The 57,671-nt window shown below is 35.1% G+C and carries 55 protein-coding genes and 1 pseudogene (1 of these 56 running past the window's edge); 34 read left to right on the plus strand and 22 right to left on the minus strand.

What is annotated here, in order from left to right:
- Positions 1-100 precede the first annotated feature (100 nt).
- From tnpA to AC1DVP_RS17695, 4 genes are all read left to right on the plus strand, one after another.
- A complete protein-coding gene (gene tnpA / locus AC1DVP_RS17680; protein WP_477184803.1) occupies positions 101-538 on the plus strand; it encodes an IS200/IS605 family transposase in 438 nt (145 codons plus the stop codon).
- Between the two features lie 299 nt (positions 539-837).
- Positions 838-2,229, plus strand: coding sequence for a PSP1 domain-containing protein (locus AC1DVP_RS17685; RefSeq protein ID WP_477184804.1), 1,392 nt, complete (start codon positions 838-840; stop codon positions 2,227-2,229).
- Positions 2,213-2,692 (plus strand): gliding motility lipoprotein GldH, encoded by a 480-nt coding sequence (locus tag AC1DVP_RS17690; RefSeq protein ID WP_477184805.1) that lies wholly within the window; start codon positions 2,213-2,215, stop codon positions 2,690-2,692. Before AC1DVP_RS17685 ends, AC1DVP_RS17690 begins: the two co-directional genes overlap by 17 nt.
- Positions 2,693-2,701: 9 nt before the next feature.
- A complete protein-coding gene (locus tag AC1DVP_RS17695) occupies positions 2,702-5,020 on the plus strand; it encodes a penicillin-binding protein 1A (RefSeq protein WP_477184806.1) in 2,319 nt (772 codons plus the stop codon).
- A gap of 168 nt (positions 5,021-5,188) precedes the next feature.
- Here AC1DVP_RS17695 and AC1DVP_RS17700 read toward each other — a convergent pair whose 3' ends face one another.
- Positions 5,189-6,154: a transposase gene (locus AC1DVP_RS17700; RefSeq protein ID WP_477184807.1), complete on the minus strand. Its 966-nt coding sequence runs from the start codon at positions 6,152-6,154 to the stop codon at positions 5,189-5,191.
- Entirely contained in the window at positions 6,132-6,527 is a 396-nt protein-coding gene (locus AC1DVP_RS17705) for a hypothetical protein (protein WP_477184808.1), read from the minus strand. The genes AC1DVP_RS17700 and AC1DVP_RS17705 overlap by 23 nt, the downstream gene beginning before the upstream one ends.
- A 301-nt stretch (positions 6,528-6,828) precedes the next feature.
- On the opposite strand from AC1DVP_RS17705, the gene AC1DVP_RS17710 reads away from it, so the two are divergent.
- The 7 genes from AC1DVP_RS17710 to AC1DVP_RS17740 all read left to right on the plus strand — a co-directional run bounded on the left by AC1DVP_RS17710 (position 6,829) and on the right by AC1DVP_RS17740 (position 12,522).
- On the plus strand, positions 6,829-7,530 hold the full coding sequence (locus AC1DVP_RS17710; RefSeq protein ID WP_477184875.1) for a CoA transferase subunit A: 702 nt from the start codon (positions 6,829-6,831) through the stop codon (positions 7,528-7,530).
- A 50-nt stretch (positions 7,531-7,580) separates the two neighbouring features.
- Positions 7,581-8,240: a CoA transferase subunit B gene (locus AC1DVP_RS17715; protein WP_477184809.1), complete on the plus strand. Its 660-nt coding sequence runs from the start codon at positions 7,581-7,583 to the stop codon at positions 8,238-8,240.
- Between the two features lie 591 nt (positions 8,241-8,831).
- A complete protein-coding gene (locus AC1DVP_RS17720; RefSeq protein WP_477184810.1) occupies positions 8,832-9,617 on the plus strand; it encodes a sensor histidine kinase in 786 nt (261 codons plus the stop codon).
- Positions 9,614-10,303 (plus strand): LytR/AlgR family response regulator transcription factor, encoded by a 690-nt coding sequence (locus tag AC1DVP_RS17725; RefSeq protein WP_477184811.1) that lies wholly within the window; start codon positions 9,614-9,616, stop codon positions 10,301-10,303. The genes AC1DVP_RS17720 and AC1DVP_RS17725 overlap by 4 nt, the downstream gene beginning before the upstream one ends.
- Before the next feature lie 222 nt (positions 10,304-10,525).
- Entirely contained in the window at positions 10,526-11,281 is a 756-nt protein-coding gene (locus AC1DVP_RS17730; protein ID WP_477184812.1) for a dioxygenase family protein, read from the plus strand.
- Between the two features lie 29 nt (positions 11,282-11,310).
- A complete protein-coding gene (locus AC1DVP_RS17735; RefSeq protein ID WP_477184813.1) occupies positions 11,311-12,009 on the plus strand; it encodes a pirin family protein in 699 nt (232 codons plus the stop codon).
- A 6-nt stretch (positions 12,010-12,015) separates the two neighbouring features.
- The gene (locus AC1DVP_RS17740; RefSeq protein WP_477184814.1) at positions 12,016-12,522 is read left to right on the plus strand and encodes a hypothetical protein; all 507 of its coding nucleotides are present in this window, start codon (positions 12,016-12,018) and stop codon (positions 12,520-12,522) included.
- A 69-nt stretch (positions 12,523-12,591) separates the two neighbouring features.
- Here AC1DVP_RS17740 and AC1DVP_RS17745 read toward each other — a convergent pair whose 3' ends face one another.
- Positions 12,592-14,193: a fumarate hydratase gene (locus AC1DVP_RS17745; RefSeq protein WP_477184815.1), complete on the minus strand. Its 1,602-nt coding sequence runs from the start codon at positions 14,191-14,193 to the stop codon at positions 12,592-12,594.
- A gap of 395 nt (positions 14,194-14,588) precedes the next feature.
- Between AC1DVP_RS17745 and AC1DVP_RS17750 the strand changes: the two genes are divergently transcribed.
- Positions 14,589-15,152 carry a DUF4256 domain-containing protein gene (locus tag AC1DVP_RS17750; protein WP_477184816.1) on the plus strand — a complete coding sequence of 188 codons (564 nt, stop codon included), beginning with the start codon at positions 14,589-14,591 and terminating at the stop codon, positions 15,150-15,152.
- A gap of 155 nt (positions 15,153-15,307) precedes the next feature.
- Here AC1DVP_RS17750 and AC1DVP_RS17755 read toward each other — a convergent pair whose 3' ends face one another.
- The 3 genes from AC1DVP_RS17755 to rnpA form a co-directional block, all read right to left on the minus strand.
- Positions 15,308-16,945, minus strand: coding sequence for a S41 family peptidase (locus AC1DVP_RS17755; protein ID WP_477184817.1), 1,638 nt, complete (start codon positions 16,943-16,945; stop codon positions 15,308-15,310).
- A 2-nt stretch (positions 16,946-16,947) separates the two neighbouring features.
- Positions 16,948-17,775, minus strand: coding sequence for a DUF4349 domain-containing protein (locus tag AC1DVP_RS17760; protein ID WP_477184818.1), 828 nt, complete (start codon positions 17,773-17,775; stop codon positions 16,948-16,950).
- Positions 17,776-17,866: 91 nt separating this feature from the next.
- Entirely contained in the window at positions 17,867-18,247 is a 381-nt protein-coding gene (rnpA, locus tag AC1DVP_RS17765) for a ribonuclease P protein component (RefSeq protein WP_477184819.1), read from the minus strand.
- 243 nt (positions 18,248-18,490) lie between these two features.
- Between rnpA and AC1DVP_RS17770 the strand changes: the two genes are divergently transcribed.
- The 4 genes from AC1DVP_RS17770 to AC1DVP_RS17785 all read left to right on the plus strand — a co-directional run bounded on the left by AC1DVP_RS17770 (position 18,491) and on the right by AC1DVP_RS17785 (position 21,634).
- Entirely contained in the window at positions 18,491-19,225 is a 735-nt protein-coding gene (locus AC1DVP_RS17770; protein ID WP_477184820.1) for a lysophospholipid acyltransferase family protein, read from the plus strand.
- Positions 19,226-19,237: 12 nt separating this feature from the next.
- On the plus strand, positions 19,238-20,224 hold the full coding sequence (locus AC1DVP_RS17775; RefSeq protein ID WP_477184821.1) for an acyl-ACP desaturase: 987 nt from the start codon (positions 19,238-19,240) through the stop codon (positions 20,222-20,224).
- 167 nt (positions 20,225-20,391) lie between these two features.
- Complete coding sequence (locus AC1DVP_RS17780; protein ID WP_477184822.1) at positions 20,392-21,045, plus strand: HD domain-containing protein; 654 nt, start codon at positions 20,392-20,394, stop codon at positions 21,043-21,045.
- A gap of 106 nt (positions 21,046-21,151) precedes the next feature.
- On the plus strand, positions 21,152-21,634 hold the full coding sequence (locus AC1DVP_RS17785) for an SRPBCC family protein (RefSeq protein WP_477184823.1): 483 nt from the start codon (positions 21,152-21,154) through the stop codon (positions 21,632-21,634).
- A gap of 54 nt (positions 21,635-21,688) precedes the next feature.
- Here AC1DVP_RS17785 and AC1DVP_RS17790 read toward each other — a convergent pair whose 3' ends face one another.
- The 7 genes from AC1DVP_RS17790 to AC1DVP_RS17820 all read right to left on the minus strand — a co-directional run bounded on the left by AC1DVP_RS17790 (position 21,689) and on the right by AC1DVP_RS17820 (position 28,354).
- Positions 21,689-22,087 carry a hypothetical protein gene (locus tag AC1DVP_RS17790; RefSeq protein ID WP_477184824.1) on the minus strand — a complete coding sequence of 133 codons (399 nt, stop codon included), beginning with the start codon at positions 22,085-22,087 and terminating at the stop codon, positions 21,689-21,691.
- 65 nt (positions 22,088-22,152) lie between these two features.
- On the minus strand, positions 22,153-23,271 hold the full coding sequence (locus tag AC1DVP_RS17795) for an ATP-binding protein (protein ID WP_477184825.1): 1,119 nt from the start codon (positions 23,269-23,271) through the stop codon (positions 22,153-22,155).
- Positions 23,272-23,440: 169 nt separating this feature from the next.
- Positions 23,441-24,223: an enoyl-CoA hydratase/isomerase family protein gene (locus AC1DVP_RS17800; protein WP_477184826.1), complete on the minus strand. Its 783-nt coding sequence runs from the start codon at positions 24,221-24,223 to the stop codon at positions 23,441-23,443.
- A gap of 11 nt (positions 24,224-24,234) precedes the next feature.
- A complete protein-coding gene (locus AC1DVP_RS17805; RefSeq protein WP_477184827.1) occupies positions 24,235-25,650 on the minus strand; it encodes a sensor histidine kinase in 1,416 nt (471 codons plus the stop codon).
- A 59-nt stretch (positions 25,651-25,709) separates the two neighbouring features.
- Entirely contained in the window at positions 25,710-26,264 is a 555-nt protein-coding gene (locus AC1DVP_RS17810) for a CopD family protein (protein ID WP_477184828.1), read from the minus strand.
- Between the two features lie 96 nt (positions 26,265-26,360).
- Positions 26,361-27,380, minus strand: a complete 1,020-nt coding sequence (gene hemH, locus AC1DVP_RS17815) for a ferrochelatase (RefSeq protein ID WP_477184829.1) — start codon at positions 27,378-27,380, stop codon at positions 26,361-26,363.
- A 101-nt stretch (positions 27,381-27,481) separates the two neighbouring features.
- Positions 27,482-28,354, minus strand: coding sequence for a helix-turn-helix domain-containing protein (locus AC1DVP_RS17820; RefSeq protein ID WP_477184830.1), 873 nt, complete (start codon positions 28,352-28,354; stop codon positions 27,482-27,484).
- Between the two features lie 228 nt (positions 28,355-28,582).
- Here AC1DVP_RS17820 and hemA point away from each other — a divergent pair, with 228 nt between their 5' ends.
- From hemA to AC1DVP_RS17875, 11 genes and pseudogenes are all read left to right on the plus strand, one after another.
- Positions 28,583-29,839 (plus strand): glutamyl-tRNA reductase, encoded by a 1,257-nt coding sequence (gene hemA / locus AC1DVP_RS17825; RefSeq protein ID WP_477184831.1) that lies wholly within the window; start codon positions 28,583-28,585, stop codon positions 29,837-29,839.
- A gap of 156 nt (positions 29,840-29,995) precedes the next feature.
- A pseudogene (locus tag AC1DVP_RS17830) lies at positions 29,996-30,400 on the plus strand (GxxExxY protein).
- Positions 30,401-30,488: 88 nt separating this feature from the next.
- Positions 30,489-31,415: a hydroxymethylbilane synthase gene (gene hemC, locus AC1DVP_RS17835; protein WP_477184832.1), complete on the plus strand. Its 927-nt coding sequence runs from the start codon at positions 30,489-30,491 to the stop codon at positions 31,413-31,415.
- 51 nt (positions 31,416-31,466) lie between these two features.
- Positions 31,467-32,546, plus strand: coding sequence for a PDDEXK nuclease domain-containing protein (locus AC1DVP_RS17840; RefSeq protein WP_477184833.1), 1,080 nt, complete (start codon positions 31,467-31,469; stop codon positions 32,544-32,546).
- Positions 32,539-33,201 carry a uroporphyrinogen-III synthase gene (locus tag AC1DVP_RS17845; RefSeq protein WP_477184834.1) on the plus strand — a complete coding sequence of 221 codons (663 nt, stop codon included), beginning with the start codon at positions 32,539-32,541 and terminating at the stop codon, positions 33,199-33,201. Before AC1DVP_RS17840 ends, AC1DVP_RS17845 begins: the two co-directional genes overlap by 8 nt.
- 48 nt (positions 33,202-33,249) lie before the next feature.
- The gene (gene hemE / locus AC1DVP_RS17850; protein ID WP_477184835.1) at positions 33,250-34,278 is read left to right on the plus strand and encodes a uroporphyrinogen decarboxylase; all 1,029 of its coding nucleotides are present in this window, start codon (positions 33,250-33,252) and stop codon (positions 34,276-34,278) included.
- A gap of 80 nt (positions 34,279-34,358) precedes the next feature.
- Positions 34,359-34,736 (plus strand): hypothetical protein, encoded by a 378-nt coding sequence (locus AC1DVP_RS17855; protein WP_477184836.1) that lies wholly within the window; start codon positions 34,359-34,361, stop codon positions 34,734-34,736.
- 130 nt (positions 34,737-34,866) lie between these two features.
- The gene (locus AC1DVP_RS17860; RefSeq protein ID WP_477184837.1) at positions 34,867-36,528 is read left to right on the plus strand and encodes an RNA-binding domain-containing protein; all 1,662 of its coding nucleotides are present in this window, start codon (positions 34,867-34,869) and stop codon (positions 36,526-36,528) included.
- A gap of 98 nt (positions 36,529-36,626) precedes the next feature.
- A complete protein-coding gene (gene hemF, locus AC1DVP_RS17865) occupies positions 36,627-37,535 on the plus strand; it encodes an oxygen-dependent coproporphyrinogen oxidase (protein WP_477184838.1) in 909 nt (302 codons plus the stop codon).
- 119 nt (positions 37,536-37,654) lie between these two features.
- Positions 37,655-38,653 (plus strand): porphobilinogen synthase, encoded by a 999-nt coding sequence (hemB, locus tag AC1DVP_RS17870; RefSeq protein ID WP_477184839.1) that lies wholly within the window; start codon positions 37,655-37,657, stop codon positions 38,651-38,653.
- A gap of 7 nt (positions 38,654-38,660) precedes the next feature.
- On the plus strand, positions 38,661-39,044 hold the full coding sequence (locus AC1DVP_RS17875) for a c-type cytochrome (RefSeq protein WP_477184840.1): 384 nt from the start codon (positions 38,661-38,663) through the stop codon (positions 39,042-39,044).
- A gap of 186 nt (positions 39,045-39,230) precedes the next feature.
- Here the strand turns inward: AC1DVP_RS17875 and AC1DVP_RS17880 are convergent, their stop codons facing one another.
- Both AC1DVP_RS17880 and AC1DVP_RS17885 read right to left on the minus strand, forming a co-directional pair.
- A complete protein-coding gene (locus AC1DVP_RS17880) occupies positions 39,231-39,938 on the minus strand; it encodes a class I SAM-dependent methyltransferase (protein WP_477184841.1) in 708 nt (235 codons plus the stop codon).
- Between the two features lie 2 nt (positions 39,939-39,940).
- Positions 39,941-40,573: a class I SAM-dependent methyltransferase gene (locus AC1DVP_RS17885; protein ID WP_477184842.1), complete on the minus strand. Its 633-nt coding sequence runs from the start codon at positions 40,571-40,573 to the stop codon at positions 39,941-39,943.
- Positions 40,574-40,663: 90 nt separating this feature from the next.
- On the opposite strand from AC1DVP_RS17885, the gene AC1DVP_RS17890 reads away from it, so the two are divergent.
- From AC1DVP_RS17890 to AC1DVP_RS17910, 5 genes are all read left to right on the plus strand, one after another.
- Positions 40,664-41,539, plus strand: coding sequence for a LysR family transcriptional regulator (locus AC1DVP_RS17890; protein WP_477184843.1), 876 nt, complete (start codon positions 40,664-40,666; stop codon positions 41,537-41,539).
- 66 nt (positions 41,540-41,605) lie between these two features.
- The gene (locus AC1DVP_RS17895; RefSeq protein ID WP_477184844.1) at positions 41,606-42,076 is read left to right on the plus strand and encodes a methylated-DNA--[protein]-cysteine S-methyltransferase; all 471 of its coding nucleotides are present in this window, start codon (positions 41,606-41,608) and stop codon (positions 42,074-42,076) included.
- A gap of 50 nt (positions 42,077-42,126) precedes the next feature.
- Entirely contained in the window at positions 42,127-42,840 is a 714-nt protein-coding gene (locus AC1DVP_RS17900) for a 3'-5' exonuclease (RefSeq protein WP_477184845.1), read from the plus strand.
- A 12-nt stretch (positions 42,841-42,852) separates the two neighbouring features.
- A complete protein-coding gene (locus AC1DVP_RS17905; RefSeq protein WP_477184846.1) occupies positions 42,853-43,926 on the plus strand; it encodes a winged helix DNA-binding domain-containing protein in 1,074 nt (357 codons plus the stop codon).
- Positions 43,927-44,211: 285 nt separating this feature from the next.
- Positions 44,212-45,651, plus strand: coding sequence for a nucleoside recognition domain-containing protein (locus AC1DVP_RS17910; protein ID WP_477184847.1), 1,440 nt, complete (start codon positions 44,212-44,214; stop codon positions 45,649-45,651).
- A gap of 527 nt (positions 45,652-46,178) precedes the next feature.
- Here AC1DVP_RS17910 and AC1DVP_RS17915 read toward each other — a convergent pair.
- The 5 genes from AC1DVP_RS17915 to AC1DVP_RS17935 form a co-directional block, all read right to left on the minus strand.
- A complete protein-coding gene (locus AC1DVP_RS17915; protein WP_477184848.1) occupies positions 46,179-47,879 on the minus strand; it encodes a SulP family inorganic anion transporter in 1,701 nt (566 codons plus the stop codon).
- A 139-nt stretch (positions 47,880-48,018) separates the two neighbouring features.
- Positions 48,019-48,990 (minus strand): polyphosphate kinase 2 family protein, encoded by a 972-nt coding sequence (locus tag AC1DVP_RS17920; protein ID WP_477184849.1) that lies wholly within the window; start codon positions 48,988-48,990, stop codon positions 48,019-48,021.
- A gap of 262 nt (positions 48,991-49,252) precedes the next feature.
- Positions 49,253-49,663, minus strand: a complete 411-nt coding sequence (locus AC1DVP_RS17925) for a BrxA/BrxB family bacilliredoxin (protein ID WP_100432563.1) — start codon at positions 49,661-49,663, stop codon at positions 49,253-49,255.
- A gap of 139 nt (positions 49,664-49,802) precedes the next feature.
- On the minus strand, positions 49,803-50,267 hold the full coding sequence (locus tag AC1DVP_RS17930; RefSeq protein WP_477184850.1) for a thioredoxin family protein: 465 nt from the start codon (positions 50,265-50,267) through the stop codon (positions 49,803-49,805).
- Positions 50,268-52,544 carry a TonB-dependent receptor gene (locus AC1DVP_RS17935; RefSeq protein WP_477184851.1) on the minus strand — a complete coding sequence of 759 codons (2,277 nt, stop codon included), beginning with the start codon at positions 52,542-52,544 and terminating at the stop codon, positions 50,268-50,270.
- A gap of 89 nt (positions 52,545-52,633) precedes the next feature.
- Between AC1DVP_RS17935 and AC1DVP_RS17940 the strand changes: the two genes are divergently transcribed.
- Positions 52,634-54,505 carry an Nramp family divalent metal transporter gene (locus AC1DVP_RS17940; RefSeq protein WP_477184852.1) on the plus strand — a complete coding sequence of 624 codons (1,872 nt, stop codon included), beginning with the start codon at positions 52,634-52,636 and terminating at the stop codon, positions 54,503-54,505.
- 127 nt (positions 54,506-54,632) lie between these two features.
- Entirely contained in the window at positions 54,633-55,286 is a 654-nt protein-coding gene (locus AC1DVP_RS17945) for a metal-dependent transcriptional regulator (RefSeq protein WP_477184853.1), read from the plus strand.
- A 258-nt stretch (positions 55,287-55,544) separates the two neighbouring features.
- On the opposite strand, the gene AC1DVP_RS17950 is transcribed toward AC1DVP_RS17945, so the two are convergent.
- Together AC1DVP_RS17950 and feoB are read right to left on the minus strand one after the other, a co-directional pair.
- Positions 55,545-55,667 (minus strand): FeoB-associated Cys-rich membrane protein, encoded by a 123-nt coding sequence (locus AC1DVP_RS17950; RefSeq protein ID WP_477184854.1) that lies wholly within the window; start codon positions 55,665-55,667, stop codon positions 55,545-55,547.
- A gap of 7 nt (positions 55,668-55,674) precedes the next feature.
- Positions 55,675-57,671: the 3' portion of a ferrous iron transport protein B gene (feoB, locus tag AC1DVP_RS17955; RefSeq protein ID WP_477184855.1), read on the minus strand. The gene runs 103 nt beyond the window's last position; 1,997 of the gene's 2,100 nt are visible here — the last part of the coding sequence; its start codon lies beyond the right edge, outside the window; its stop codon occupies positions 55,675-55,677.

Genomic DNA, 57,671 nt, shown 5'->3' on the forward strand with positions numbered 1-57,671 from the left:
TTTTATTTATTGTTTTATTTATTGGTCTCAGATTAGGGTCTAAAACCCTGCAATTTATTGCAGTACTTTAGTAATGCGAAAAAATCTTTATCTTTAGATTATGAGTACAGATTTAAGAAAAGGTTCGCACACAGTTAGCAGATTAACATGTCATGTTGTTTGGGTTACTAAGTATAGGTTTAAAGTATTGAAAGGTGATGTTCAAAAGCGTTGCCGTGAGATTTTGATACAGATCTGTGAAGCTGAAGGAATTGAAATTTTAAAAGGAGTTGTTAGTTCAGACCATGTTCACATGCATATAGAATACGCTCCAAAGCATAACGTCAGCTCGATTTTAAAAAGTTTCAAAGGAAGAACTTCAAGAAAATTGCAGATGGAATTTCCTGAATTGAAGGAACGTTATTGGGGACAACATTTTTGGGCAAGTGGTTATGGTGTTTGGAGTACTGGAAATATAACCGATAAAATGGTAAATGAATATTTGGAACATCATAGAAGAAAAGAGAATGACGATAATTCAAATTTCATTCTCGAATGAAATAGATGAGGGACTTTCAGTCCCTCGTAAAACAAACCTCTGCACTTTCAGTGCAGAGTGGTTTAGTAAATCACAAACCTCTACTTTTCAAAAAAAATCAGCGAATCTGCGGTTATTTTTTAACACATTTGTTCACCCTGCCCATAATAATCAAAATCGTTATGGGTTTTTCTTTAATATAACTTTATGATTTTTTGGAGTTCTTTGTCCTTGTTGCATAAACTAAAAAAATACTATCTTTACCCATTAAATCTTTTAAGAACTTAAATTGCATTAATTGCAATACTACATATATCGTTATGGCATGTACAAGTTGTTCAACTTCTGATGGTGGTGCACCAAAGGGTTGTAAAAATAATGGGACTTGCGGCACCGACAGCTGCAACAAATTAACGGTTTTTGATTGGCTTTCGAACATGAGTTTACCCAATGGAGAAGCTCCTTTTGACTGTGTGGAAGTCCGTTTTAAAAACGGGAGAAAAGAGTTTTACCGTAATACAGAGAATTTAACATTAAGCATAGGAGACATTGTAGCTACTGTTGCTTCTCCTGGACATGATATAGGAATTGTAACGCTTACAGGAGAATTGGTAAAAATTCAAATGAAGAAAAAAGGGGTTAATCCCGCCAGTAATGAGGTTCCTAAAATTTACCGTAAAGCTTCTCAAAAAGACATAGATATTTGGACTGTAGCCCGAAACAAAGAGGAGCCTATGAAAGTACGTGCTCGTGAATTAGCGATAGCACAAAAATTGGAAATGAAAATTTCGGATATAGAATTTCAAGGAGACGGGTCAAAAGCTACGTTCTATTATACTGCCAATGACAGAGTCGATTTTAGGCTTTTAATCAAAGATTTTGCTAAAGAATTCAGTACCAGAGTTGAGATGAAACAAGTTGGTTTCCGTCAGGAAGCGGCTCGTTTGGGAGGTATTGGTTCTTGCGGAAGAGAATTATGCTGCTCAACATGGTTAACGGATTTTAGAAGCGTGAATACCTCGGCAGCGCGTTACCAGCAATTGTCTTTAAATCCGCAAAAATTGGCAGGTCAATGCGGTAAACTGAAATGCTGTCTAAATTACGAACTTGACACTTACATGGATGCCTTAAAGGATTTTCCTGAGTTTGAAACCAAATTGGTTACCGAAAAAGGAGATGCCATTTGTCAAAAACAGGATATTTTCAAAGGATTAATGTGGTTTGCTTACACTAATAATTTTGCTAACTGGCATGTTTTAAAAATTGATCAGGTCAAAGAAATTATTGCTGAGAACAAACTAAAAAACAAAGTTTCGTCGTTAGAAGATTATGCGATAGAAATTATTGCTGAGCCAGAACAAAATTTCAATAATGCAATGGGTCAGGAAAGCTTAACACGTTTTGATCAGCCAAAAAGGAAGAAAAAACCAAACAAAAAACCAAGGCTTGCCGGAGAAAAAGCAGTTGTTCCGAACAGCGGCAACAAGCAGCCTGCCATTCAGAAAAATACCGCTCCAAATACCCCAAATACAAATGCCACTAATAAAGGAATTCCTGTTAAAGAAAATCCGAACCCAAACAGTGGCAATAAAAACCGTAATAAAAACAGCAACCGAAAAAGAAACAATAACAATCGCCCTCCTTCTGCAGAGAACAAAACAGACGAACCTAGAAAACCAATAATTATTAAAAAAAATGAGAATAAAGAATAATCTTTTACTGTTTTTTGCAGCAGTACTCCTTTTTTCATGTGATAAAAAAAGAGTTTTTGACGAGTACAAATCTGTGGGAAGCGCTTGGAATAAAGACAGTATTGTTACTTTTGATCTGCCTGTTTTGGATTCAACAAAAAGATACGACTTGTTTGTAAATTTAAGAGATAATAACAATTACAAATACAGTAATCTGTTTCTGATTGTTTCTTTGGAAAGTCCAAATGGCTATACCAAAGTAGATACTTTAGAATATCAAATGGCTGAGCCTGACGGAACTTTGCTAGGCGACGGTTTTACGGATATAAAGGAAAGCAAACTTTATTACAAAGAGAATGTCCGTTTTAGAGGAAAATATAAAGTGCATATTAAACAAGCAGTAAGAGAAAACGGAAAAGTGCCCGGTGTAGCTTTTTTAGACGGAATTACCGAAGTAGGTTTTAGAATAGAAAATAAAGAATAGAACACGATTATGGCTATCAAAAAAAATAACCCTCAGACAAAGAATATCAACAAAGATGTGAAATATTATTCCAGAAAATTCTGGAAAATTTACTTCTCCGGACTGGGAATTATTGCTTTATTCTTCCTGTTTGCCTCCTGGGGTTTATTTGGATCCATGCCTTCATTTGAAGATTTAGAAAATCCGGACTCTAATTTAGCAACCGAAATTATCTCTTCTGACGGAGTTGTTTTAGGTAAATACTTCAAACAAAACCGTTCTCAATTAAAATATTCCGATTTGCCGAAAAATTTAGTTCAAGCTTTGGTAGCTACAGAAGATGCCCGTTTTTATGAGCATTCCGGTATCGACGGAAGAGGAACATTAAGAGCTATTGCCAGCTTAGGAACAAGTGGCGGAGCGAGTACTTTGACACAACAATTGGCTAAACAGTTATTTCACGGAGAAGGTTCAAAATTTTTACCTTTCCGTATTGTTCAAAAAATGAAAGAATGGATTATTGCTATTCGATTGGAAAGACAATATACCAAAAATGAAATCATTGCCATGTATTGCAATGTATATGATTTTGGTAATTATTCCGTTGGCGTTAGCTCGGCGGCACAAACTTATTTTTCAAAAGCGCCAAAGGATTTAACCATAGACGAATCGGCTGTTTTAGTGGGTATGTTCAACAATTCGTCAAAATTCAATCCTGTTAAACACCCAGTAGCAGCAAAAACGCGCAGAGACGTAGTGCTTTTTCAAATGGAAAAAGCAAACATCATTACCGAAGATCAAAAACACCAATTGCAAAGCTTGCCTATCACACTGCATTTTAAATTGGAAAGCCATAGAGAAGGTACAGCTACTTACTTTAGAGAATATCTTCGTGAATACATGAAAAAATGGGTAGAAGAGAACAAAAAACCAGATGGATCTGACTACGATATTTACAAAGATGGTCTGAAAATCTATACCACAATCGACTCAAGAATGCAGGCTTACGCCGAGGAAGCTGTTTCGACACATATGGCCAATATGCAGGAAGAGTTTTTTATACAATCCAAAGGCAATAAAAATGCTCCTTTTGTTAATATTTCTGAAGCTGAAACCGAACGCATCATAAACCAGGCTATGAAATCATCTCACAGATGGGCTGTTTTGAAAGAACAAGACAAAAGCGACGAAGAAATCATTAAAACCTTTGGCGAAAAAACCAAAATGACTGTTTTCACCTGGAAAGGAGAAAGAGATACTATCATGACACCGATGGACTCTATCCGCTACTACAAACACTTTTTACAAGCCGGAGTTATGTCGATGGAACCGCAAACGGGGAATATTAAAGTTTGGGTAGGAGGCATCAATTACAAATATTTCCAATACGATCACGTAGGGCAAGGAGCCAGACAAGTGGGTTCTACATTCAAGCCTTTTGTGTATGCAACAGCGATAGAACAATTAAACATGTCGCCATGCGATTCTATCCTTGATGGCCCATTTATGATCCGTAAAGGACGCCATCATGTAACCGAAGATTGGGAACCAAGAAACTCTGATAACAAATACCGGGGAATGGTTACGTTAAAGCAGGCATTGGCTAATTCTATCAATACAGTATCGGCAAAGCTAATCGATAAAGTAAGTCCTGAAGCCGTAATTGAGCTCACGCATAAATTAGGAGTAAAATCAGAGATTATTACGCAGCCTTCCATTGCCTTGGGAGCTGTAGAGATAACCGTTGAAGATATGGTGGCAGCATTCAGCACATTTGCCAACCAAGGGGTTTATACCAAACCGCAGTTCTTGACCAAAATTGAGAACAAAAGCGGGGAAGTTATCTATGAGCCAATACCTGAATCTCATGATGTTTTAAACAAAGACATAGCATTTGCAGTAATTAAATTGTTGGAAGGAGTAACCGAAACTGGTTCTGGAGCAAGATTGAGAACTCAAGGAGGCGGAAACGGAGACAATCGCTGGACTGGATATCCATATATGTTCAAAAATCCAATTGCAGGAAAAACAGGGACTTCACAAAATCAGTCCGATGGCTGGTTTATGGGAATGGTGCCTAATCTTGTAACTGGTGTTTGGGTTGGATGCGAGGATCGTTCGGCTCATTTCAAAAGTCTTACTTACGGACAGGGGGCAGCAATGGCTTTACCTATTTGGGGATATTTTATGAATAAATGTTATGAAGACAAAGGCTTAACAGTCTCTAAAGAATCTTTTGAAAGGCCCGCCAATCTTTCTATCAAAGTAGATTGCTACACGCCGCGTGCGGCCGTTGTTCAAGACACCACCGCAAGTCCGCAGCCCGATACCGAAGAATTTTCATTATAAACAACACGTTATATAGCAATTCGGGCTTTTTTAAAACCTGTAGGGCGTGCCACCATAAAACAAAGGGACCGAATCACTTCAAGGTGATTCGGTCCCTTTGTTTTATGGTGTCGGGCCATCCGGCTACTTCGGTAGCTTGCTTTTGTCCCAATGTCATTAAGTTAAGCTCTATATTGCTCTTTTGTAATTAGTTAATGTTTTGTATTTTCCTGATTGCCTTATTTTAGATTTTCTACGTTCATAATTCCTATTCAATCTAATAGGTTCAAGATGTCTCTCAAATAAATTTTGTAGTTCCAAAAGGACTATTTTAGGTTTTTCTGTCAGGAATAAAGCTGTGATTTTATTTTTCATACTTCCAATACTCAGCGTCCTGTTAATTTGATAATCATGCTTTCTAATTTTATTTTTAATCTTCAGATACGATTCGCATTGCTTTTCTATTATACTTTGTAAATTTGATACAAAGGTTGCGGCATAAAAATCCTGTTCTATACTCCAAAGAGTATGTCCGCTAAATTCTGCTAATTGTAATACATTTTTATCTTGACTGTAACTAGTCTCTATTTTCCATCTCATAAAATAAAGCGTTTTAAAAATTTCTTTTTTATATTTTTGGCAATCATACAGATTGGTCAATAAAACTTCTGTTTCCCCTGTTTCCAAGACTATCTTAATCATTCGTATAGGGATTGTTGTATGAAGAAAAACCCTAAATCCGTATTCTTTCATTTTATGGATAGCCCTATAATTCGGACCAAGATTTATAATTTTATCATCATCTGGACTTAGCATAAAATCACTCACTTCTTTGTTAAAACCTTGTTTACATCGCATTACAAAATGCTTTGTTTTTTCCTGATGAATCAATAAGTACATCAATGAAAAACTAGTAAACCCTCTATCATAAATAGACAGGCTGTTTTCTGGAATACTTTCAATATGCTGAGCAACTATAGTTTTTTCACCAATTTTTATTGGATGTATTTTCGAGAATACAGTAATTTTATTCAACACATCATAAAACTTCATTATTCCAGCCATTGGGACTTCTCCAAGATGATTTCCATGGGTGCCAAAATGATTTTTCACTTCCTCTTTATCTACCAGATTAATAATTAATAGAAGAGCCATCAACTGCTATGAGTAAAAAACCATTCCACTTTTTCACCTTATCTCCATAATATTTATAGAAGCAATCTACCAATAACCGATTCCAAACTTCAAAAAACAATGGTTTTAACTTTTTTCTCTGAATACTTAAAGCTGATTTTGTACAGCTCAAATTCTCCGAAATACAATTCTCAAAAAAGTTCTGAATTTCTAAGGACAAACTCTTTTTCAGCAGGTTAATAATCAAAAACACGGTTCTATTATAGGTTAATTTTCTATTCCGTGTAAAATCGGATGCTTTATTTGTGAAAAATTTTCTTAACTCAGAATCAGTATTAATAATGTTTAAAAATTCCTTTAACTCTTCTATTATTTTTATATTTGCTTCTACCATTGGGGTTTGTTTTTTGTCAATTACAAAGAACCTAATTTAGGTTCGTAACCCAATGGTTTTTATATATTTATGTCTTAACTTAATGACATTGGCTTTTGTCCCTCACGCAAATTCTGTAAACTGCCATATTTTATTTTGTTTAAAATAATTTCGAAATTTAAAAAACCTATAGAGACTGATTAATGTGATTATTTTACTAAATTTGACTTAAAAATTCGATATTATCAGTTGATATTGATTTTTTATGGTAAAAAATAGTAATAGTTCATATAACCAAAAAGAAACTTATATAGGAATTATCATGATTAACAAAAAAGTAAATACAGTTCAAGAAGCACTTGATGGAATTGAAAACGGAATGACCCTTATGCTTGGCGGTTTCGGATTGTGCGGCATACCTGAAAATTCCATTGCCGAATTGGTTCAGAAAGAAACCAAAAACCTAACCTGCATTTCTAATAATGCTGGAGTCGATGATTTTGGACTTGGTTTGCTTTTGCAAAAAAAACAAATCAAAAAAATGATCTCTTCCTATGTGGGCGAAAATGCCGAATTTGAACGCCAAATGCTTTCTGGAGAATTGGAAGTAGATCTTATCCCACAAGGAACTTTGGCCGAAAGATGCCGTGCGGCACAAGCGGGCATTCCTGCATTTTTTACTCCCGCAGGTTATGGAACCGAAATTGCTGAAGGTAAAGAAGTACGCGAATTTAATGGTAAAATGCACATTATGGAACACGCCTTCAAAGCCGATTTTGCGATTGTAAAAGCTTGGAAAGGCGACACTGCAGGAAACCTCATCTTCAAAGGAACAGCCAGAAACTTCAACCCAGCAATGGCTGGAGCTGCCAAAATCACCGTGGCTGAAGTAGAGGAATTGGTTGAAGCGGGGACATTAGATCCTAACCAAATTCATGTTTCAGGTATTCTAGTACAGCGCATTTTCCAAGGGGAAAAGTTTGAGAAAAGAATTGAGCAGAGAACTGTTAGAAAAAGAGAATAGATTTTAGAAAACTGGCAAACCTTAGACTTTTCATTTTAAACACAAAACACATGGCATTAGATAAAATAGGAATCGCAAAACGAATTGCACAAGAATTGAAAGACCGCTATTTCGTGAATTTGGGGATCGGAATACCGACTTTGGTGGCTAATTATATTCCGAAAGGGATTGCTGTCGAATTTCAAAGCGAAAATGGCGTTCTGGGCATGGGACCTTTCCCTTTTGAGGGTGAAGAAGATGCAGATATTATTAATGCAGGAAAACAAACGATTACCACTTTGCCGGGAGCTTCTTTTTTTGACTCTGCCACAAGTTTTGGCATGATTCGGGGACAGCATGTCGATTTAACCATTCTTGGTGCTATGGAAGTTTCTGAAAATGGAGATATTGCCAACTGGAAAATCCCCGGAAAAATGGTTAAAGGGATGGGAGGAGCCATGGACTTAGTGGCTTCGGCAGAAAATATCATTGTGGCGATGATGCATGTCAATAAAGCAGGTGAATCCAAAATATTAAAAAAATGCACCCTGCCATTAACAGGCGTTGGCTGTGTAAAAAAAGTAGTAACCGAATTGGCCGTTTTAGAAATAACGCCTCAAGGGTTTAAACTGCTGGAAAGAGCGCCAGGAGTCACGGTAGAACATATTATCTCCTCTACCGAAGCTAACTTGATTATAGAAGGGGATATTCCAGAAATGCTAATTGGATAGAAGTTTTAATTTTATCAGAATAAATTTGTAGAAATTATTTTTTGTTGAAACTAAAAAAAGGGAAAAAACATATTTTATAAAGGGCAACTCAATGGAGTTGCTCTTTTTGTTTCCAATAAGACCATTCATTTACCCAAATATATCGGACTAATTTATAAAACAAACAATAATTGATCCAATTAAACCTTGCAGTTTACAGTTAAACTGCCTCAACAATACTCAATTTTACCGCAATAATTTTATTAGAAGGCTTAATAATCATATTTTTGAGGAATTAATCAGATTATGAAAAAAAATATTTCCTTTTATATAATGCACTTTTGCCTGTGCTTTATATTTCTGTTTTTGCCATATGCCTTTACTGCCGCCGGAAGTATTTTTAGTTTACCTAAATTAGCAAGCAATCCACACGACAGGATTTACTTTTTTATTTATTTTTTGTTGCTGATATTCTTCTATTTCAATTATTACGTTCTGATTCCAAAGATTTATTTTAAAGAAAAACAAATTCGTTATATTGTGATTATAGTTTGTTTTTTATTGTTTTTCCTTTGGATATCCAAAATTTTTGACACTCCAGATTTAAATTTTTTGGATTTCAGAAATCATAGACAAGAGTCTTTAGCTGATATGCCTTCTCCAAAGCCTTCATTTCAGCCTAAAATACAACCATCAGGATTTAAAAATGGACCTCATTTTGGCGGACCTCCTACTCAATACGGCCATACTATTTTAGTTTATCTTATTGGGGTTATTTCGAGTTTGTTTATTGCTATAAAAATTCGGCTTCAAAAAGTTGAAGAAGATAGAATGAAATCAGAATTGTCTTTTTTGAAAGCGCAGATAAATCCTCATTTCTTATTCAATACGCTGAACAGCATCTATTCATTGGCCATAAAAAAAGATGACAAAACTGCTGATGCAGTGGTGCAGTTATCCGAATTAATGCGTTATATCATTACTAACGCTAATGACGATGTTATTGCCTTAGATAAAGAAATCAATTACATAAACAATTATATACAACTGCAAAAGACCCGATTAGGTAATACTGTAGTTGTTGATTATGCAATGGATGGAAATTCATTTGGTAAAGCTGTCACTCCGCTTATTTTAATCTCATTTATTGAAAACGCTTTTAAACACGGAGTAAATCCAAATGAGAATTCCGAAATTTGTATTCGGATTACTATTATTGGTGAGTATTTGACTTTATTTGTTTCTAACAATAAAGTGCAGTCCATACAAACTGATAGCGGAATCGGCCTGCAGAATACGATTGAAAGACTCTCTCTTTTGTATCCTAACAATCATGTCTTGGCAATTGATGATAATCCAAAAACATATCAGGTAACCTTAACTTTAAAAGTAGGATGATAAAAGCAATTGCCCTTGATGATGAACCGCCAGCGCTTGAAGTTTTACAAAGTTTTTGTGATAAAACTGACCTTATCAATTTACAAAAAACATTTACTAAATCGGAAGATGCATTCAAATATTTAAAAAAATATCCTGTCGATTTATTGTTTTTAGACATTAATATGCCAGCTATTTCGGGCATTGATTTCTACAAAAAATTACCTCACAAAACTATGGTAATATTCACAACGGCTTATTCTGAATATGCTGTAGAAGGGTTTACATTGAGTGCCACCGATTATTTATTGAAACCTATTTCGTTTGCACGGTTTGAACAAGCAGCAGAAAAAGCATATTCGCAATGGAAAGCACAAAATCAAAACCCAGAACAGCAGTATCTTTTTATCCGTGCCGATTATAGCCTGATAAAAATTCTGCTTTCCGATATCTTATTCATAGAAGGACTTGACGATTATTTGAAAATTCACATTCAGCATCAAAAAGCAATTGTGGCCAGAATGACTATGAAAGCCTTGTTGCAAAAACTTCCAGAGACTGAATTCATAAGAGTGCATCGCTCTTTTATTGTTTCTATTTCCAAAATAGAGAAAGTACGAAACAAAATAATCTATATCAGTCAAGAAGAAATTCCGGTAAGTGCGAGTTATGAGACCACCTTTTTTGCTTTGCTCAATAAAGAATGATATTTAATCCTATTGCTAATTGTTGGGCTAAAATAAAAGCGACTTTATTCATCGGATTAGACTTGACGGTTTTTAAAAATCTGTTGGGTCTGCATTATTAAAAACCAATAAAACACCTTTTTGTCTTATTCACCTCTTAAAATCATCGCATTACCTCATAAATTATAATCCATTTATGAGTTTAAATACTTTTACGGCTGTAACCTTAAAATTGTATTTAGTATGGAAAGAAAAGATTTTTTAAGAGGATTAGGTTTAGTAGGCTTGGGAGCATTGACTATTCCTGTAATTAAAGGCTGTAGTAATGATGACAGCAGTGCTCCTTCTTCGGCCGATACAACTCAAGCAACTGATACAGGAGGAACATCATCTTCTAGTGGCACTTGTTCTGTTACCGCATCGGAAACTGCAGGGCCATTTCCAACAAAAACGCCGGGATCATTGGTTACATCCAATATTGTCAGTGATAGAACGGGGGTTGGTTTTAGCATAAATATCAGCATAAAGAACACAAATGCCAATTGTGCTGCACTTGCAGGAGCCATAGTTGATATTTGGCATTGTGATAAGGACGGCTATTATTCGGAGTACGGCGGAACATCAATGCAAAGTGCAGATTTTACGTCAGTACACTTTTTAAGAGGAAGACAGACCACTGATGCTAGTGGATTGGTTCATTTTACATCTATTTTTCCAGGATGGTACAGCGGTAGGGCAACACACATACACGTTCACATATACAATGCTTCTGGAACATCATTGCTGGTAACACAGATCGCATTCCCTGAAGGCTCCGGCAGTGCAGTGGCTCTCGTAAACGCTTCAAGTGCCAATGGTTATACCAAAGGTCTTTCGGGATATACCTATAACGCTTCCGATAACGTGTTTTCAGATTCTACAGCGAATGAAATGTCAGCAGTTACAGGAAGTGTTGCAGCCGGTTTTGTTTTGACACACACCATAAACGTAGCAGGATAGAGAATCGTTCAATTCTTTAGTTTCTAAAAATGATTAAGCAAACACCTGCCCAAATTTATAAATCCGATTTAAGAGGAATTTTTAAATCGGATGCTTTTCAAAATTTAGCGACTTTCAATTTTGGAACCTACCAAGATTGGTCCAGAAAGCCGTTTGGCACTTTGAAAGTCTTAAATGAAGTGATATTAGAGCCTTCGAAAAAAACATTCACATTCATTGATACAGATACCGAAGTGATTCTTTTGCCTCTTTTTGGCGGAATTGCTTATGAAGACAATACAAGTAACGAGGATTTCATTAGAATTGAACAAATAAAACACATCTCAGCACAAAAAGGAATGTCTTTTGAGCTTTCTAACCCGTATGATTTAGAAAATGTGAGTTATTTAGAAATTTGGTTTTCGGCTAAAACGGCCAATTTTTATTCAAATAGCAATAGAATTGATTTTGATTTTTCTGAAAGGAATAAGATGAATTTGCTTTTTGAATTCTCAAATACAATGGGTTTTATTGGAATTTATGATGGACGAAAAGAAGGGTTTTATGCATTGAAAAATAATTTGAACGGCGCATTCGTTTTTGTAATCAGCGGCGCATTTGAAGTAGAAAACAGATTATTGCAGGAAAAAGACGGATTGAGCCTAAAAAAAATAGAAACTGTAGAATGGGAAGCACTTTCAGAAAATGCCATTTTGTTACTGTTTGAAGTTCCGATGGAAAATTTATAAAGCATTATGTACAAAACTAAAATACGATTAGCCTACCGAATTGTGATTGACAGCAGTTCAGCATTCCTATGGGACAAATATGTTTGGGAAGATACATTCAAAGAATATTTGATGCAAAATCAGCAGTTCAATTCGAAGGAAAACCCCAAAAAAACCTTTAGGGAATTATTGACCGAAAATGAAAAAGCAATTCAGCTGCATTACTTAGTAGGCATTGCTGCAAATGGTTATGTCGAGCAGTTAAAAGGGAATCTTCACCGAGTTACGGATGTGTTAGGGAATAATTATTTCCCTTTTGTGAATTATCAATTAGACATTATCAATACAGACATCACTGATATATCAAAGCACAAAATAGGCATAACTTTTTACTCGCCCTTATTACTATTGATAGACATTATAGAGGGAACTTATTTGGTGTCTAAGAGTAGTGAAACCTTGAACGGTTTGGAAACCCTGATGTTTCCTGTACAGCCTCAATTATCTATTTGTTATTATGAAAAAAACGTTTAATCTGATTATTTTAAAATAGAAAGACCGTCAAATACTGACGGTCTTTCTATATGAATATTTCAATATTATCTACAAATTAGAAAAGAAATCATTCCCTTTATCATCGGTGATAATAAAAGCAGGGAAATCTTTAATGGTGATTTTGCGAACGGCTTCCATGCCTAATTCTTCAAAATCAACTACCTCAACCGAAAGAATGTTCTCTTTGGCCAAGATTGCTGCAGGACCTCCAATAGAACCCAAATAGAATCCGCCGTAAGTTTTACAAGCATTCATCACATCTTTGGTTCTGTTTCCTTTAGCAAGCATTACCATGCTGCCGCCATTTTTTTGGAATTCTTCTACATAAACATCCATGCGTCCAGCAGTTGTTGGTCCAAAACTTCCCGAAGCCATTCCTTCCGGAGTTTTTGCAGGTCCTGCATAATAGATTGGGTGGTTTTTAAAATATTCCGGCATTGGTTTTCCGGCATCCAGTAATTCTTTAATTTTAGCATGGGCAATATCACGGGCTACAATCAAAGTTCCGTTTAATTTCAAACGTGTTTTGATAGGATATTGTGATAATTTTTTAAGAATATCGGGCATTGGCTGGTTCAAATCAATCTCTACAGCTTCTTCCAAATGTGGAGGAGTTTCTGGCAGCAAACGTTTTGGATTTACTTCCAATTGTTCTACAAAAATACCGTCTTTGGTAATCTTGCCTTTTATGTTTCTATCGGCAGAACAGGAAACTCCCAATCCAACCGGACAAGAAGCGGCGTGACGAGGCAAACGGATTACACGAACATCATGAGTGAAATATTTTCCGCCAAATTGAGCGCCAATTGCACTTTGCTGACAAATTAACTGCACTCTTTTTTCCCATTCTAAGTCACGAAAAGCCTGACCTGCCATGTTTCCAGTTGTTGGCAAATTATCAAAATAGCCTGCAGATGCTTTTTTTACCGTAGCTAAATTCGCTTCCGCTGAGGTTCCCCCAATCACTAAAGCCAAGTGATACGGCGGACAAGCCGAAGTTCCCAAATCCATTATTTTTGCTTTAATGAAAGCATCCAATGACTTTTCATTCAGTAATGATTTTGTTTGTTGGTATAAATACGTTTTGTTGGCAGAACCGCCCCCTTTTGCCAAAAACAAAAACTCGTAAGAAGCTCCTTTTTTGGCATAAATATCAATTTGCGCCGGAAGATTAGAACCTGAGTTTTTTTCCTCAAACATGCTAATCGGCACAATTTGCGAATAACGGAGATTGCGCTCCTGGTACGTATTAAAAATCCCTTTTGAAAGCCATTCTGCATCATCGGCTCCAGTATATACATTTTCGCCTTTTTTGGCCATTACAATCGCTGTTCCTGTGTCTTGGCAAGAAGGTAATTCCCCATCGATAGCAACAACTGCATTCTGCAATAAATTATATGCTACAAAACGGTCATTATCTGTCGCTTCCGGATCATCAAGGATTGCTCTCAGTTTTTCCAAATGTGAAGTACGCAGCATAAACGAAACATCTTTCAATGCTTCCTGAGCCAATAATTCCAATCCTTTTGGATCAACAGTAAGAATTTCCCGTTCTCCTAATTGTTCCGTTTTTACAAAATCAGAAGTGATTTTACGGTATTGCGTATCGTCTTTTAAAATAGGATAAGGATCCTGGTATATAAAGTCCATAATTTGATTTTTTTTAAAGAATGCCAAATATAAGAATTGTTCAAAGATTCATAACTGATTTATATCACGTTCGGTAAAGAAATTATTAAAAAATTTAAGTTTGATTATCTGTTTTTGAAAGCGGAAGTATCAGGCAATTTTGGTTATATGGTTTCTGCTCTACACTAAATCTTTGCTTTTTTAAAGGAAAAAAGCAAAGGATAACGTTTAGATCAGGGCTAAAAGGTTATTATAGTGCTATTTTGCAATCATTTAGAATTAAAATCGAATTTAGTTTAAAAAAAGAGTTTTTTGTAATTTTACAAAAGTGCTATTTTATTACAACCTGTAAACACTAACATGATTGTTAAATAGCGATAATAAAAAAAACAAATCAAAGTAAAAATATAATGATAATGGGAACTAAAAAAGAGCTGTTACAAGAAAAAAGCGAAGAATTGCTTCGGATATTAAAAACCCGTTTTGAAAAAAATACTGACAGGCATAAAAGTCTTGAATGGAAAAACATTCAGGCAAAATTAGAAGCCAATTCTGAAAAATTATGGACACTTAATGAAATGGAAGCAACTGGAGGAGAACCAGACGTTGTGGGATATGACAATAAAACAAACGAATATATTTTCTATGATTGCTCTGTCGAAAGCCCTGCTGGCCGAAGAAGTTACTGCTATGATCGTGAGGCTCTTGATAAAAGAAAAGAAAATAAACCTAAAGATAGCGTTTTAGACGCAGCATCAGCAATGGGTATTGAACTTCTGTCTGAAGAACAATATCGGGATTTACAAAAATTGGGTACGTTTGACACCAAAACTTCCAGCTGGATTGTAACGCCAGATTCTATTAGAAAACTTGGCGGTGCCATCTTTGCCGATTTTCGATACGGAACGGTGTTCGTATATCATAATGGCGCAGACTCCTACTATGCGGCACGAGGATTTAGAGGTTCGCTAAGAGTTTAGATTTTTGGTTCTTCAGGGTTGTTGTGAACATAATTTTTATTAAACTATTAGATAATTAAGAAATCTTTTAAATCTTAATTTCCTTTATGCCTTAATGGTTAAAAATTAAAACAATGCTAAATTGTTTTGCCTTTTTCACACAAATACCAGTAGAACTAAATTTTTAAAATCGAATTATACTCAGCTGCCGTGTTCAAAATACTAACAGCCTTTTTGATTTCAGGATTGTTTTTAATGTAATAATCATAAAGACCTTCCTGATATTGATAGCGCTTGATGATTTCATCCAGTAATAATCCTTTTATTTCCTTTTGGTTTTTATCCAGTAATGTATTCTCCGATTTTTGAAGAGCAACAAGAAGCTGTTGGTATTCAGGCGCAATGGCTTCATCCAGTTTTTCAGTTTTGGCTGTAGCCAAAGTGTTTTTCAATGCTATTTCAGTGTCTGTGTCAAAAGTCAGTTTTTGAGCTTTCAGGTATTGCTTGAAATCAGCATAATCAGCATCAGTGATTACAGGAATTTTAGTTCCTAAATTTGGGTTTTTATAATAATAGTTAGTCGCATAATTAAAAATACCGTCGTTTTTTAATAAGGCATTGGCAATAGGACTTGTTTTAGTTTCTTCCATTTCTATGTCTGGCAAAATGCCTCCACCATCATAAACAGTTCTGCCTTTTTTGGTTTTAAAAGCATTGTAGTTTTTGGCATCTGTTCGGGTTGCAACACCATTTTTGTCTTTATGGGCATAATCCAACGCTTGAATACATCTCCCCGAAGGCGTATAATAACGGGAAATAGTAACTTTAAGCTGTGTCCCATAAGTTAATTCAACTGGTCTTTGCACCAATCCTTTTCCAAAACTACGGCTTCCTAAAACTACAGCGCGGTCTAAATCCTGCAGTGCTCCCGAAACAATTTCGGAGGCAGATGCACTTCGCCCATTAACTAAAATCACCAAAGGAATGTTTGTGTCTACTGGTTCTTGGGAAGTTTTATAGGTGTTATTGTGTTTTTCAATTTTGGATTTGGTAGTCACTATGATTTCATTTCTAGGCACAAAAAGATTGCAGATGTTTACCGCTTCGTTCAATAATCCGCCTGGATTTCCTCTTAAATCTAAAACGATTCTTTCGGCACCCTGTCTTTTTAATTGTTCTAATGCTTCTCTAGTTTCATAAGAAGCTTTTTTGTTGAAGTGAGCCAAAACTATATAACCAGTCTTATCGTCAATTTTTGCAAAATAGGGAACCGATTTGATTTCGACTTCATCCAATACAATTACGGTCGAATAAGGCTTGCCTTGGCGAATGTATTTGATATCAATTTTTGTGTTTTTAGATCCTTTTAATAGTTGAGAAGCATCATCCTTGAAGTCTGACAAAGGGGTATCGCCAATTTGAATGATTTCGTCACCTGCTTTAAGTCCTGCTTTATCGGCCGGAAAGTTTTTATAAGGTTCTTTCAGAATTAATTTATCGTCTTTTCGGGTGATTAATGCCCCAATTCCGGTATATTCCCCAGTATTATTTATTTTAAACTTGAGGACTTCTTGTTCATTAAAATAAACGGTATAAGGGTCAAGAGAACTTAACATTCCTTTGACAGCGTTGTTCATCAGCTCGGCGGGAGTGGTCTCATCGACATAATTTTTGTTCAATTCTTTGAACAGAGTCGTAAAAATTTCCAATTGTTTGGCAATTTCAAAATAGTCGTCTTTGAAACTTACGCCGACAAACAAAAAGGCGGACGCAATAACTGGAATAATGAATTTTTTTTGGAAAAAGGTACGCATGATTATATGTTTTTTTTCTTGAATCGTTTTCTTATAAAATAAAATAGAGCAACTGCTATAATAATAAAAGGCCAAACCTCCAGTAATCCCAAAAAGAAGCTTGAAATAGTATAAAATCCAGATTTGAAAGAATTCCATACCTTGACGCCATAAGAAATGGTAACCCCTTTTTCTTCTGCAATTGTTTTATAGAACTCAACTGTAATTGTGCTCAATGAGATTTTATTTTGCATATATCTCAATTGCCCTTCTTTGGCTTCAATTTCTTCTCTAATAGCTGAAAGCTGCGCTTCAATAGCCAGCATTTCAGACATTTTAGTTGCTTTTGCCAAAAGTTCAAGATACCTGTTTTCAAGTTTTTTTTTGGCTTTCAATCGGGCGTCAATGTCGATATATTGTTCGGTGACATCTTCAGAGCTAATCTCTTTATTGTCAAAATAAGTAACTCCAGTCGAAATGTCTTTTATGAAAGAGTCAAAGTTTTGATTTGGAATACGAACCGTTATTCTTCTGTAAATAGTGCCATAGTCCTTTCCTTCACTATCATTCTGAATGAAAGCCTTTCCTTTTTTTACAGCAATTTTTATTTGATCATAAGTTGTCTCTAAGTTGTCTGTTTCAAATCTAAGATTGCCGTTTTTGATTATTTTTTGTTCAATGACTTTGTCTTCGATATTTGGGGATTCAGAAATGCTTTCGTTATTAGAAATCATTTTTTTTGCCGGCAATTTTACCATGGTAATAGCTGAATCTTGTGAAGCTTCTGCCTCGGCTTTTTTACAGCTTAATACTGCTAAAAATAAAAGGGCAATTATTAATTTTGATTTCATAGGGCCGTAATTTATTTTTAAAAATACAAAATTAATTTAGATTATAACTAAGCAGTAAAATTGCTGTACGAAATGAATATTTAGCAGAATGCTATTCTTCTTTTTTTATCTGCTGTACAAATTTCTCAAACAACTGCACGGTTTTAATATTGATTTCTTCATAAGACAATCGGTCTTTGGATTGGTAAAAAAGCATAAACGAATACGGCTGATCCAAATTATCTAAAAGTAAATGTTTATTGAGCCTATAAGTTTCACGCAATACTCTTTTGAAATAATTACGGTCTACGGCTTTCTTGAAATATTTTTTGGAAACCGAAACGCCTATTTTTATTTTTTCGCCTTCGCCAAAAGTTCCCTCATTATAAACCAGCCTCAAAGGATATTTTGCAACCGATTTGCCTTCGGTAAATAGCCGTTCAATTGTTATTTTGCTTTTGAGTTTTTCGTTTTTGGGATAAGTGAAGTTCATTTTATAAAATAAGCGGTGTTATAGTAAGGCAAAGGTACAATTAATGTGCAGTGGTACAATAGGCTGTTTTTGAATCTAATTAGATTTTCAATTCTTAAGAAAGTTTCTTTTTTATTGATGCAAATTATGTTTAAAATTTTGTAAATTTATGTTTTACAGTTAATTAGATGGGATTGTATTAATTGGCAGAGTTATAAATAGACCTAAAAATATATTTCTTACTTTTGTGGCAAATTTAAAAGTATGCAAAAGTTAATTTCGTATCCCTTATCTTTTATCGTTTTAGTATTAATATTATTGACTTTGGTAATATTTCACCCGATTCAATGGATTTGTTTAAACGTATTTGGTTACCAGGCGCATAAAAAAAGTGTTGATTATTTGAACTTTATACTGCTGAAAATCGTTATAATTTTAGGAACGACTTTTAGTTTTGAGAACAGGGAAAGCATCCCACAAGGGGCGCCTCTTGTTTTTGTAGCCAATCATCAGAGTTTGTATGATATTATTGCGATCATTTGGTTTTTGAGAAGATTTCATCCCAAATTTGTCAGTAAAAAAGAACTAGCAAAAGGAATTCCAAGTGTTTCTTATAATTTAAGACACGGAGGATCGGTAGTTATAGATAGAAAAGACCCAAAACAAGCCATACCAGCTATCAAAAAAATAGCTGATTATATAGAAAAATATAAGCGTTCAGCGGTAATTTTTCCTGAAGGAACGCGTAGCCGCAACGGAATACCAAAGGAATTTGCACAGACTGGGTTGAAAATTTTATGCAAGAATGCACCATCGGCACATATTGTTCCGATCAGTATTAATAATTCATGGAAATTATTAAAATATGGCTCTTTCCCTTACGGTTTAGGAAATCATATTACATTTGTAGCGCACGAATCATTTGCAGTAAAGGATTTTGAATTTAAAGATATCATGCAAAAAACCGAATCGGTTATTGTAAACGGAATAAAAATTTAATAATTAATTATAATGTCTATAAAAAACATTCGTCTGGAAGTAATGCAATTTCTAGAAAACAAGGTTGACAGTTTTGTTGATCAATACTTGATACCTGTAGAGAAAATTTGGCAGCCTTCTGACTTTTTACCCAATTCCGAAAGCGATAATTTCTTTGAAGAAGTAAAAGAGCTAAGAGAAATTTCCAAAGATTTACCTTATGATTTTTGGGTAGCTATGGTTGGGGATATGATTACCGAAGAAGCACTCCCAACCTATGAAAACTGGCTGATGGAAGTAGAAGGTGTCGATAACGAAGGAAGAAACGGCTGGTCAAAATGGGTTCGTCAATGGACAGGAGAAGAGAACCGTCACGGCGATTTATTGAATAAATACTTGTATTTGTCTGGGCGCGTGAATATGCGTGAAGTGGAAATGACTACACAGCATTTAATCAATGATGGTTTTGACATTGGAACAGGCAGAGATCCTTATAAAAACTTTGTATATACTAGTTTTCAGGAATTAGCCACCTATGTTTCTCACAATAGAGTGTCTCAATTGGCCAAAAGTTATGGTGATAAGAAATTATCCAAAATGTGTAAAATGATTGCTGGTGACGAAATGCGCCATCATCATGCCTACAGCGAATTTGTAACTCAAATTTTTAAAGTGGATCCAAGTGAAATGATGCTTGCTTTCCAATACATGATGAAACAAAAAATCGTGATGCCTGCTCATTTCTTAAGAGAATCGGGAAATAAAATCAGCTCGGCTTTCGAACATTTTTCTGATTCTGCACAGCGTATAGGTGTTTATACAGCAAACGATTATGTTGAAATTATGCAAAAATTAATTGACAAATGGGAAATTGATAAAATCAGCGGTTTGACAGATGAAGCCGAAAAAGCCCGTGATTACTTAATGAAATTACCAGCCAGAATGGCAAGAATCTCTGAAAGGCTTGTTATTCCTACTGAATCATTCCAATTTAAATGGATAGAACCAGCGAGATTGTAGATGTAAGAATGCAGATTTCGGATTTCATGGTGTAAAAGAAAAGATTTTAAATTAAATATTTTTTGAAATTACCATTGAAATTGATTTTTGCTATTGATATATAGCTGATTTTTGAGGTTTATACTTTAAAAATCAGCTTTTTTTATAAAATATAAACAGCAGGGCAAATGAGTAATCTGGATTTGATAAATAAAACAATTCTTTTCGTAAAAGAAAAATTAGCCAATGCTGAAGGAGGTCACGATTGGTTTCACATTCAGCGGGTGTATAAAAATGCATTATTAATTGCAAGTGGAGAGACCTGTGATGAAACCGTTGTTAAACTTGGTGCTTTGCTTCATGATATAGCCGACAGTAAATTTCATGGCGGAGATGAAACAGTTGGCCCAAAAATAGCTCGAGAGTTTTTGGAAAGCGAAGGCGTTTCAGAAGATATTATTATACATGTTATTCAAATCATAAATAACATCTCTTTTAAAGGAGGAAATAGCGAAAAGCATTTCTCGTCCATCGAATTGGATATCGTTCAGGATGCGGATCGTTTGGATGCTATAGGCGCCATTGGAATTGCGAGAGCTTTCAACTATGGAGGGTTCAAGAACAGAGCGATGCATGATCCTCAGATTGCTCCAAAATTGAATATGAGTAAAGAAGAGTACAAAAACAGTCAGGCACCAACAATCAATCATTTTTATGAAAAGTTATTATTGCTAAAAGATAAAATGAATACCCAGACAGCCAAAGAAATTGCCCAAAAAAGACATGATTACATGCAGGGTTTTTTGTCACAGTTTTATGCAGAATGGGATGGGGAACAGTAGATTTTAGAATTCAGATTGCAGATTTTCTAGAGTCGGTCAAATTTGGATGAAATGCACTGCAGCATCTCAGCTGTCGATTATCAATTAAATATCATAAATAAAGCTTATGTCAAGTAACAATCTAAAATGTTCAGAAGCTGATATGCTGATTAGAAAACCTGTTTCAGAAGTTTTTCAAGCATTTATTGATCCAGAAGTGACCAAACATTTTTGGTTTACAAAAGGAAGTGATAAACTGGAAGTAGGCAAAACAGTAATTTGGGAATGGGAAATGTATAATTTCTCAACCAAAGTAGTCGTCAAAGAGATTATTGTCAATCAAAAAATTGCTATTGACTGGTTTACTTCGGAAGTGCCTACTAATGTTGATTTTACTTTCAAAACATTAAGCGACGGATCAACTTTTGTAAGCATAAAGCATTATGGTTTCAATAAAACCGGAGACGAATTATTAGAAGTAATTAAAGATTCAATAGGCGGATTTACAATCGTTTTGGCGGGACTCAAATCATATTTGGAACACAACATTAACCTGAATCTTATTTTGGATAAATTCCCGAAAGAGATCATGCAGTATGGGAATAAGTAAAAAAAGAAGCAGATGACAGACATTTGCTGTTTTCTGAAAACTGCTTTCCGCAATCTAAATCCCCTTTTCTTTCATCTCCAAAATCACATCCGAAGCATTCTTGAAAGTAGGCGCTTGTTCAATAATAGTTCCAACGCGTTTTTTGTTGAGTTTAAAAGTGATGTCATTTTCTGTTGTGAATAATAATGCCGTCAAAAATGGATTATTCATATATGGAGCCAAAACAAAAAATGCTTCTTCCAGCGAATGAAAACTTTCTATTTCTTCGGTTTTGTATCGAGCAATAATCGAAAGGCTGAGCACGTCATTTTCCAATAAAACAGGACGTACATAAATGTTTTTCAATTCGGTGTCGCCAATGGTTTTGGCCAAGGTCAATTTGGCATAGGTTTTATTAGCAATGCTTTCTTTTACTTTTTCCCAAAATGCAGCAAATACGGGTTGGAAGGACATATAGATTAGTTTTTTTGTTTTATTATTCTAAAATTAAGAAGCAAAATTAAGTGTTGCTTTTTGGTTTACAGTAAATAATCCCAAAAATTTTCTTTATGAATGACTAGGGTTGTTTTCGGATGATACTTTTCTGTAAAAGATTTTGTAAACCGCACTTTTTGATTCGGATTATATTTTATTTCAAAAGCCTCAATTTCGGTGTTTTTTACTTCCAAATAATCGATTTCGGCTTGTTGGGTATTTCTCCAGAAATACGTGTCCTTGAATTGATTTTCATAAGCCAATTTTTTCTTGCGCTCGCTGATAACAAAGTTTTCCCATAACGCACCAGTGTCATCGCGAAGTTCTATTGGATTAAAATTTTTAATAATTCGATTACGCAAACCATTGTCCCAGAAATAAATTTTTTTTCCTTTTTTAAGTTCGTTATCTTGGTTTTTGCTAAAAGCATTCAGACTAAAAATAATGAAGTTTTTCTCCAGAATATCAATGTATTTTTCAACCGTCAACCGGTTTATTCCTAAGTCATTGGCAAGAGAATTATAACTAATTTCACTACCAATTCGATACGCCAGCATTTGCACTAATCGCTGTAAAGTCGCTGATTTTTTTACACCTTCCAAGTTCAAAATGTCTTTATAGAGAAAGCCTTCTACTAAATCATTGAGAATTTTTTCTTCTTTGCCAACACTGGTAACCACTTCTGGATAATATCCAAAAACCAAACGATGAGGTACTAAACGGGTTTCTTCAATAAAATTGGAGTGTTTGACCATTTCGCCATAGCTTAAAGGGAAAAGCTGTAATTCTTCTTTTCTCCCGACCATCGATTCCTTGGTTTTGTCTGCCAATTCAAAAGCACTGCTTCCAGAAGCAATGACTTGTATTTCGGGATAATTATCGACCATTCTTTTAATGAGTAGACCAATGTTATGAATCATTTGAGCTTCGTCAATGACTATGATTTTATTATCTCCGACTAAGGCTTTTAATCTGTCGGCAGTAATGTTTTCCAACAAAAGCTGGGTATCGGGTTCATCGCCATTGAACCACAAAAATGATAGCTTTTTAATCGTGTTTTTTATCAAGGAAGTTTTGCCTACTTGCCTTGCGCCAAATACCAATATCGCCTTCCCTTTGAAAAGAAAGCTGTCAATTTCTGTTTGCGGGCTTCGATTTATCATTTTGCATTCAATTACAATGCAAATATATAATAATTTGATATTATAACATCAAAAAAATATAATAATTTGATATTACAATATCAAAAAAATATAATAATTTGATGTTTTAAGAAGTGATTTTGATGAGTTCGGCAACTGAATACTAACTCCTGAGTACTGAATAATTCTTTTATTTCCCTTTAAAAACAGCTTTTCTTTTCTCCAAAAAAGCTTTAGTTCCTTCGTTGAAATCCTCAGTCCCAAAACAGCGCCCGAAGTTTTTTATCTCAGTTTCATAGCCGTTTTTGCCTTCAGCAAAATTAGCATTGATAGATTTTATCGCTCTGCCAATTGCAAAAGGAGAGTTTTTTATAATTTTTTGAGCAATAGAGTTAGCAAATTCGATTAGTTCGGCTTGGGGTACTGCGTGATTTACTAAGCCGTATTGTTTGGCTTCATCGGCGGTAATCATTCCGGCTGTCATTATCATTTCCATTGCACGGCCTTTCCCCACTAATTGCGGTAAGCGCTGTGTTCCTCCATATCCTGGAATTACGCCAAGAGAAACTTCTGGAAGTCCCATTTTGGCATTATCAGAAGCGATTCTGATATGGCAGGCCATGGCAAGTTCTAATCCGCCGCCCAAAGCAAATCCATTGATGGTTGCAATGACAGGTGTTTTTAGATTTTCTATATAGTTAAAAAGCAATTCTTGTCCTTGAAAAGCCAGCTGCGTTCCTTCTTCAATAGTGAAATGAGCAAATTCTGAAATATCGGCACCGGCTACAAACGCTTTATCCCCGCTTCCTGTGAGTATAATAACTTGAATTTCTTTGTTTTTGCCCAACACCTTAATGGCTTTATGCAAATCATTTATAGTTGCAATATTCAAGGCATTTAGCTTGGCTGGTCTATTGATTACAACAGTTGCAATGCTGTTTTCTATTGTAATTAAAAGATTGTCGTAGTTCATGGAGTTTGTTTTTAGGAGTTAATTATGGGGAGGGTAACCGTAAAAATAGTTCCTCTTCCAAATTTAGTTTCAAAGGTAATTGTTCCGTTGTAGTTTTCTATAATGTTTTTTATAATTCCAAGTCCTAAACCCATTCCGCTGTTTTTGGTAGTAAATTTGGGTTCAAAAATATTGTCAATATGTTCTGGATTTATTCCTGTTCCATTGTCTTTTATAATAATGATAACTTGATTTTTTTCTTTTTTTATAGTTACCAATATCATTTTAGTTTCCTGATCATCGGGAATTGCCTGCATTGCATTTTTAACCAAATTTGTGATAATCCGAATGAGCTGTGCCCGATCAATTTTGGAAATAATCTCTTTTTCAGAACATTCGAAAACGATGTAATCTTCATGAAAAATATCCAAAGTAAGTTCTATCACTTCTACAACATTCAGCAGTTCATTTTGCTGGGCTGGCATAGAGGCGAAATCTGAAAAGGCAGATGCTACGGTACTCATCGTGTCAATCTGCTGTATTAGCGATTCAGAAAAATCATTTAATTTTTGTTTGATATTTGGATCTTCAGGGCTGAATTTTCGCTGAAAACTTTGAATAGTAAGACGCATTGGCGTAAGCGGATTCTTGATTTCATGAGCGACTTGCTTAGCCATTTCTCTCCAAGCTAAATCCCGCTCGTTTTGAGCCAGTACAATAGCGTTTCTCTCGAGTTCTTCGGTCATTCTGTTGTAGGCAAGCAACAGCATGTTGATTTCTTTAATCTTTGCCGAAAACGGAATTTTTTCATTCTTTTGGTTCAAGCTCGTCTCTCTTAATTTTTCGGCAAAATCATAGATGGGTTTGGTAATAAAGGAAGACAGTATGTAAGCCAATCCAAATGCTATTGCTATCATTAGCGAATAGACTTGCACCAAACGGATTAAAAAACTGTTCAATTCTTTTTCGTAATAGCCATCATCAGGAATATTGGGTAATTTTAGAATGGCAATGGGCTTGAATTTTTTGTTTTTTATCAAACTATAAGAAGACCGATATTTTATTCCATTAACGGTTTTAACTTCAAGAAATCTTTTATCAATTGAGGAATTGACTAATCGAAGGATGAATTTTGAGACTGTTGGGGAATATTTTTCAACCGAAAATGATTCTTTTGATGATTTTATCAGTTTTCCATTTAAGGAGTAAATTTGTATTTCTGTATTTTGAATATCTGATATTTCGTGGATTTTATCTTTGAAAATTAACTTGATATTATCATCGGTTAATGGATAATCTGTTGTAGAAAGCATATAGTCAATATGCTTTTTTACATACATTTCCATGCCTTCTATTCGCCGTTGATTGTATTTCTTGGCGACATTTTTATACTGAATGATGGAAATGGTTATGAGTAAAAGAGAGGTGGCAATGATTAGTATAATCATTGAAATGAAGATTCTAAAACGTAATGAAATTAATGGAATCTTAAAACTTTTAGACATGATTATGAATTGTTTTTCTCCCTAATTTTTTTGTAAAATTTAAAACCGAGCATGATAGTAATCGAAAATATAAAAATCCCGATTACGCCGTAAATCCAATTTACTGMATTTTTTAAAATGACTAAAAAAACGACTGCAAATAATATGATAGTGGCTATTTCATTCCACAAACGCATAAAATTAGTAGTGTATTTGACCTCATCTCTCTGCAGTTGACTGAAAATCTGCTGGCATTTTAAATGATATAAATATAGCACAAAAACAAAGCCAAGTTTTACATGCATCCACGGCATTTGTAACCAAGCATTGCCCATTGGAGTAAAAAACAGCATCCAAAACGCAAAAATACTAGCCAAGACAGCGCTTGGCCAAGTGATAATGTACCACAAGCGGTAGGTCATTATTTTGTATTGCTTTTGCAGGATTTCTTTTTCCGGCGAAGGTTTGTCGGCAGCTTCTATTTGATACACAAACAAACGGACAATATAAAAAAGCCCGGCGAACCAAGTGATTACAAAGATAAGGTGCAGGGATTTTAGGTAGTTATAATATTCCATCAGATTTATGATTTTAGATTAACGAATTTTGACTTAAGATTTAGTTACATTCAATGATTTTAGATTTCAGATGACTATATCCTAGAAATGAAAAATCTACAATCTTTTTACCCAATCATTAATCCAATTGCCAACCGTTTCACACCATTCATCATCGTCATTCAAGCAAGGAATGGCCAAGAAATTTTCACCTCCTTTTGCTTGAAAATCTTCTTTGGCACGCATTGCAATTTCTTCAAGGGTTTCCAGGCAATCCGAAACAAAAGCCGGAGTTACAACAGCCAGATTTTTAATTCCTTTTTTGGGCATTTTATCAATTTCGATATCAGTATAAGGCTCCAGCCATTTATCTCCTGCTAATCTGGACTGAAAAGTTAGACTGTATTTGTCTTCTGGAAGATTTAACAGTTTAACCACTTGTCTGGTTGTTTCGTAGCATTGATGGCGGTAGCAAAAATCATGTGCTGGCGATGGCGTGTTGCAACAGGATCCATCAATTTTGCAGTGTGATTTGGTTATATCGGTTTTGCGGATATGACGCTCCGGAATTCCGTGATAGGAGAACAGTAAATGGTCGTATTCAAATCCGGATAAATGCTTCTGAATTGAGTCAGCTAAGTTTTTTATATAATCGGGTTTGTTGTAAAACGCAGGAACATCAGTGAATTTCATATTTGGAAATTTCTTCTTGCGGATTTCTTCGGCTTTGACCAAAATAGTTAAAGTAGAAGCCATAGCATATTGCGGATATAAAGGAAAAAGCAAAACTTCATCTACTCCTTGGCTGTGTAGTTCCTGCAGTCCCTTTTCAATATTCATTGAACCATAACGCATGGCCAGCGCCACAGGAACATCTACTAAAGGCTGTACTTTTTTATGCATTCTTTCCGAAAGGACAACTAATGGAGAACCTTCTTCCCACCAAATTTTCTGATAAGCGTGAGCTGATTCTTCCGGGCGTTTTCTCAAGATGATGCCGCGAACCAGCAAGGCACGCAGTAAATATGGAACGTCAATAACGTATTTATCCATTAAAAATTCGTCTAAATAAGGTTTTACGTCTTTTGTCTGCGGGCTTTCAGGTGAGCCTAAATTTACTAATAATACGCCTTTCATATATAGGTTTAGTTTTTGCCAAAAGTATAGAAAGCAACTTTTTGGGAATATGATAAATGTTATTTTTTTATTATGTTTTAATATCTAAAAACAATAGTGCTTTAGACATTGGAGTTTATTGACATCAGATATTTTTTTGGAGTGGTTCCAAATTTCTTTTTGAAAGCAGCGATAAAATGGCTTCCGGTGCTGTAGCCAATTTTTAAGCCAACTTCGTTTACATTATAAGAGCCACTGTCCAATAATTTTCGGGCATAATCCATTTTATAATCAAACAGAAAACCATATACAGTATCACCATAAATTTGTTTGAAACCCATTTTGAGTTTTTTGAGCGTCAAACCTATTTCGTCTGCCAGTTCTTGCAATCCTGGTGGTTCGGCCATATTGGCAATGATGATTTCTTTGGCTTTTTTAATTTTCAGGACATTGTCTTCATCAATCAGGAAAGGGCATTGCTCAGCATTTGGATCCTCGGTTCGGTTAAAATACAAACTCAATAATTCATAGCCTTTTCCTTTGTAATATAAATTTTTGATGGAAGGATGCAGGCTGTAGTGAAACAATTGTGTTAGTACAATTGCCATCGACGGACTGATATCATCTTCCTTATAGTATTTTTTGTCCCGATTGTCATCGCTCAAAAAAGTAATATAATTGGCTTCATTTGAAAACAAGGCGTGGAATTTTTTGATCGAAATAATTACTGAAATCACCCAAGAGCTTGGAGCCAATTCCAGATTTAACGGCAGTTCTTTTTGAGGATTGTATAAAAGTAAAGATTTTTCTTCTTTCAGTTCCAAAGCATAATTGCCTTGATTGAAGATGAATTTAGCACTTCCTTTTAGTCCAAAGTGAAATTGAATCAATCCGCTGCTGACCTCATGCTGTGCCTGAAAAGGCACTTCACTGTCATTTTGAAAACGAATCAGCGTGAAATCATCTTCAATAGTTATAATTTCTTGTGAACCCATAGCGATATTTTTTTAATTAAAAAATGACTTTTATTGAAAACATTTATTTAGAATCACTCTAAACAAGTTTGAAAATGTCCCTTGATAATGCCACAAAAATAACAGTTTTTATTATAAAATAACGAATTAAATCCAAAAAAGCATACAGCGACACAAAAAGAACTTTTAGCGTTACTTTTATAGAAATGATAGTAATAGTTTTGTAATACTTTATGTGAAAGTGAATATATGGAAAATTATAACGTTTCGAAGCATCACTATTTTTACTCAATTGGCCTAAGCTATAAGAAAGCTGATGCCGAGATAAGAGGTAAATTTAGTTTAGACACTATAGCCAAAACGCGTCTGCTCGAACAAGCCAAAAATGAAGGAATTCAAAGTCTTTTTGTAACTTCAACCTGTAACAGAACTGAAATCTACGGTTATGCCGAGCACCCTTTTCAATTAATAAAATTGCTTTGCGAGAACAGCAACGGTACTGTCGAAGATTTTCAAAAAGTAGCCTATGTTTTCAAGAATCAAGAGGCTATTTCTCATTTATTCCGAGTAGGAACAGGTTTGGACAGCCAAATTCTAGGCGATTTTGAAATCATCAGCCAGATTCGAAATGGTTTTGCTGAAGCGAAAGCAATGGGCTTGGCTAACGCTTTTATGGAACGATTGGTGAATGCAGTGATACAATCCAGCAAAAAAATTAAAAACGAAACCGAAATCAGTTCAGGTGCCACTTCGGTATCTTTTGCATCGGTTCAATATATTATCAAGAACGTTCCAGACATTGGGAATAAAAATATTTTACTTTTTGGTACGGGAAAAATAGGAAGAAATACCTGCGAAAATTTAGTAAAACATACTAAAAACGAACACATCACTTTAATCAACAGAACCAAAGACAAAGCCGAAAAATTGGCTGGAAAATTGAATCTGATTGTTAAGGATTATTCGGAACTGCATCTTGAACTTCAAAAAGCGGATGTAGTGGTGGTGGCAACTGGTGCTCAAAATCCTACGATTGACAAAGCCATCCTAAATTTAAAAAAACCATTGCTGATTTTGGATTTATCAATCCCAAAAAATGTGAATGAAAACGTCAAAGACCTTGAAGGCGTTACTTTAATTCACATGGATCATTTGTCGCAGATGACAGATGAGACATTGGAAAACAGAAAAGCCCATATCCCCGCAGCAGAGGCTATTATTGAAGAAATAAAGGATGAATTTATCGCCTGGACAAAAATCAGAAAGTTTGCGCCAACGATCAACGCTTTGAAAGAGAAGCTAAACACGATTAAAAATTCGGAATTGGATTTTCAAAGTAAAAAAATATCCAACTTTAATGAAGAACAAGCCGAAATTATCAGCTCCCGAATTATCCAAAAAATCACAACCCATTTTGCCAATCATCTAAAAAATGAAGACACAATGGTAGATGAGAGCATCGATTGGATCGAAAAAGTTTTTCAGATAGAAACGACTGCTAAATAATTTTACCATTAAGATATTAAGAGAATTAAGCTTTGTATTTTAAAAACTTAATGCAAAAAATGAACCATTATGAGATTAAGAAAAATTAAGTCTTAATATTTTTAAACAGCCTTAATAAACTTAATATCTTAATGGTAGAAAAATAAAAAATGTTCTATGACAAAAAAGGAGGTTACGCAATTAGCTTATGAAATTACAGGTTTTGCTATAAAAGTGCATAAAGCTTTAGGACCTGGACTTTTAGAAAGCATTTATGAGCAATGCCTTAAATATGAATTAGAATAAAACGGATATGATGTTAAACAACAATTGGTTGTTAAAATAGATTATTACAACCTTGAATTAGAATCTGATTTAAGAATTGATTTACTTGTGAATGACTGTATAGTTGTTGAATTAAAAGCGATAGAAAACCTTTTGCCAATTCACGAAGCACAATTACTTACATATATGAAATTGTTACAAAGACCTCAAGGATTATTGATTAATTTTAACACTCTAAACATAACAAAATCAATGAAACCACTTGTAAATGAGTTTTTTTCAAGATTAAAAGATTAATTTCTTTCTTAAAAATTCATAGACTACCTTAATGAATCTTAATGTCTTAATGGTTAAAAAAGTAAAATCTTGATTTTAAATAATTAAAATGGCAAATAAAACAATACGTATTGGAACCCGTGACAGCGAACTCGCGTTATGGCAAGCCCACACTGTAGAAAAAAAGCTAAACGATTTAGGATATAAAACGGAAATTATTGCCGTAAAATCGGAAGGTGACATCATACTTGACAAACCGCTGTACGAACTCGGAATCACTGGGATTTTTACCAAAACATTGGACATTGCAATGATTAACGGCCAAGTTGATATTGCAGTGCATTCGATGAAAGATGTACCAACAGCTCTACCAATTGGAATTGTTCAAGCGGCAGTTCTAGAAAGAGCCAATACTTTGGACATTTTGGTTCACAAAGGAAATCTTGATTTTCTTGAAGGAATTGGAACTATTGCTACAGGAAGCTTACGCCGTCAGGCGATGTGGCTCAACAAATATCCCAATCATAATGTAGTCGATTTGCGTGGAAACGTAAATACCCGAATGCAGAAACTAAACGATAATGACTGGAACGGAGCCGTTTTTGCTGCCGCAGGTTTGGAAAGAATCAACTTGAAACCGATGGATTTTATCAATTTAGATTGGATGATTCCTGCACCAGCACAAGGGGCAATGGTTGTTGTGGCTATGGGCAATGATGATTATATACTTGATGCCGTTTCTCAGCTCAATGATATCGAAACAGAAATTTGCACACATATAGAAAGACAATTTCTAAAAATTCTAGAAGGCGGTTGTACAGCACCTATTGGAGCATTGGCAACCTATTGTGAGCTGGAAGATACTTTTACTTTCAAAGGTATTTTGCTGTCTATTGACGGAAAAGAAAAATTGGAAATCGAAAAAATTGTACCAGTTGAAGAATGGAAAAAATTAGGCTTCAATTGTGCCAAAGAAATTCTGAAAAATGGAGGAGTGGAACTGATGAAAACTATTAAGGAAAGTTTGAAGAAATAAACTACTTTTAAATTTCTAAAATCAAGTTGAATCAGTAATTGAGGCAGTTATATGACACAATTGAATAAAGACATTTCGCCAGATGCTTACAACGAATTTCTTTCGGATGTGGCTACTGCTGTGCAAGAGCATCGAGTGAAGGCGATTCAGTCTGTGCAAACGATTTCCAACCAACTGTATTGGAATATTGGTGAATTGATTATAAGGAAGCAATTAGAATTTGGTTGGGGGAAATCGGTTATTTTATTATTGAGTCGAGATTTACCACAGTTAATTGGCGAAGGAGTGAGCTGGTCACCCAGAAATCTTCAGTTTATGAAGCAATTAGTCGCGGAATATTCAAATGTGAATCAGCCTGATTCACATTTGCAATATGTAAAGAAACTTATTGCTACAACGCCTTGGCAGCACAATGTTTTAATTCTTCAAAAGGTAAAAGAGCCAAAAGCCAGGATATTTTATTTAGAACAAACTATCAAAAACAGATACAGTCGAGCGGTTTTATTACATCAAATTAAAGCAAATGCTTACGAGCATTATAAATTGAAACCATCACAGCATAATTTTGCAAAAGCTTTGCCGGAACATTTTCAGGAACAGGCGAGGGAAAGCATTAAAAGTGTTTACAGTCTCGATTTTTTGGACATAAACAAATCAGTTACCGAAAGGGAATTAGAAAACTCAATGGTGGAAAAAGTAAAGCGGTTAATGCTGGAATTAGGTTATGGTTTTTGTTTTATTGGAAACCAATACCAACTTTCATTAGGCGATAAAGATTATTATATCGATTTGCTTTTTTATCATAGAATATTAAAATGTTTGGTGGCTGTAGAATTGAAAGTGGTTGAATTTGAACCCGAATTTGTTGGAAAACTTGATTTTTATCTGCAATTAATGGATGAGCAATTGAAACAGTTAGATGATCAGCCTAGTATAGGGATTTTGCTAGTCCCAGACAAAAATCATCTAGAAGTGGAATATACATTACGAAATGCAAATAAACCAATAGGAGTATCAGAATATTGTTTAAGCAAACAATTGCCAAAAGAATTAATTGGGAAATTACCAACTTCAGAAGAGTTTCAACGCATTTTAATTCCTGAAACAAAAACAAAGAATAAAAATGAGTAATATCAGCATTCTATCTACAAAAATACTTTTGAATTATCAAAAGCAAGTCTTATTAGATAATGGTTTTTCAATAAATGAAGCGGATTTCATTTCAACCAAAATTAAATCTTTTGATTTAAAAAACACAAACGAAAGCTTAATTTTCAGCAGTCAAAATGCCGTTGAAAGTATTTTGCTGCACCCAGATTTAGAAAAATTAAAAACTAAAAAAGTATACTGTGTTGGATTAAAAACTAAAACGTTATTGGCCGAAAACGGTTTTGAAGTCATTGCGTATACTGGTTATGCATCAGATTTGGCCGAAATCATTACTTTAATTTACAAATCGGAAAGTTTTACTTTCTTTTGTGGAAATCTTCGAAGAGACACATTGCCAAATGCCCTGAAAGATGCTGCTGTAGTTTTTAATGAAATTGAAGTTTATGAAACAGCATTGACACCACATAAAATAAAGAGCCTTGTTGACGGAATTTTGTTTTTCAGCCCTTCAGCTGTACAAAGCTATTTAAAAGAGAATACCATCAAAAAAGAAATTTGCTTTTGCATTGGCGAAACCACTGCATCGGCATTAGAAAATAAAGCACAAAATATCATCATAGCAGACCAACCCACAGTTGAAGATGTTATAGAATCAGTAATCGAAGAATATAAATAAAATCAATAGCTTAAAGTCTAAAACTTAAGCCTAAAGCAATAAAAAACAATGATTAAGAACGACCTATTTTTAAAAGCGCTAAAAGGAGAAACAGTACAGCGCCCACCAGTTTGGATGATGCGTCAAGCGGGAAGATATTTGCCAGAATTTAGAGCTTTACGTGATAAATATGATTTTTTTACTCGTTGTGAAACACCAGAATTGGCTGCAGAAATTACAGTACAGCCCATTCGTATTATCGGGCCTGATGCCGCGATTTTATTTTCGGATATTTTGGTAGTGCCAAGAGCGATGGGAATTCACGTAGAATTGAAAGACAATTTGGGACCGATTATTCCAAATCCAATTCGTACGATGGAACAGGTAAACCAAGTTTATGTTCCGGATGTAAATGAAACTCTAGGTTATGTTTTTGATGCAGTGAAACTGACCAAAGAAATGCTGAATGATGAGGTGCCTTTGATAGGTTTTGCAGGTTCTCCATGGACAATTTTCTGTTATGCTGTTGAAGGTAAAGGTTCAAAAAGTTTTGATACTGCCAAAGGTTTTTGTTTTTCAAACCCAGTAGCGGCGCATACTTTATTACAAAAAATCACCGACACCACTATTTTATACTTAAAGGAAAAAGTAAAAGCAGGAGTAAATGCCGTTCAGATTTTTGATTCTTGGGGCGGAATGCTTTCTCCTGTTGATTATCAGGAATTCTCATGGAAATACATCAACCAAATTGTTGAAGCATTGGCTGAGGTTACTCCAGTTATTGTTTTCGGAAAAGGATGTTGGTTTGCCCTTAATGAAATGGGAAAAAGCAAGGCTTCGGCACTTGGTGTAGATTGGACGTGTTCAGCTAGAAATGCCCGTTATTTGTCAGGTGGAAATGTAACTTTACAGGGAAATTTTGACCCTTCAAGATTGCTTTCACCAATTCCAACCATCAAAAAAATGGTACACGAAATGATCGACGAATTTGGAAAAGATAAATATATAGTGAATTTAGGTCACGGAATTTTACCGAATATCCCTGTAGACCACGCCAAAGCTTTTGTGGATGCTGTTAAGGAATACGAAAATAAATAGTTTACGGTTGTTAGTTGATAGTTGTTGGAGAAACCATTAATGACTGTCAACTAACAGCTAGCAACGAACAACTAATAAAAATGCTAAACAAAGGCTTAAGAGACCAGGAAAGTATTCGCATTGACAACGTGCTCAAGAAGCTGATGTCATTGGTTTATGTGCCTAAGTTTTGGAATCTAGAAGATCTTTTGCTTTTGGAAAATGAATTAAAAGACTTGGCGATGGATGTCGAAAGTCTGCAAAAATTTGAAGAAGAGGAATTGATTGTTCATTTACAACAACTTCATTTGGATTGGAGTCAGTTGGAATTATTTGCTGATTTTTTGGTCGCTTTTTCAAAGGGAAAGCAATTTGATTTTAAAGGAAAAGCCATTGCCATTTATAATTACATTCAAAAAGAAAGCAAAGTTTTTTCGTTTGGGATTTTAAATAAGTTAGCTGCTTTGAAAGCAAATTAATAATGAAAGATAAATTTTAGCAATACATACAAAACCTTCTAAACTGAATCTGTAAAAAAATCTATTGAATTGAAAACTAAATTTGCTTTTCTATATTTGTAATGATAATTACACTTAAATAATGATTTAAATGACTGAAAAAGAATTACAAAATCTCTTAAAAACTGATTACCCACGTGAAAATGAAAAATGTGAGTGGAAAGAATTTAAGTCCTTAAAAAGTGCAGTTTCAGGAAGAGCAGGTGATGATATTATTTCGTATATTTCTGCAATAGCCAATATGCAAGGAGGAAATTTGGTAATTGGAATTCAAGATCAAACGCATTTTGTTGTAGGAATCCAGGAATTTGCCGATTATTCTATTGAGAATATTAAGTATAGGGTAATTGGAAACTGTCCAAATTTAAATCCAGATCTTTTTCGAGTTCAAGAATTCATTACATCAGACACTAATAAAACAGTTTGGGTTTTTCACATTCCTAAGCATCAATTTCGATTGCCAGTTTATGCTCATAAAAAAACTTGGCAAAGAATTGATGATAATTTAGTTGAAATGACTAAGGCAAGGTTAGATGCCATATTAACTCAGATTCAGGTTAATGAAGATTGGACTAAAGTAATTATTAGTGAAGCAACTATTAATGATTTAGATAAAAATGCAATTGAAAAGGCTAGATTAGAATACAAAAAAAGGAATCCTAAATATACAGATGATGTTGATAATTGGAATGATGTCGATTTTTTAAATAAAGCAAAACTTACCATTAAAGGAAAAATAACTAGAACAGCTTTAATTCTTTTAGGAAAAGATGAATCGGAACATTTTCTAAACTCCACAGTAAAAATCAGGTGGAATCTAAAGACTATTGACAATCAGGACAAGGATTTTGAAATATTTTCAATTCCATTTATATTATCTGTTGATGAAGTTTATAAAAAAATTAGAAATCTTAAATACCGTTATTTACGAGATGGTACACTATTCCCTGATGAAGTTTTAAGATACGAACCATTTAATATAAGAGAGTCATTAAATAATGCTATTGCCCACCAAGATTACTCAAAAGGAGCGAGAATTAATGTTGTTGAATTTGAAGATGATCATTTGGTTTTTTCTAATTATGGTTCTTTTTTGCCAAAATCGGTCGAAGATGTAGTATTAAAAGATACTCCTGAAGAAATATATCGAAATCCATTTTTGGTTGAAGCAATGAAAAACTTGGATATGATTGAAACTCAGGGTGGTGGAATCCGAAAAATATTTAACTTTCAAAAAGAACGCTTCTTCCCTTTGCCTGATTTTAATTTTGAAGATACTAAAGTTAAGGTAACAATAACGGGTAAAATCCTAGATGAAAATTTTGCCAAAATTATTATTCAAAATTCAGATTTAGGTTTAGACGAAATCATTTTGTTGGACAAAGTTCAGAAACATAAAGAAATTTCAGAAGATGAATTTAAGTATCTAAAAAAGCTAAAATGTATTGAAGGTAGAAGACCAAATATATATTTATCTTATAATATTATCGAATCTACTAATGATGAAGATTTAAAAGCGGAATATCTTGCTAATCGTAGTTTTGATGACTCTCATTTCAAAGATATGATTCTCGAATATTTAAAAAAATTTGGAAAAACAAAAAGAAAAGCAATTGATATTTTAATTATTCCAAAATTGTCAGCAGTTCTTTCGGATGAGAAAAAGAAAAAAAAAGTTACAAATTTTCTCTCTGCTTTAGGAAAAGAAGGCAAAATACAATGTCTTCCAGGATATTATTGGGAAATAATTTAGACACTTTTAAATACTTTTTAGACACTTTTTAGACACTTTTAAATACTTTTTAGACATTTTAAACGCTTTTAAATACTTGAATTACTAAGAAATTTTTAATGAAAAATAAATTTTACCAATACATACAAAACCTCCAAAACACAATCGTTTCAGGATTAGAAGCTGTTGACGGTCAAGCCAAATTCAAAGAAGATCTTTGGGATCGCCCAGAAGGCGGTGGCGGACGAACACGCGTAATCGAAAACGGAGCAGTTTTCGAAAAAGGCGGTGTAAACATTTCTGCTGTTCACGGAAAACTTCCTGAAACCATGCAAAAAATGTTCGGCGTAGGCGAAGCCGATTTTTTTGCTTGTGGGTTGAGTTTGGTTTTACATCCAAAAAATCCAATGGTGCCAACGGTTCACGCGAATTGGCGTTATTTCGAAATGTATGATGATAACGGAAATGTAATTCAGCAATGGTTTGGCGGAGGACAGGATTTAACACCTTATTATCTGTTTGAAGAAGATGCAGCACACTTTCATCAAACCTGCAAAACCGCCTGCGACAAACACAATCCAGAGTTTTATCCAAAATATAAAAAGCAGTGTGATTCGTATTTTTGGAACGCACATCGCAATGAAGCCCGTGGAATCGGTGGTTTGTTTTTCGATTATTGCAAAGCAACGGACGAAATGTCAATGGAAAATTGGTTTAACTTTGTTTCCGAAGTTGGGAATAGTTTCCTCGAAGCCTACGTTCCAATAGTCGAAAAAAGAAAAAATTTAGAATATAACCAAGAACAAAGAACCTGGCAGGAAATCCGTCGTGGCCGTTATGTAGAATTCAATTTGGTGCACGATAAAGGCACTTTGTTTGGCTTAAAAACCAATGGAAGAATAGAAAGTATCTTGATGAGTCTACCTCCGCACGTACAATGGGTATATGATCATCATCCTGAAGCAGGAAGTGAAGAAGAAAAATTAATAAAAGTATTAGAAAACCCAAAAAATTGGATTGCAGATTGATGATTAACGATTTATGATTTACTACGTCTGTTCGCTATCGCTCGAGTCAGATTTTCTGAAGTCATTAATTTGTTTTTAAATCAAAAATCAGCAATCGTTAATCAAAAATCATATATCAAATGTTCCCATTACACAGAGGCAGAAGATTAAGAACAAGCGAATCCATTCGTTCATTAGTTCGTGAAACCACATTAAGCCCATCCGATTTTATGTTTCCTATGTTTATTGCCGAAGGCGAAAATGTTGAGGTTGCTATTCCTTCTATGCCGGGTATTTTCCGTCGTTCAATTGATTTGACGGTAAAAGAAGTCAAAGAATTATATGCATTAGGAATTCGTGCAGTCAATATTTACGTGAAAGTAAGCGAAGACTTAAAAGACAATACAGGAAAAGAAGCTTGGAATCCAAACGGATTAATGCAACAAGCCATTCGTGCCATCAAAGCGGCTTGTCCAGAGATGATTGTAATGCCGGATGTGGCTCTCGATCCTTATTCAATATACGGTCACGACGGAATTATTACCAATGGTGATGTAGAAAACGACGCTACTAATGATGCTTTGGTAAAAATGGCCGTTTCTCATGCTGAAGCGGGTGCCGATTTTGTTGCTCCTTCCGACATGATGGACGGTCGAGTATTGCGTCTGCGCCAAGGGCTTGATGCTGCAGGTTTCCACAATGTGGGAATTATGAGTTATTCGGCTAAGTATGCTTCCGCGTTTTACGGGCCTTTTCGTGATGCATTGGACAGCGCGCCTAGGGAAGCGGATGTTGTGGTTCCAAAAGACAAGAAAACGTACCAAATGGACTATGCCAACCGCATCGAAGCCATTAAAGAAGCCGTTTGGGATGTCGAAGAAGGTGCCGATATGGTAATGGTAAAGCCAGGAATCGCTTATTTGGATATCGTTCGCGAGGTCAAAAACGCCGTGAATGTTCCCGTAACCGTTTTCCATGTATCAGGAGAATATGCGATGATCAAAGCCGCTTCCGAAAGAGGCTGGCTGGACAACGACAAAATCATGATGGAACAGTTAATGTGCATCAAAAGAGCGGGAGCCAGTTTGATTTCGACTTATTTTGCCAAAGAAGCCGCTATTATACTGAACCAAAAATAAGACTTCTATGAAAAAACTAGTATTAATAGCTCTAGCTGTTCTCGCTTTTTCTTGCAAGAAAGAAAGTGAAGAACCTTTTGGAAAACCTGCAGAAAAGACCACTGGAGCTCAAACTCCAAAAGCATTAGGGGCGGCAATTTTCGAAGGTAAAGGAAACTGTGTTGCTTGTCATCAAATGGATCAAAAAGTGATTGGGCCAAGTATTCGGGAAATCGCCAAAATCTACAAAGACAAAAACGGAAATATAGTTAGTTTTCTTAAAGGCGAAGGTGAAGCCATTGTCGATCCAGCTCAATTTCCTGTAATGCAGGCTAATTTGGAAATCACTAAAACTTTCACAGAGGAAGAATTAAAAGCGGTAGAAGCCTATATAAACTCACATCTAAAATAACAATTTTCAGGAGCTAATCCAGCTGTCCACTATATCTCTTATAGCGAACCCCGCTATAAGAGGATGCCGTTCCCATCTGGGCTAGTGTATACCAGAATAACAAAAACCATCTCTGAAAATGAGATGGTTTTTGTGTTTTTTAATATTTGTGTGCTTTATGACTACTTAGTCACTTAATGTTTAAACCTACTTAATCCCTCCAAAAGCCCCAAAGCAGGCATTTTTATGCAAAATTTCAACGCTCGAAAAACCCACTTTTTTCATTAAATCCAATTGATAGGTCATCGAACGCGGCGTATCTTCTATCTCAATATAATCAAATACTTTTTGCTGATATTCTGCTCCTCCGTGCTGATTCAAATACTCGCAGTACCTGTCCCAAATCAATTGATTAACTCCTTCATGATCTTGAACTAACAAATCTGAAATCATCAAACAGCCGCTGGGTGTTAAACTGTCGTACAATTTTCGGAAAACAAATTCCCAGTCCGAGTCTTCTCTTAAATGATGCAAAATCGCTCCAGCCAAGATGATGTCAAAATGATTTTTTTGCAATTCTATATCACGGATATCACCTTGAATAGTTTCGACTTTTCCATTTGTAGCTCCCGAAACACGTTCGTGAGCTTTGTCTAGCATATTTTGACTTAAATCGATCAAAGTCGCATTCAAATTAGGTGTTTTAGACAGCATTTTCAACGTATAATTTCCAGCACCGCAGCCAATGTCCAATACAGTTGATGCTTTTGGTTTAATGGCTTTTGCGGCCGAAGTTAAAAGCTCTAATGAAATTTGTGCATCCATCGTAGCAACCTGTCCTGTTTCTAAATTTGCAAAACGTTCGACATCATTATCAAAACGTTCCTTGATTTCGTTTACTGTAGATTTTTTCATAGTTATAAATTTTGTTTTTTGCGTCCCACAAATCGTATTACTGAACCTTTTCCATTGTGGAATAGTCCTTCGTTAAGTTCAATTTCCATTTCTGCCAATTCTTCAAAATCATAATCTGGAAAATCGGATTTTATTTCGGCAACAGAAAATAAAGATTCAATATCTTTTGGCCCTCCAACTTTCTCATCTTTTTGAATATATTCAAGGTGTTTTTTGCTGAAAGCTTCAAAAATAATAACGCCGCCTTTTCGTAAATATTTATCTAAAATGGTGTGATAATGCGATTTAACAGCAGCGGGAAAATGAGCATAAATAAGTCCGATTGCATCAAATTGATCCGTTTCGTAATTTATTGTCTCTAATTCGCCAAGCTCGTAATCAATTTTTGCATTATGAGATGCTGCAAGCTGTAACGCTTTCTTTTTTCCTTCCAAACTTATATCAAACGCAAATACGTTCCAACCGGTTTTGGCAGCATAAACAGCATTCCGCCCTTCACCTTCAGCAGGAAAAAGAATGGTTCCGGCTTTTAGTTTATCTAATTCTTTTTTGAGGTATTTGTTAGGTTCTTCTCCATAAGCAAACTCTTTACTGCTGTATCTTTCGTTCCATCTGTCTTTCCAAATTTTTTCCATGATGTTTTCATTTTGTTTTACAAACTTATAATTTTTATATATGACTTAAAAATACTTATTTTGTCAATGATTAATACTTAAAAGGTATATATGGAATTACGTCATATTAAATATTTCCTTAAACTAGCCGAAGAGTTAAGTTTTGTTCGCGCCGCCGAAAAATTATTCATTTCACAACCGCCATTAAGCCGGCAAATCAAAGAATTGGAAACTGAAATCGGTGTACAGCTTTTTGAACGCAATAATAAACGGGTAATTCTTACCGATGCTGGAAAATTCTACGAGAAAGAAATGCGGGAAGTGTTGAAAAACATAGAACTCATCAATATCAAAACCAAAAAAATAAGCGAAAATCAAAGCGGAGAATTCCGAATTGCCTATGTAAGTTCTACTTTCTCAGGAGATATTTCAGCTTTGGTGCAGTATTTATCGGAACAGTTTCCATACGTGAATTTTAGATTGTACGAAGTGCCAACTGTCAAACAAATCAAAGCATTAGAGGAATTCAAAATCGATTTAGGAATTGTCCGCGCGCCTTTGCATTCGCCTAAAATAGAAACACAGCTTTGGTTCAAAGACAATTTCTCCTTAGTGTTCAATAAAAATTTGTACCCAATTCAATCTGAACAGGAAATTGAAAAGTTAAGTGAAACTACTTTTGTATTTTTCAACAAAGAGTATTCGCCTCAGTATTATGATAATTTATTGGAAATCTGTTCTCATTTTGGCTTTGCTCCAAAAGTGGTGCATGAATCCAATAATATTTCTTCGATTATTCAATTAGTCAAAAACGGATTAGGCGTATCGATTGTTCCTACGGCTATTTTAAAAAGTCATAATTATCCTGAAATTGGTTATATTGAAATACAATCTGTGAATCTTTTTACGGATATTTTATTGGCAACGCCCAAAGGACATCTATCAGAAGTAGCTAAGACAGCCATTGAATTTTTGAAAAAGAAATAAGCGTTTTGTAAAGTATAATTTCAGTGACTAATTTTTAAATTAACTTTGCAGTTCAATTTTACAAGTATGGAAACAGCCTATATCAAAACACCTTTAGGAATTGCGAAAATTATAGGCGATGAAAATGGCGTATCGGAAATTTCAGTATACGATGAAGGAACTGTTTCTGCAGAAATTCCAAACGTTTTGCAGGAAGCTGTTTCGCAGCTCAATGCTTATTTCGAGGGGGATAGAACCAATTTTGATTTCAAACTCAACCCAAAAGGAACCGAATTTCAGCAAAAAGTGTGGAAAGCATTATTGGAGATTCCGTATGGAAAAACCAGAACTTATCTCGAACAATCCAAATTTTTGGGAGATGTCAAAGCCATCCGCGCTGTGGCTTCCGCCAATGGGAAAAATCCGCTTTGGATTGTGGTTCCTTGCCACAGAGTCATCGGAACTGATGGCTCGCTTACAGGTTATGCAGGCGGATTGTGGCGAAAAAAATGGCTGTTGGAACATGAAAATCCAACTACACAGCAAAGTTTGTTCTAAAATATTTATTGAATAAATTTCTTATATTCGTTTTAGATAACTTGTGAAATATGATCGAAAAAATAAATCTTAATAATATCCTTTTCCTCGACATAGAAACCGTTCCGGAAACAGCTGATTTCAATTCTTTGGATGACGAAATGAAAACGCTTTGGGAACTCAAAACCCAATACCAGCGGAAAGATGAGTTCTCTGGTGAGGAATTTTATGACCGCGCAGGAATTTGGGCTGAGTTTGGAAAAATTGTCTGTATTTCGGTGGGCTATTTTGTCATTAAAGGTGATATTCGAAATTTTAGAGTGACATCTTTTTTTGGTGAAGAGCCAAAACTTTTGAAAGACTTCAATAATCTGCTGAATAATCATTTCAACGGACCTCAGCATGTTTTGTGCGGGCATAACGCCAAAGAATTTGATATTCCGTTTTTGGCGCGCCGAATGATTATCAACCAAATCCCAATTCCCGACAAGCTGAACTTATTTGGCAAAAAACCTTGGGAAATTCCTCATTTAGATACTTTAGAATTGTGGAAATTTGGCGACTATAAACATTTCACTTCATTGAAATTAATGTGCAAAGTACTTGGAATTCCTTCTCCCAAAGGTGATATCGACGGCAGTCAGGTTGGTCATGTTTTTTATGTAGAAAAAGACATTGACCGAATAGTCACTTATTGTGAAAAAGATACAATTGCAGTAGCCCAGATCTTTTTGAGACTAAGACGAGAAGATTTATTGATTGAAGAGGAGATTATTCATGTATAATTCATGCTTCAAATGACACATCAGGAAATTGCGAATTATCGGCTTGTTTCACAAAATCTTTTAAAAACAAATCCAAAGACACCTCAAGAAATAGTGCGACATTTAGGCGCTATGCAGGCGCAGGATTATGCAATGGCAAAATGGGCGATCGGTTCCCGTTGTGATGCTTCTGAAAAGGTGATTGAAGATGTTATCAATTCAGGAAAAATCATCCGAACACATATTTTACGCCCGACTTGGCATTTTGTAGCCGCTGATGATATTTATTGGATGTTAGCTCTTTCTGCTCCGCAAGTAAAAAGATTTACAGCTTCAGCAGCAAAGAAATATGATTTTGATTCCAAAAAACTGGATCAGATTAACGCTAAAATTGAAAAATTGCTGGCAGGAAACAATCATCTGACTCGTGACGAAATTATGCGGGGGCTGGATATCAAAAAAAGCTCAAGCGAAGATTTTCTGAGTGCTGTTATCATGATGAATGCTGAGCTTGATGGTTTGGTTTGTAATGGCAAAATGAAAGGCAAACAAACGACTTATGCTTTGCTTGAAGAACGTGTTCCAAAATCCACAACGGTTTTTACTAAAGAAGAAGCATTAGCAAAATTAGCCAAACGATATTTCGAAAGCCATGGTCCGGCAACTTTGCTTGACTTTTCATGGTGGTCCGGTTTTTCACCAACGGCTGTTAAATTAGCTCTTAATTTAATAGAATCTGAGCTGAACTCTGTTGAAATTGATAATCAGAAGTACTGGTTTGGGACTGATTTTTCTGAGTCGGATAACTTTTGCGAAAGCGTACATTTTCTGCCCGCTTTTGATGAGATCTTAATTTCGTATAAAAATCGTGAAGCCTCTATTTTACTGGAGGATCAACCTAAAGCATTTACTAGAAACGGCATTTTTAAACCCATTATTCTAGAAAACGGGAAAGTCATCGGGCTTTGGAAACGAACTATCAAGAAAGATCACGCAAAAATAGAGACTCAATTTTTTTCTGCTTTAGATAAAACTAAAAAAAACACTCTTTTTCAAGCGATCAAACCGTTTGAAAATTATCTGGAAACAAAAATTAGTATTGAATAATCACTTAGTTCTTTTAAAAACTAATTATTAAACTCTTCGTGGTCTTTGGATTGTAAATTACTGATATTGATTAAATTACTATTATTTTTGTATAATAAATATTTTTGACTGAATAGTCAGTCTATTAAATAAAATCACAATTGCACTAGCTCAAACATTTATTCTTAAACAATAAAAGTTTTCAATAGAGGCAAATTAGGGATTATTCACTATTGAAGTTTTTTCAATATTGCGATTGATATTGCAATTGCAATTGATTTATTACATTTACAAAAAATATAAATTATGGTATTGAGCAGATTCTGGTTAGTTATTTTTATTTCATCGATTATTTTTATTGTTGTCAGTTTGTTTTCTGCCAATACCTATACGATTGATTATGTCTTGAATGGAAAAAAAGACGATCCGGTTCTTATATCTGAAAAATATATTGAACAAGTTCCTGCTTTTATCAAAGACAGTATCAAGAAAGCTACGGATCAAACCATGATTATCAATCGTGATACGCTAAATACCGACACGACTTATGTTTATAAAAATAAAACCGTAAAAATCTTCAGCGGTGTTCAAAAATCTGATGGTTTATTGCCAACGTGTAAAAGCACGCTGCTTGATTTGATTTTGCCTCTTATGGCTTATTTGGCATTTTTCTGCGGATTGATGGAGCTTTTAATCATTTCTGGGGCATCTGGAAAATTGGCTAAATTGTTGAGCCCTGTATTTGTAAAGGTGTTCCCAAGTATCCCAAAGGATCATCCGTCGATTTCGTACATGACTTTAAACTTTGCCGCTAACTTTCTGGGATTAGATTCTGCGGCAACGCCATTTGGGTTAAAAGCCATGGAAAGCTTACAGGAAATAAACCCCGAAAAAGACAAAGCGAGTGATGCTCAGATTATGTTTATGTGTCTGCATGCTTCGGGACTAACATTAATTGCAACTTCTATTATTGGCTATCGTGCTGCCGCAAATGCAACAAACCCAGCCGATGTAATGCTGCCTTGCATTATTACTTCTTTCATTGGTACGATTGCCGCTTTTCTTATTGTTGGAATCAGACAAAAAATTAATTTCAAGAGCGCATCTTTGGTTGTTGCCTTAATGGGGTTAATAGCAGCCATAGTTGGGTTATTGATGTATGTAAACCATTTGGATTTAATCGGGAAAAACTATTTTACCTCTAACCTTTCGGCTTTAATATTAGTGGGCATTATTGCATTTACGTTGATATTTTCATTTATTAAAGAAAAGAAATTTGCCGAGGCCAAAACAACAGTTTTTGAAGCTTTTGTATCAGGAGCAAATAATGGAGTTAAAACTGGAGTTACAATTTTTCCTTATGTTTTAGGGATGTTAGTGGCAATTTCTTTATTCAGAAACAGCGGTTTATTTGAAATTATCAGTAACTGGATAGCTTTTGCTTTTTCAAATATGGGAGTAAGCAAAGAAATTACCGATGCCTTGCCAGTAGCACTGCTTAGACCATTTAGTTCGGCGGGATCAAGAGGATTTTTGATTGATTCAATGAATACTTTTGGAGCCGATTCGATGACAGGTAGGTTAAGCAGTATTTTTCAATGTAGTGCCGAGAGTACTTTTTATGTGATTGCGGTTTATTTTGGTTCGGTAAATATCAAAAATACCCGATACGCTTTAGGAACGATGCTTTTGGTTGATGTGATCTGTGTAATTACGGCAATTTTTGTGGCGAGCTGGTTTTTTTAATCTTTTTATGGGCTGATAATTTCGTCGTGTAAATTTTTAGGAAGACTAAAAATCAATCGGAGAAACGGCTCAAGAAGAAAATGAAAATATTGGAATTATTATAACTATAATTTTTAGGAGTTTTAATTTATTTTTCATTCTTTTGAAATCAACTCATTAAATAAATTAAAAAATGTCAAAATACACAAAATACATCGCTATAGGTTTACTTATCCTATTCTTAGTTACTAGCTTGTTAAGCTAAATTTTTGATCAGAGTGATAAAATAAGAAACTTTTTTCATTACAAAATAGAGGCTATTAAAACTTAATAAGCTGTAGGTTATATCAAAACCCTGCAGCTTATTTAATTTCTAATAGCTATAATTTTTTATTTTTTTGGCAGAAAGATTTGATGTTTTAGGTTATAATTTTATACCCTAAAGATACCTGTATAGGCTAAGTTTGGGTGAGGGATGAAAGCGAGCTGCCGAACTAGCGCAGACTGCCCGACAGTTGCTAGAGAAAACGGGCATGACGACAAAGCGGCTAGCTGTTTTTTCTAGAAGGTGGCTCCTCCAAATTAGAATTGACGGCACTAACGACTAAATCATCAACAGAAACGCTTCGGCTGATGTGACCTAAAAGAGCTTCCAGATTTTCGGAGCGTAATGTGTCACGAACTTCGGATCGGGCTTCGGCAATTTTTAGAGAAATATTTCTGGATTTTAAATCAATAAAAAGCTGTTTTAAAAAGCGGGCACCCGCTATATCAATACAGGGAGAGGAATTGAGGTCTAATATTACTGCCTTGATCAAATCGGATTCACCATTAATTTTCCCCCATATCTGCTCTTTGATGTATTCGGTATTAAAATAAAATATGGAAGATTCTATTCTAACAATCAGTATTCCTTTAATGCTTTCGTTGTCGGAATGACGTTTTATGTCTGTATAGCGTTTGGTTCCTGGTATTCTGCCCAAAAATGCGACATTTGGAGTTGAGGATGCTTTTATTAACAATAACAAAGTGATTATGGCAGCCAATAAAACGCCTGTTAGGATTCCCCAAATGAGTACTCCTACTAATGCAATCATTGCAATGTAAAATTCCTGCTTGTCTATTTTATAGAGATGCTTAATTTCATCAAGGTCAAAAAGCCCTCGAATAGCGACTAATACAATGGATGCCAAAATTACTGTAGGTAAGTTTTGAAGAAACCCCGTTAAAAACAGCAAACAAAAGGCAATTGCCACCGATGCAAAAACTAAGGATATTGTCGTTTTTGCTCCTGCAGTATCATTTACAGCAGATTGTGATAATCCGCCAGCTACGGGATAGCCTTGGCCAAAAGCTACAGCTGCATTGGCCGCTCCGAGAGCCAATAATTCCTGGTGAGGGTCAATGGTGTAGCCGTTTTTTTGCGCCAAAGTTCTGGCCGCGGAAACACTTTCGATATATGACAATAAAAAACAAGCCAAAGCAAGGGGCAATACGCCGTCTACATCTTTGATGCGCAATGCTGGTAAGTGAAATTGTGGCAGTCCTGTTGGGATCACGCCAACGGTTGAGAATCCATGATTAGCTAGGGGTGTTGTTGAAACGAGTATAATAGATACGGTCACTATGAGTATTGCGATTGGTTTTCCGGGCAGCATTTTTTCGCCGGCAATTAGAATGATAATTGCGATTATACCAAAAAGAAAAACAGAGGGATTAGTATCTGGAAGCTGTTGAAAAATAATAATGATGCGTTCTATAAAGTTTTTACCCCCACCTTTTATGCCAAAAATTTTAGGCAACTGTGTTAAGCTAATGGTTATTGCAGCACCCGCTTTGAAGCCAACCAAAACGGTTTCGCTGATAAAATTGATAATACCGCTTAACCGCAGCAAATAAGCAAGCAGGGCTAAGATTGAAAATATTAAAGCGGTTAGTGAGGCAATGTTGGCCCAGCGCTGTACATCACCATTAGCCATAGTGGCAATTGTCGTGCCAATTAACAGTGAAATTGCTGATGTGGGGCCAATGGCTAATTGCCTGCTAGTACCTAAGATTGTATAAAAAAGACCGCCAATCAAGTAGCCATAAATTCCATATTGGGGAGGTAAACCTGCAAGAGTTGCATAAGCCATCGATACCGGAATCCCGTAAGCAGCCAGTGTTATTCCAGATATAAAGTCTTTTTTTAAGTCTTTTCTTTTGTATTCTTTGATCCAAGACGTAATTGGGAATAGTCTAGAAAGCATAATTTAAATTGGATAAAAAGGTTGTGTCTGATTATAAGTGATTAGCTTTTGTTTGTAATTTATGATGATGGACAGCTGTAAATAAACTGCTTTTTTGGAATAATATCACATGGACTAATCACAAAGAGCTAAAAAAAAATTAGTCTTCCTCATTTAGCAATGATTGTTTAACAGCTTGCAGTTCGGCTATTTTCGCCTCACTTACTTTTGGGTATTCTAAATCAAGTTCTTCTAATGCTGTTATTATTGCCGAGGAAATAGCGATGCGCGCATAAGATTTATTATCAGCGGGAATAACGTACCATGGGGATTTTTTGGTTGAGTTTTTTTTTATTAATTCTTCATAGGCGCGCATATAATCATCCCAATAACCACGCTCTTTAGCATCAGAAGCACTAAATTTCCAGTTTTTATCTGGATCGTCTACACGTTCAATAAAACGTTCTTTCTGCTCTTTCTTGGAAACATTAAGGAAAAATTTGATTACGATAGTCCCATTTCTATTCAGGTATTTTTCAAAGTTGCGAATATCCTCAAACCGATTTTCCCAAATGTTTTTGGTAAATAATTTTTTCGGAAGTTTTTGGCTTTTTAAAATTTGCTTATGTACACGAACGACTAAGACTTCTTCGTAATAGGAGCGGTTAAAAATACCGATGCGTCCTCGTTCTGGAAGATGCTTTTGGCAGCGCCATAAAAAATCATGGTCTAAATCCTCAGAACTAGGGGCTTTAAAAGAAAAAACCTGACATCCCTGCGGATTCACGCCCGACATAACATGCTTGATTGCTCCGTCTTTTCCCGCAGCATCCATCGCCTGAAAAATGAGCAGAACCGACCATTTGTCTTGTGCATACAGTATATCCTGCATGGTTGCCAATGCCTCAACACCTATTTCTAAAGTTTGTTTTACTAACGGTTTCTCTTCATCACCTAAATTAAAACTGGCTTTGGTTTCATAATCTTTTAGTTTAAAATCATTTCCATCACCAACACAATATTGTTTCGAAAATTTCTTAGCTCTTTGAACCAGCTCTTTTTTGCTTAAAGAGCTTAAATCTATTAGTTTTTCTTCAAAGTCATTCAGTTCTTTTTTATTTGATTTTGACATGATACCGAAATTTAATGTTAATGAAAGGCTATTGCTATTTGAAAAACAAATAATGTTTGTATTGAATAATTTAATGCATTAATAATGAACTAATTTAGTAAAAAATCAATTGTTCGGATTATTTTTAATAAAAAATGCTTGGTAATCTCTGTTTGATAATTTTAAGGATAACAGAATGCATTTATAGTCATATTAATCTATATTCAACGGCATAAAAAAACCACGCAATCTGCGTGGTTTTTTGTTTTCATTCTATTGCTATTTAGCAAAATTCGTTGAAAGCATCTTTTAAGTTTTCTGCAATTGTTTCAGCAGGACGTCCCTCAATATGGTGACGCTCTAACATGTGAACTAATTCTCCGTTTTTGAACAAAGCCATACTTGGCGATGATGGAGGGAAAGGAAACATGTGCTGTCTTGCTGCATCAACGGCTTCTTTGTCTACACCAGCAAAAACTGTAATCAATTGACTTGGTTTTTTAGCTCCTTCTAAGCTCATTTTAGCTCCTGGGCGTGCGTTTCTTGCGGCACAGCCACAAACAGAGTTCACAACTACAAAAGTGGTGCCTTCGGCTTTGATAGCATTATCTACAGCTTCAGCACTATGTAAATCTTGAAAACCGACAGCAGTTAATTCAGCCTGCATTGGTTTTACCATTTCTTCTGGATACATATTTTTTTATTTTAGGTTTAACTTTTTGTACTGCAAAGTTACAAAGTTTCAAATCAAGATGTAAGTTTGAATTATAAAGTTTTGTTATAGTTTGATAATGAGGTTTTGATTGGGTAAATATTTTCTAAAAAGTAACTCATTACTTTATCGTTTCTAAAATAGCAATTAATTCTTTGCCACTTAAAAAAGAATGCTTTTGGAATACAAGCGAACAATCAGATTCCAAAATAGTAACTGTTGGATAAATCACCTGTGAATTAATGGTTGCCAATACCGTGGCGAGTTCATGAATTCCAGTGTTTTGCCCATTTGGCTTGAATTGAAATGTATAATTATTGAAATGAATGTCGTCTTTATTTTCGGCATCGAGTGCAATAAAATAATAATTATCGTTTAAAAGCGTGATGATTTCAGGGTTTTTGAAAGTGGAATTTTCCATCATTCTGCAGTAAGCGCACCAGGAAGTGTGAATAAAAACTACAAATGGTTTTGGATTTTCTTTGGATAATTTTTCGGCTTCTTCAAAAGTATAGGTTTTCAATTGGGCAAAACCGGATGGAATCGCCCAAAAGAAAATCAATAGGATGTAAAGCCATTTTTTCATTTAAAATAAATTATATCGCAGCCCAAAGAATCCTCTAATTCCTTGATTTGGTCCGTAAACGTAAGTCGTGTCAAATGTTAAACCATAAGGATTGTTTGGTGTTACTAAGACTTTTCCGTTAGTATCATATTGTACATTCTTATCAAATGGATCTTCTGTTCTAGAAATGAGAAATGGATTTTTTTGTTTAGGAGTAAAGTTAAGCAGGTTTTTGATGCCTGCATACAATTCGAAATTTTTCCAGCCCGAATAGGTAAACTGAATGTTTTGTAAACTGTACCAAGGTGAATTTGGGCTTCTTGGATCGGTATCGCTTAATAATGGCAATTTCATTGGGCTGTATACATTTCCTGTGTAGTCAATCGCTATATTAATTGGGGTTATTTTATAAGAGACAGCCCAAGTTGCAGTGAAATTCTCAGTTAAATACGGCCTTGTTTTGATACCGTTTTCTACATTGGAGACATCCATATAAGTCGCACCTAGTATGAATTTTAATCCATTGGTGAAATTGATGTCCGTATTACAGCTAATGCCCTGACTCAAAGCATAACCGTTAATGTTGTTGTAAATAATTTTGTTGGGATCGGTTGCATAATCGGATACAATCTTGTTGCTAAATCGGGTGTAAAATGCAGTAGTTTCAATCCCTAAAAAGGTACCGTTAGGGAAGTATATTTTCTTGATATAATTCAAATTGGCATTCACTGATTTCTCAGGGTCAAGGTTTTCGGCAATAACTACTTCGCGTGATCCTGTTAAAGCGGCATGATCTTCGGTAAATAAATTCACTACTCTAAAGCCCGTTCCCGCATTCAAACGTAAAATATTGTTTTCATTGATTTTCAATTTATAGGCAAATCTTGGAGTAAAAATATTTCCGTGAATGGAATTATAATCGTATCGGATCCCTAAAAGAACTTTGTGTTTTTCGCTAAAAGTAATTTCATCCTGAGCAAAAATACCGGGAAGCCATGTTTTTTCTGGATTGTTTTCGTTTAAAGCCGCCGTTGCTGTTGTGTTGTCGTCATAATAAGTATACCGGGAAGCGATTCCAGTCAGTAAATCATTTTTTCCTAGTTTCTTGTCCCAAGTTAGTTGAAGAAATCCAATTTTTTGATTGGCTATATATGAGGTTGTCCCATAACGGCTGTCCTGAAAATGCATTGTTCCCGAAAAAGACAGCATTAGTTTTTCGGCTGTGGGTAATTGATAACTTCCTAAAAGTTCGCCACGTTTGGTATAAATGCTTTCGCCGTAAATTTCATTTCCCCCACGGTATTTTTTCTCCCAACGAACATCTCCACCCCAGCGATCTTCGTACATTCCTCTAACGGCTATGGTGAATAATCGGTTTTGTTGTCGGTTGATATTCCATTTATTAAAAACCGAAATTCTGTTTTGTGCTGTTACATCAGTAAACCCATCATGATCATTGTCAATGGTTTGGCCGTAATTGTAATAATTTATCCCTAATAAAGAAGTTGCTTTTTTATTGATATTAAATTTCACTCCCAAATCAGCATTGGTCTCCAGCCAAGAAGTGGTGATGACATCGGCAGAAAAGATGGGAGCATTACTTGGGTTTTTGGTGATAATGTTGATTAATCCGCCAACAGCTTCACTTCCGTACAAAGAAGAGGCGGGACCTTTCACGATTTCGATTCGCTCCACCAATGAGTTTGGAATTCCTGATAATCCGTAAACAGTCGATAAACTGCTTACAATTGGCATACCATCAATCATTACCGAAGTATATGGGCCTTCCAATCCATTGATGTGTATGTCACCAGTGTTGCAAACGCCGCAATTGAGCTGTGGTCTTACTCCGTTTACATTTTGCAGGGCTTCATAAATGCTTGGTGTTGGGTTTTTCTTGAAGAAAACAGGGCTGTACACCTCAACAGGAACGGCACTTTCGAGCCGTTTTACTGCTTTTAAAGTTCCTGAAACTACAACTTCGTTGAGTTCATTTTCATTTTCCTGCAGTTTAAAATCAAGGCTAAGAGTTTCATTTTCTTTCAGGGAAATGTTTTTAGTTATAGTTTTTAATCCGAGTGATGCAATTTGTATTTTATAATTGCCGGCAGGAATATTTTCTAATTTATAATTGTCTAAACTGTCAGTTTGGGTTTTGAAGTTGGTTCTTATCAATTCAATAGATACAAGCTGTTTTGTTTTGTTTTCGGAAGTAATTTTCCCAGAGACAGAACTGCTGTTTTGTGAAAAAGAGGTGGAGTATATAAGTATGAGTACTGGTAAAAATAAATATTTCATTTTGCTTAATTAATTTTTTAGGCAAAGCTAAAAATAATATTTGATTAATATAAAGTTATTTTTATATATTTGTTTTAAAAATTTCAAATATGGGTAAATCACTCGAAGAAGTACACCAATCGGTAGCTACACAAAATAAATCCTCCATTTTTAGAAAAATATTAGCTTTTTTTGGTCCCGCTTATTTGGTTAGTGTGGGTTATATGGATCCAGGGAACTGGGCAACCGATATAGCAGGAGGAAGTCAGTTTGGATATGCCCTATTGTGGGTATTGCTGATGAGTAATTTGATGGCATTGCTATTACAAAGCTTAAGTGCCCGATTAGGAATCGTTACCCAGCGTGATTTGGCGCAGGCATCACGAGAAACGTATTCGAAATTCATTAATTATATTCTTTATTTTCTTGCCGAAATTGCCATTGCAGCCTGTGATCTTGCCGAAGTTTTAGGAATGGCCATTGGGATCAATTTATTATTTGGAATCCCATTGATAGAAGCGGTTATGATTACTGTTTTAGATACATTTTTATTGCTTTTTCTAATTAATAAAGGAATTCGTAAAATGGAAGCGTTTATCATAGTGCTTGTTATGATTATTGGTTTTTCCTTTATATTCGAAATGATATTTGCGCAGCCCGAGATGGGGAAAGTGCTTTATGGTTTGATTCCTTCTATGCCTAATGAATCGGCACTTTATATTGCTATTGGGATTATTGGTGCGACGGTAATGCCACACAACTTGTATCTGCATTCCTCCTTGGTGCAAACTAGAAAATTTGACCGTAGTCCAGCAGGAATCAAACAAGCCATTAAATATAATTTTATAGATTCAACGATTGCCTTAAACTTGGCTTTCTTTGTAAATGCGGCTATTTTAATTTTGGCGGCAGCTACATTTTATAAAAATGGAATGTTTGAAGTGGCTGAAATTCAAGATGCTTACCGTTTTCTGCAACCGATATTAGGAACTAAGTGGGCGCCTATTTTATTTGCGGTAGCCTTAATAGCAGCGGGGCAAAGCTCGACGGTTACAGGAACATTGGCAGGGCAAATTGTTATGGAAGGCTATCTGAATTTACGTATTCAGCCATGGGTACGCCGAATTATTACTCGTTTAATCGCTATTGTACCTGCCATGATTGTTATTTTTATTTTTGGCGAAAGCGTTACCGGAAAAATGTTGATTCTTAGTCAGGTAATTTTAAGCTTGCAATTAGGGTTTGCTATCATTCCGCTTATTCATTTTGTGAGTGATAAAAGAAAAATGAAAGGATTTCATATTAGTAGAACTACACAAATTGCGTCATGGATAGTCGCTTTGGTAATTGTCTCGCTCAACGCTAAATTGGTTTTTTCTGAAATTCAAGAATGGTTAGAAACTTCAGAAAATCCATTAGTTCTTTGGTTAACAGTAGTGCCCTTGGCAATTAGTTTCTTGGTTTTACTGCTTTATATCGTAATTAAGCCTTTTGTGACAAAATCAAAACCGGATATTCAAAACCATTCTCCGCATCTTTTGACTTTAAAATTTTCTTCAATAGGAACCTATTCTAACAAAGATATTGCAGTTTCGGTTGATTTTTCTACTGCAGATGAAGCTGCTTTAAATCATGCTTTTGAATTGGGAGGGATGGATGCCAAATATACTTTAATACATGTGGTTGAAACCGTTGGAGCCATGATGTATGGTAATGAAGCCGATGATCATGAAACCTCTATAGATGAAACGCTATTGCTGGAATATAAAGAAATGCTTTCGCAAAAGGGCTTTACAATTGAAACAGAATTAGGGTTTGGAAATCCTACTAAGGTTATTCCAACGATAATAAATAATGGTAATTTTGATATTTTGGTCATGGGAACGCATGGGCATACAGGCTTGAAAGATTTAATTTTTGGAACTACAGTCGACAAACTGCGTCATAAAATTTCAATACCTTTGTTCATTGTAAAGAATTAAAATAGGGAGCTATTTCCCGCTATTGGTTATAATCTTTTCTTTTTTAAAGGCAAAAAGAAAAGGATTTTCACTTCGATCGGGGCTCATATCTGCATTCCAAAATCATTAATCAACTATCTGCAATCAAATGACTTTCTCCGAAGAAAATTATCTAAAATCTATATATCACCTTACGACTAGTCTTGATAGTGAAGTGAGTACTAATGCTATTGCCGAAATTATGGAGACCAAAGCATCATCAGTAACCGATATGCTCAAAAAATTGGCAGATAAAGATTTAGTTAATTACAAAAAATACCAAGGTGTTTCTTTGACTGATGCAGGAAAATTAAGTGCCAAAATGATTGTGAGAAAGCACCGTTTATGGGAGGTTTTCTTGGTTGAAAAATTGGATTTCTCTTGGGATGAGGTTCATGATATTGCTGAGCAGCTGGAACACATCAAATCGGAAAAACTCATTAACAAACTGGATGATTTTCTTGGAAACCCTACCGAAGATCCGCATGGAGATCCAATACCCGATGCACAAGGAAGAATTATTGCTATAGAAAAGCAGCTGTTGTCAGAGCTGCAGGCAAATCAGTCTGGAATATGCGTAGGGGTAAAAGATAACTCTTCGGAATTCTTAAAATATCTAGACAAGCAGCAAATTGGGCTGGGAACTAAAATTGAAATTTTGGCTAAGGAAACTTTCGATTTATCCTTAAAAATAAAAGTAAACGGCACAGAATTTACAATTTCTAATAAAATTGCAAGTAATTTATTCGTAAAAGTGGTTTAGAATTGATTAGATTTTGATTTTTTTGATTCAAGATATTCTGTTCATTTAATAATATCAAACAAAAACAGCTTTATTTTTGAATTTAGAAGCTAATGTAATGAACTGTATTTTGTAATAGAAATTAGAGTTTTTCTTTATCATAAGCCTTTATATTTTCCTAATTTCATCCTTTTTGAATAGAAGAACACTAAATCAATAGTTTGATTTAATAGAAGAAATGTATTTTTAGATTTATTTTTTATTGTGTTTAAAACCCAATTAGCTGCAGCCACAATCACCACTCCCACAGTTTTTATCCGATTTTTTTTTGAAGAAAAACTTTCGGATCAAAAAAGCAAGAGCAAGTACAAGGACGATAAAGGCTATAATTTCTTGTATCATATACTCTTTATTTTAAAACTTGAAATGCAATCAATGCAACTAAATAGGCTAATGTGCTCATAAAAACCAATTGTCCAGCAGGCCATTTCCAAGAGTTGGTTTCTTTTTTTGTTATGGCAAGAGTACTGGCGCATTGCATGGCAAAAGCATAAAACATTAATAATGAAATTCCCGATGCAAAGTTGAATATTTTTTTGCCAGAGACAGGATTTATTTCTGCAGCCATTTTGTTTTTTATGGTATTTTCATTGTCAGTACCGCCCACACTATAGATGGTTGCCAGTGTCCCAACAAATACTTCTCTGGCGGCAAATGAACTGATAATGGCAATGCCTATTTTCCAGTCGTAACCCAAAGGAGAAATTACCGGCTCGATGCTTTTTCCCATTAATCCAATATAGGAGTTTTCTAGTTTTTGGGAAGCCACAGCATTATCAAACTCTATTGAAGACAACGGATGTTCTTTAGCGTTTTCAAAGACTATTTTTTCGGCATCTTTAAAGTCTTTTCCTGGTCCGTAAGAAGCTAAAAACCATAAGATGATCGATATTGCCAAAATGATTTTTCCGGCACCAAAAACGAATGCTTTTGTTTTTTCAATTACGTTGATGGCAACATTCTTGAACATTGGTAATTTATAATTGGGCATTTCTACCACAAAAAAGGTTTTGCCTTTTACTTTTAAAATGACATTCAAAATATGGGCCGCTAATATTGCCATTCCAAAACCAATAACATACAAAAGCATTAAGGTTAGTCCCTGAAGGTTTAAAATTCCAAAAACATAAGTATCAGGAATAACCAAGCCAATAATAATGGCATAAACCGGCAGACGCGCAGAGCAGGTTGTAAAAGGCGTAACGAGTATGGTGATTAAGCGTTCTTTCCAGTTTTCGATATTTCGGGTTGCCATAATAGCAGGAATGGCACAGGCTGTTCCCGATATTAAAGGCACCACACTTTTTCCGGATAGACCAAATCGGCGCATAATTTTGTCCATTAAGAACACAACGCGGCTCATATAACCGCTTTCCTCGAGTATCGAAATGAACAAAAACAGAAAAGCAATTTGAGGAATAAATATTAAAATACCACCAATTCCTGGTATTATTCCCTGTGAAATCAAATTGGTTAACATACCGGAAGGCAAATGCTCACTCACCAATGTGCTTAAAGTGGCAAAAGTGCTATCGATAAAATCCATCGGAATTTTTGACCACTCGAAAATAGATTGAAAAATCACAAATAAAATCATGAAGAAAATCAAATAGCCCCAAATTTTATGTGTAAGTACTCGGTCCAGTTTACTGCGAAAATCTTTGGCAACACTGGAATCGATTTTCAATCCTTCTTTTAAGACATCATTGATAAATTGATATCGTTTGATGGTTTCTTTTTGCTGTAAACGTTTTAAATCAGAATGGGATTTGGTAAACGTGCTTCGAATTTCATTACGTTCCAAATTCAAAAAGTTGACATCCTGTGTAATAACCAGCCACAATTTATATAACAGCTGATTTGGAAATGCATGACGAAGATTGTTGAAATATTCAATATCAATTACAGATGCATTCAAACAGGGTTCTGCCGAGATTGTTTTGTAACTGACAATTAAGTTTTTCAATTCTTCTATACCGTGTCCTTTTCTGGAACTAATCAGCGCAATTTTGGTTTTTAAGTGTTGTTCGAGATATGGAATATCTAGGGTAATGCCTTTGTGTTCCATTCTGTCAGCCATATTAATGACTAAAATTGTTGGAATTTCTAGGTCTTTTATTTGTGTATAAAGAAGTAAATTTCGTTTTAGATTCTCAACATCGGTAACCACTAGCGCAACATCTGGATAGAGGCGGTCATTTTTATTGAGCAAGAGTTCTATAACTACACTTTCGTCAATTGAACTGGCATTTAGGCTATAAGTACCGGGTAAATCAAGAATATTGGCTTTGATATTGTGGGGCAATTTGCAAAAACCCATTTTTTTCTCTACGGTAATGCCCGGAT

This window comes from Flavobacterium sp. P3_A6, from assembly GCF_056403035.1.

Excerpts from the sequence above, each read along its gene's own strand:
- tnpA (WP_477184803.1), top strand. The coding sequence starts at position 101 with ATGAGTACAGATTTAAGAAAAGGTTCGCACACAGTTAGCAGATTAACA.
- AC1DVP_RS17715 (WP_477184809.1), top strand. The coding sequence starts at position 7,581 with ATGGCATTAGATAAAATAGGAATCGCAAAACGAATTGCACAAGAATTG.
- AC1DVP_RS17685 (WP_477184804.1), top strand. The coding sequence starts at position 838 with ATGGCATGTACAAGTTGTTCAACTTCTGATGGTGGTGCACCAAAGGGT.
- hemB (WP_477184839.1), top strand. The coding sequence starts at position 37,655 with ATGTTCCCATTACACAGAGGCAGAAGATTAAGAACAAGCGAATCCATT.
- AC1DVP_RS17750 (WP_477184816.1), top strand. The coding sequence starts at position 14,589 with ATGGGAACTAAAAAAGAGCTGTTACAAGAAAAAAGCGAAGAATTGCTT.
- AC1DVP_RS17855 (WP_477184836.1), top strand. The coding sequence starts at position 34,359 with ATGCTAAACAAAGGCTTAAGAGACCAGGAAAGTATTCGCATTGACAAC.
- AC1DVP_RS17740 (WP_477184814.1), top strand. The coding sequence starts at position 12,016 with ATGTACAAAACTAAAATACGATTAGCCTACCGAATTGTGATTGACAGC.
- AC1DVP_RS17905 (WP_477184846.1), top strand. The coding sequence starts at position 42,853 with ATGACACATCAGGAAATTGCGAATTATCGGCTTGTTTCACAAAATCTT.
- AC1DVP_RS17755 (WP_477184817.1), bottom strand. The coding sequence starts at position 16,945 with ATGCGTACCTTTTTCCAAAAAAAATTCATTATTCCAGTTATTGCGTCC.
- AC1DVP_RS17840 (WP_477184833.1), top strand. The coding sequence starts at position 31,467 with ATGACACAATTGAATAAAGACATTTCGCCAGATGCTTACAACGAATTT.
- AC1DVP_RS17700 (WP_477184807.1), bottom strand. The coding sequence starts at position 6,154 with ATGGCTCTTCTATTAATTATTAATCTGGTAGATAAAGAGGAAGTGAAA.
- AC1DVP_RS17710 (WP_477184875.1), top strand. The coding sequence starts at position 6,829 with ATGATTAACAAAAAAGTAAATACAGTTCAAGAAGCACTTGATGGAATT.
- AC1DVP_RS17895 (WP_477184844.1), top strand. The coding sequence starts at position 41,606 with ATGGAAACAGCCTATATCAAAACACCTTTAGGAATTGCGAAAATTATA.
- AC1DVP_RS17910 (WP_477184847.1), top strand. The coding sequence starts at position 44,212 with ATGGTATTGAGCAGATTCTGGTTAGTTATTTTTATTTCATCGATTATT.
- AC1DVP_RS17785 (WP_477184823.1), top strand. The coding sequence starts at position 21,152 with ATGTCAAGTAACAATCTAAAATGTTCAGAAGCTGATATGCTGATTAGA.
- AC1DVP_RS17890 (WP_477184843.1), top strand. The coding sequence starts at position 40,664 with ATGGAATTACGTCATATTAAATATTTCCTTAAACTAGCCGAAGAGTTA.
- AC1DVP_RS17915 (WP_477184848.1), bottom strand. The coding sequence starts at position 47,879 with ATGCTTTCTAGACTATTCCCAATTACGTCTTGGATCAAAGAATACAAA.
- AC1DVP_RS17940 (WP_477184852.1), top strand. The coding sequence starts at position 52,634 with ATGGGTAAATCACTCGAAGAAGTACACCAATCGGTAGCTACACAAAAT.
- AC1DVP_RS17775 (WP_477184821.1), top strand. The coding sequence starts at position 19,238 with ATGTCTATAAAAAACATTCGTCTGGAAGTAATGCAATTTCTAGAAAAC.
- AC1DVP_RS17875 (WP_477184840.1), top strand. The coding sequence starts at position 38,661 with ATGAAAAAACTAGTATTAATAGCTCTAGCTGTTCTCGCTTTTTCTTGC.
- AC1DVP_RS17795 (WP_477184825.1), bottom strand. The coding sequence starts at position 23,271 with ATGATAAATCGAAGCCCGCAAACAGAAATTGACAGCTTTCTTTTCAAA.
- AC1DVP_RS17845 (WP_477184834.1), top strand. The coding sequence starts at position 32,539 with ATGAGTAATATCAGCATTCTATCTACAAAAATACTTTTGAATTATCAA.
- AC1DVP_RS17900 (WP_477184845.1), top strand. The coding sequence starts at position 42,127 with ATGATCGAAAAAATAAATCTTAATAATATCCTTTTCCTCGACATAGAA.
- AC1DVP_RS17880 (WP_477184841.1), bottom strand. The coding sequence starts at position 39,938 with ATGAAAAAATCTACAGTAAACGAAATCAAGGAACGTTTTGATAATGAT.
- hemA (WP_477184831.1), top strand. The coding sequence starts at position 28,583 with ATGGAAAATTATAACGTTTCGAAGCATCACTATTTTTACTCAATTGGC.
- AC1DVP_RS17690 (WP_477184805.1), top strand. The coding sequence starts at position 2,213 with ATGAGAATAAAGAATAATCTTTTACTGTTTTTTGCAGCAGTACTCCTT.
- AC1DVP_RS17885 (WP_477184842.1), bottom strand. The coding sequence starts at position 40,573 with ATGGAAAAAATTTGGAAAGACAGATGGAACGAAAGATACAGCAGTAAA.
- AC1DVP_RS17945 (WP_477184853.1), top strand. The coding sequence starts at position 54,633 with ATGACTTTCTCCGAAGAAAATTATCTAAAATCTATATATCACCTTACG.
- AC1DVP_RS17695 (WP_477184806.1), top strand. The coding sequence starts at position 2,702 with ATGGCTATCAAAAAAAATAACCCTCAGACAAAGAATATCAACAAAGAT.
- hemE (WP_477184835.1), top strand. The coding sequence starts at position 33,250 with ATGATTAAGAACGACCTATTTTTAAAAGCGCTAAAAGGAGAAACAGTA.
- AC1DVP_RS17735 (WP_477184813.1), top strand. The coding sequence starts at position 11,311 with ATGATTAAGCAAACACCTGCCCAAATTTATAAATCCGATTTAAGAGGA.
- AC1DVP_RS17920 (WP_477184849.1), bottom strand. The coding sequence starts at position 48,990 with ATGTCAAAATCAAATAAAAAAGAACTGAATGACTTTGAAGAAAAACTA.
- AC1DVP_RS17790 (WP_477184824.1), bottom strand. The coding sequence starts at position 22,087 with ATGTCCTTCCAACCCGTATTTGCTGCATTTTGGGAAAAAGTAAAAGAA.
- AC1DVP_RS17925 (WP_100432563.1), bottom strand. The coding sequence starts at position 49,663 with ATGTATCCAGAAGAAATGGTAAAACCAATGCAGGCTGAATTAACTGCT.
- hemF (WP_477184838.1), top strand. The coding sequence starts at position 36,627 with ATGAAAAATAAATTTTACCAATACATACAAAACCTCCAAAACACAATC.
- AC1DVP_RS17860 (WP_477184837.1), top strand. The coding sequence starts at position 34,867 with ATGACTGAAAAAGAATTACAAAATCTCTTAAAAACTGATTACCCACGT.
- hemH (WP_477184829.1), bottom strand. The coding sequence starts at position 27,380 with ATGAAAGGCGTATTATTAGTAAATTTAGGCTCACCTGAAAGCCCGCAG.
- AC1DVP_RS17725 (WP_477184811.1), top strand. The coding sequence starts at position 9,614 with ATGATAAAAGCAATTGCCCTTGATGATGAACCGCCAGCGCTTGAAGTT.
- AC1DVP_RS17760 (WP_477184818.1), bottom strand. The coding sequence starts at position 17,775 with ATGAAATCAAAATTAATAATTGCCCTTTTATTTTTAGCAGTATTAAGC.
- hemC (WP_477184832.1), top strand. The coding sequence starts at position 30,489 with ATGGCAAATAAAACAATACGTATTGGAACCCGTGACAGCGAACTCGCG.
- AC1DVP_RS17770 (WP_477184820.1), top strand. The coding sequence starts at position 18,491 with ATGCAAAAGTTAATTTCGTATCCCTTATCTTTTATCGTTTTAGTATTA.
- rnpA (WP_477184819.1), bottom strand. The coding sequence starts at position 18,247 with ATGAACTTCACTTATCCCAAAAACGAAAAACTCAAAAGCAAAATAACA.
- AC1DVP_RS17800 (WP_477184826.1), bottom strand. The coding sequence starts at position 24,223 with ATGAACTACGACAATCTTTTAATTACAATAGAAAACAGCATTGCAACT.
- AC1DVP_RS17950 (WP_477184854.1), bottom strand. The coding sequence starts at position 55,667 with ATGATACAAGAAATTATAGCCTTTATCGTCCTTGTACTTGCTCTTGCT.
- AC1DVP_RS17935 (WP_477184851.1), bottom strand. The coding sequence starts at position 52,544 with ATGAAATATTTATTTTTACCAGTACTCATACTTATATACTCCACCTCT.
- AC1DVP_RS17730 (WP_477184812.1), top strand. The coding sequence starts at position 10,526 with ATGGAAAGAAAAGATTTTTTAAGAGGATTAGGTTTAGTAGGCTTGGGA.
- AC1DVP_RS17780 (WP_477184822.1), top strand. The coding sequence starts at position 20,392 with ATGAGTAATCTGGATTTGATAAATAAAACAATTCTTTTCGTAAAAGAA.
- AC1DVP_RS17930 (WP_477184850.1), bottom strand. The coding sequence starts at position 50,267 with ATGAAAAAATGGCTTTACATCCTATTGATTTTCTTTTGGGCGATTCCA.
- AC1DVP_RS17705 (WP_477184808.1), bottom strand. The coding sequence starts at position 6,527 with ATGGTAGAAGCAAATATAAAAATAATAGAAGAGTTAAAGGAATTTTTA.
- AC1DVP_RS17745 (WP_477184815.1), bottom strand. The coding sequence starts at position 14,193 with ATGGACTTTATATACCAGGATCCTTATCCTATTTTAAAAGACGATACG.
- AC1DVP_RS17820 (WP_477184830.1), bottom strand. The coding sequence starts at position 28,354 with ATGGGTTCACAAGAAATTATAACTATTGAAGATGATTTCACGCTGATT.
- AC1DVP_RS17805 (WP_477184827.1), bottom strand. The coding sequence starts at position 25,650 with ATGATTATACTAATCATTGCCACCTCTCTTTTACTCATAACCATTTCC.